Origin of the sequence: Bacillus sp. AFS012607 (genome assembly GCF_002558005.1) — a bacterium.
Lineage (GTDB): Bacteria > Bacillota > Bacilli > Bacillales > Bacillaceae_G > Bacillus_A > Bacillus_A thuringiensis_S.
Genome location: NZ_NTVM01000001.1, coordinates 1 through 48201 on the forward strand (window position 1 = coordinate 1; position 48201 = coordinate 48201).

The following is a 48201-nucleotide window of genomic DNA, read 5'->3' on the forward strand; positions in this document are numbered from 1 at the left end:
AGCAACTAAAACACGAGTCATTTGACTCGTGTTTTTTTGTATTGTTAAAAAGAATGGGAAAGAAGTAATGGTAATACAAACACGTTGCCCAAGAGTTAATCATATTATATAAGAGATGGGTGTATATTTTTCTGGAAATTGTTAAGGATTAGAAGTATAAAATAGGTTCACTTAAATAGGGAGGGAAGGTTATGAAATTACAAAGTGAAGTTTGTATTGTTTGTGAGACAAAAAGAAAAGAAGGTATATATGTTTATAATAATTTAATATGTTATGAATGTGAAAAGGATATGGTGAACACAGAGACAGATGATCCAAAATATATACATTATTTAAAGCAACTTCGAAAATTAGAAGTATCATATTTTTAAATAGGCATATGCCTATTATTTTTTTTGTTCTGTATAATAGATGGAGAATGAATTATAAGGAAGAGATGTAGATGAATCAAAATCATATGCCTTTATATGAGGCGTTAATAGAGTTTAAAGAAAGAGGGTCGTTATCTTTTCATGTTCCAGGTCATAAGAATGGTTTAAACTTCCCTCAGAAGGCAATAAGAGAGTTTAAAGATATTCTATCTATTGATGTAACTGAGTTAGCAGGACTGGATGATTTGCATAGTCCGTTTGAATGTATAGATGAGGCACAACAATTATTGACTGAAGTGTATGATACAAAGAGAAGTTATTTTTTAATTAATGGTTCAACAGTCGGGAACTTAGCAATGATTTTGTCTTGTTGCAGGGAACATGATATTGTTCTTGTACAAAGAAATTGTCATAAATCAATTATTAATGGTTTAAAACTAGCGGGAGCAAATCCCATTTTTTTAGATCCATGGATTGATGAAGCTTATAACGTACCAGTGGGAGTTCGTAATGAAATTATTAAGAAAGCAATTGGAAAATATCCAAATGCGAAAGCACTCATTTTAACGCATCCTAATTATTATGGTATGGGGATGGATTTAGAGGCAAGCATCGCTTTTGCACATGCACATAAAATCCCTGTTTTGGTAGATGAGGCACATGGGGCACATCTTTGTTTGGGAGAACCATTCCCAAAATCAGCGTTAACATATGGTGCAGATATTGTAGTTCATTCTGCACATAAAACATTACCCGCAATGACAATGGGTTCCTATTTACATATAAATAGTCACTTAGTAGACGAAGAGAAGGTTACTACTTATTTAAGTATGCTACAATCTAGTAGTCCATCGTATCCAATTATGGCTTCCTTGGATATAGCACGCTTTACAATGGCGCGTATAAAAGAAGAAGGACATGGTGAAATTGTTGAGTTTTTACGGAGATTTAAGGAACAGTTACGTTCTATTCCACAAATCGCCATTTTAGAATATCCGTTGCAAGACGAGCTAAAGGTTACCGTACAAACTCGTTGTCAGTTATCAGGGTACGAATTACAGTCCGTATTTGAAAATGTCGGTATATATACAGAGATGGCTGATCCGTACAATGTCCTATTTATTTTACCCCTGCAAGTAAATGAGGAGTATATGAAGGTTATAGAGATGATCCGAGTAGCATTGCAACATTATGACGTGAAAGACAAGAGGGAATCTATTCGTTATACTTATAAAGGTGAATTCTCTCCTTTGCCGTATACGTATAAACAACTAGAAGGATATGGAACAAAGATAGTATCTATAGAAGAGGCTGTTGGAATGATAGCGGCGGAAATGGTAATTCCGTATCCACCTGGAATTCCATTGGTTATGTATGGAGAGAGAATTACTTCAGAGCATAAAGAGCAAATTATGTATTTAGAGAGAGCAGGAGCTCGTTTTCAAGGTAATACGAAATATATGAAAGTGTATGATATAGAAAGTAGGTTTTAGGATGAAGGGATTATTTGTAACAATTGAGGGTCCAGAAGGTTCAGGTAAAACAACGTTAATTAAAAGCTTATTACCATATTTTGAACAAAAAGCACAAAAGGTAATGGCGACAAGGGAACCAGGTGGTATTGCAATTTCTGAGGACATTAGGACGATTTTACATAAACAAGAATATACGATGATGGAAGCACGTACAGAAGCGCTTCTTTATGCTGCTGCGCGCAGACAGCATTTAGTAGAAAAAGTTATGCCAGCACTTAATGAGAACTATCTCGTGCTATGTGATCGTTTTATAGATAGTTCTTTAGCATATCAAGGCTATGCAAGAGGGTTGGGTATGGATAAGGTATTTGAAATAAATCGTTTCGCAACAGAGGACTGTATGCCTAGTTTAACAATTTATCTAGACATTGAGCCTGAGGTTGGTTTGGCTCGAATTGAAAAAGATGCAGGACGTGAAGTAAATCGACTAGATATGGAAGATATCTCTTTCCATAAACGTGTGCGCGAAGGGTATTTACAAGTTGTAGAACGTTTCTCGGATCGTATTGTATTGGTAAATGCTGATCAGCCGATGGAAAAACTTATAGAAGAAGTTGTTCAGATTATAGAAGATAAATTGTTATAATAGAAGGAAAGAATGAAATAAGTGAGGTATGCATTATGATGAAGACGTGGGAGCAGCTTTCTGCTATACAACCCATCGGTGTAAAAATGTTGATGAATAGCATTGCAAAAGAGCGTATATCCCACGCTTACTTGTTAGAGGGAGGGAAAGGTACGGGAAAGTTTGCGACAGCAATTCAAATGGCAAAGAGTTTCCTCTGTTCTCAGCGGAATGGAGTAGAGCCCTGTCATGTATGCACAAATTGTAAGCGAATTGATTCAGGTAACCACCCTAACTTACATATTGTAAAACCAGACGGATTATCTATTAAGAAGCAGCAAATTCATGATTTACAAGAAGAGTTTTCAAAAACAGGATTAGAGGCAAATAAAAAATTATATATTATTGAGCACGCAGATCGTATGACGGCAAATGCGGCAAATACACTTTTGAAATTTTTAGAAGAACCAAGTAGTGATACAACCGCTATTTTACTTACTGAACAAAGTCATCAAATTTTAAATACGATTTTATCTCGTTGCCAAGTTGTTACGTTTAGACCGTTACCTACAGAATCTTTAATTAGAAGATTACAGGAAGAAGGTATTACAGCATCTTTATCGACACTTGCTGCTCAACTCACAAATAGTTTTGATGAAGCTTTAGCTTTATGTAGTGATGAATGGTTTGCACAAGCACGAGCTTTAGTGATAAAATTATGTGAAGCGCTCGAAAAAGATAAAACCTCTATTTTTTTTGTACAAGAAAAATGGGGAAAACACTTTGGAGAGAAAGAACAATTACAGCAAGGGTTAGATATGTTACTCCTTATTTATAAGGATTTACTATATGTTCAACTTGGAGAAGAAGATCGTCTTGTTTTTCATGAGCAGAAAGAGATGTTTGAATCGTTTTCCTATGCTCAGAAGCGCATTGTATCAGCTCTCTTTAATATATTAGAGGCAAAAAATAGAATCAACGCTAATGTAAATGCGCAGCTTGTGTTCGAACAGTTAGTGTTGCGGTTGCAGGAGGGATGACCGTTTTGTATGATGTAGTAGGTGTTCGCTTTAAGAAGGCCGGAAAGGTATATTACTTTGATCCAAATCAGTTCGATATCTCTGAAAATGAGTTTGTTATTGTAGAAACGGTAAGAGGTATTGAATACGGAAAAGTAGTTATTACCAAAAAGCAAGTTGATGAAAACGACGTTGTATTACCGCTAAAAAAGGTTATTCGTATTGCAAATGAAAATGATCGTACCATTGTTGAAGAGAACAAACATGCTGCAAAAGAAGCATATCAAGTCTGTCAGCAAAAGGTAGTAGAGCATAATCTTGATATGAAACTTGTAGATGTAGAGTATACATTCGATCGTAATAAGATTATTTTCTATTTTACTGCGGATGGTCGGATTGATTTCCGCGAACTAGTGAAGGACTTAGCGGCAATTTTTAGAACAAGAATTGAACTAAGACAAATTGGTGTTCGTGATGAAGCGAAGATGCTAGGTGGTATTGGTCCATGTGGTCGTATGCTTTGTTGTTCTACTTTTTTAGGAGATTTTGAACCTGTATCCATTAAAATGGCAAAGGATCAAAATTTATCATTAAATCCTGCAAAAATCTCTGGTTTATGTGGTCGCTTAATGTGTTGCTTAAAATATGAGAATGATGAATATGAGGCAGCAAAGGAACAACTTCCTGATTTAGATCAACGTATACAAACCCCGCATGGTACTGGCCGTGTGATCGGATTAAATATTTTAGAAAGATTAATTCAAGTGGAACTAGTAGACAAGGAACGGATAGTAGAATATACGTTAGATGAGTTAGTGAATAAAGGGGTCGTTTCGAGTCAAACCACAGATTAATGAGGTGGGTGCTTGTGGAGAAAAAAGATATTTTTGAATCGGTTTCTAGTATGGAAGAGCAAATTGGACATTTATACAAACAGTTGGGAGAGTTAAAACAGCATCTTGCAGAGTTGTTGGAAGAAAACCAGCATATAAAAATGGAAAATAACAATTTGCGACACCGTTTTGAAGAAGTGCAGAATAAAGAAAAACAAAAAACTCAAAAGCGTAAAGAAGTGAAGCCGAAGACAGATATTGGTGAAGGCTATGACAATTTAGCGAGACTGTATCAAGAAGGTTTTCATATTTGCAATCTACATTATGGAAGTGTACGTAAAGAGGGAGATTGTTTGTTCTGTCTGTCATTCTTAAATAAAAAGTGAAATTACCTTTCCAATTATAATTGGAAAGGTAATTTTTTATACATGAAATAGGGTAGGTTAAGGGTAAGAAAAGGAGCAGTATATGAATTTATATGAAGATGAACGTTTAGATTACTTATTAGCGCAAGACATGAAGATTATACAAAGCCCATCAGTATTTAATTTTTCTTTAGATGCTGTTTTACTGGCAGATTTTGCATGGGTACCAATTCAAAAGGGGAATTTACTTGATTTGTGTACAGGTAACGCAGTTGTCCCCCTTCTATTAAGTACAAGAACAAAAGGAAAGATTACTGGTGTGGAAATTCAAGAACGCTTATATGATATGGGAGTAAGAAGTGTTCAATATAATGGGCTGGAAGAAAGAATTCACCTCATACATGGAGATTTGAAAGATATGCCAGAGAAACTCGGACGTCATCAATATGATGTTGTTACATGTAATCCACCATATTTTCAAACACCTCAAACTTCAGAGAAAAATATGAATGAACATTTAGCGATAGCTCGTCATGAAATTATGTGTACATTAGAAGATGTTGTATCTGCAAGTAGTCAGTTAGTAAAACAAGGTGGGAAAGTGGCGTTTGTACATCGTCCAGGGCGATTACTCGACATTGTCACATTAATGCGTAAATATAAAATTGAACCAAAGCGTGTGCGATTTGTTTATCCTAAGGTTGGAAAAGAAGCAAATACATTGTTAATTGAAGGAATTAAGGATGGAAATGCAGATTTAAAAATTTTACCACCTCTCGTTGTATATGAGAACAATAACGAATATACAAAGGAGATACGTTCAATTTTATATGGAGAAGAATAAGCATTTTTTTTATGTGGTAGAGTGCTCTGATGGAAGTTATTATGCTGGATATACAAACCATATAGAAAAACGAATACAGACTCATAATAGCGGCAAAGGAGCTAAGTATACACGCGTCAGGCTTCCTGTCGTTTTAAAATATGTAGAGACCCATGATGATAAACGTACAGCTATGCAAGCGGAGTATTACTTTAAGCAATTAACGAGAAAACAAAAAGAGGCATATATGCAAAAAGGAGAACGCTATGTGGCAACAAAAAAGCTTTCAACAAAATGAAAAGGGAGTTTTATATTTAGTACCAACTCCTATTGGAAATTTAGAAGATATGACATTTCGTGCAATCCGAATTTTAAAAGAAGTTGATTTAATTGCTGCTGAAGATACGAGACAAACGAAAAAACTTTGTAATTATTTTGAAATTGAAACACCTGTCACGAGTTATCATGAGCACAATAAAGAAGTAAGTGGGAAGAAAATATTAGAGAAATTAGAGGATGGAAAGAATGTAGCACTTGTTAGTGACGCTGGTATGCCGTGTATTTCTGATCCAGGTTACGATATTGTTGTTGAGGCAGTAGCTGAGCAATATCATGTAATTCCGCTTCCTGGAGCAAATGCAGCCCTTACAGCATTAATTGCATCTGGTCTTGAAACAAAGCAGTTTTATTTCTATGGTTTCTTGCAGAGAAATAAAAAGGAACGAAAGATGGAGTTAGAAAAGCTTCGTTATGTACAAACTACAATGATGTTTTATGAAGCGCCTCATCGTTTAGATGATACTTTAATTTCGATGCAGGAAGTGTTGGGAAATAGAGAGATTGTATTATGTCGGGAGTTAACGAAAAAATTTGAGGAATTTATTCGAGGAACAGTCGAAGAAGCAATTGAGTGGACGAAGCAAAATGAGGTACGTGGTGAGTTTTGTATTTTAGTAGCTGGTTCGACAGAAGAACCTGCTCCAGAAGAACAATGGTGGGAATCTCTTTCAGTATATGATCATATTGAACACTATATAAATGAAAAAGGTATGAATTCAAAAGAAGCGATTAAAACAGTCGCTAAAGATCGAGATTTGTCGAAAAGAGATGTATATCAAATCTATCATGTCGATAAAAAATAAGCTTCTCATAATTGAGAAGCTTATTTTGCTGTTTCGATATAATCTTGAAGTTCGTTTAAGATTTGCTCAGCGCCTTCTTTGCTTAAGATGATTTTACCTTCAGCTAAAGAAAGGTTACCGTCAGATACTTCACCAGTTACTTGGCAAGTCATGTTTGGTTTATATTTTTTTAAGATGATTTTCTCGTCATCAACATAGATTTCAAGAGCATCCTTTTCTGCAATACCTAAAGTACGGCGTAATTCGATTGGAATTACTACACGACCTAATTCATCAACTTTACGAACAATACCAGTAGATTTCATAATTTTTTTCCTCCTAAATAAATAGTTTATAAGTTTCGAGTCTATTTTTAGATTCGTCATTTTTCGACAAAATACCCTATGGACATATGATACCAATCATTTACATTTCCGTCAATTCTTAAATTCTATATTTTTTAAAAAGATTTATAGATTTCTTATTTCTTATATATAATAGATTGAGAGGAAATTCCACAATTATTTACATTGTTTTCTGAAAAATTAACAAATTTTAAGTGGAGATTGTATATTTTTTTGGAATATGAGCAATAGATGATAAAGATATCGAGCATTAAGAACCCAAATTCAAAATTAGGTTGGGGTAAAGAAGATAAGTGAGATTCGGGCTGCTCGTAAAAGCCCGATTGATGTGGGCTAATAATCAGTGGGGATGAACAAAAACCCCGCTGATTAAAGTTTCACTTTATATATGAGTTTTTGATATACTGTTTATAAATACATATGAGGTTATTCGGGAGGTCCAAAACAATGACAGAGGAAAATAAGTCCTTTTATATTACTACCCCAATTTATTATCCAAGTGGAAAATTACACATTGGACATGCTTATACGACAGTAGCAGGAGATGCAATGGCACGATATAAGCGTATGCAAGGATACAATGTTCATTATTTAACAGGAACTGATGAGCATGGACAGAAAATCCAAAAAAAAGCAGAAGAATTAAATATTACACCACAAGCATATGTGGATAATATTGTTGCAGGAATTAAAGAACTTTGGGAGAAGATGGATATCTCTTATGATGATTTTATTCGTACAACTGAAGATCGTCATAAAGATGTTGTTGAAAAAATCTTTAAGCAACTAGTAGATCAAGGTGATATTTATCTTGATGAATATGAAGGTTGGTATTCTGTACAAGATGAGACATTCTATACGGAGCATCAATTAGTAGATCCAATTATGGAAGGTGACAAAGTAGTTGGAGGAAAAAGTCCAGATAGTGGTCATGATGTAGAACTTGTTCGTGAAGAATCATATTTCTTTAGAATGGGTAAATATGTCGACAGACTATTAAAATTCTATGAAGATAATCCACATTTCATTCAGCCAGAGTCTCGTAAGAATGAAATGATTAATAACTTCATTAAACCAGGCTTAGAAGATTTAGCAGTTTCTCGTACTTCATTTGACTGGGGAGTTCGTGTTCCAGGTAATCCGAAACACGTTATTTACGTATGGGTTGACGCATTATCTAACTACATTACAGCATTAGGTTATGGAACAGAAAATGAAGAGATGTATAAGAAATTCTGGCCGGCAGATGTGCATTTAGTTGGAAAAGAAATCGTTCGTTTCCATACAATTTATTGGCCAATCATTTTAATGGCATTAGATTTACCTCTTCCTAAAAAAGTCTTTGCTCATGGCTGGATTTTAATGAAGGATGGAAAGATGAGTAAGTCAAAAGGAAACGTAGTAGATCCAGTTACATTGATCGATCGTTACGGATTAGATGCATTACGTTATTACTTACTTCGTGAAGTTCCATTCGGATCTGACGGTGTATTCACACCAGAAGGATTTGTGGAGCGTATTAATTTCGATCTAGCAAATGACTTAGGTAACTTATTAAATCGTACAGTAGCTATGATTGATAAGTACTTTAACGGAGAAATCCCTGCATTTAAAGCGAATGTAACGGAATTTGATGAAACGTTAGTAACGTTTGCAAAAGATACATTGAAAAAAGTAGAAGAGGCAATGGAGAATATGGAGTTCTCTGTAGCGTTAGGATCTATTTGGCAATTGGTTAGTCGTACGAACAAATATATTGATGAAACACAACCATGGGTATTAGCGAAAGATGAGAATGATCGTGAAAAGTTAGCTTCTGTAATGGCTCATTTAGCAGAAGTACTTCGTCAAACAGGTATTATGCTTATGCCATTCTTAACAGTAGCACCAAGCAAGATGTTCGCTCAGCTTGGCCTTACTGATGAGGCTCATAAATCTTGGGAAAGTCTATCTACAATTGGCTGTATTCCAGCTGGAACAAAAGTAGAAAAAGGAAACCCAATTTTCCCTCGCTTAGAAATGGAAGTGGAAGTAGAGTACATTAAGGAACAAATGAAAAGCTCTGCTCCTAAAGTAGAAGAGAAAAAAGAAGAAGAACCGAAGGCAGAAGAAATTACAATTGATGATTTCTTTAAAGTAGAATTACGCGTAGCTGAAGTACTATCTGCTGAACCTGTGAAAAAAGCAGACAAGTTGTTAAAAATTCAACTAGACTTAGGCACAGAAAAGCGTCAAGTTGTTTCTGGAATTGCGAAATTCTATTCGCCAGAGGACCTAAAAGGTAAAAAGGTTATTTGTGTAACAAACTTAAAACCTGTAAAATTACGCGGTGAATTATCGCAAGGTATGATTTTAGCGGGTGAAGAGAATGGCGTATTGTCATTAGCATCAATTGATCAAAATCTACCAAATGGTACAAAAATCAAGTAATTAAGACAAGAAAAGAGATGTTTCACGTGTAACATGTGTGAAGCGTCTTTTTTCTTTTTACACTCTCTATTTTTGCATTAAGATTGTAGTATTGTTATCGTTAAGTTATTAAAGAACTTATTTTTGTAGAATAAACTTGATTTCAATATAAAAGGAGTTATGTATTATGTTGTTTGATACACATTCACATTTGAATGCAGAGCAATTCGAAGAAGATTTGCAAGAAGTTATTGCCCGAATGAAAGAAGCGGGAGTTACTTATACAGTTGTTGTTGGTTTTGATGAAGTAACGATAAAAAAGGCGATGGAATTAGCTGAAGCCTATGATTTTATTTACGCTGCGGTTGGATGGCATCCAGTTGATGCAATTGACATGACAGAAGAACATTTAGCTTGGTTAGAAGAACTTGCTTCTCATCCTAAAGTCGTTGCACTTGGAGAAATGGGTTTAGATTATCACTGGGATAAGTCTCCAAAAGAAATACAGAAAGAAGTATTCCGTAAACAAATTACATTAGCTAAAAAAGTGAAATTGCCGATTATTATACATAACCGCGATGCAACTCAAGATATTGTTGATATTCTAGAAGAAGAGAATGCAGCTGAAGTAGGAGGCATTATGCATTGCTTTAGCGGCAGCGTAGAAGTAGCAGAGCGATGTGTTGATATGAACTTTTTAATTTCGTTAGGCGGACCAGTTACATTTAAAAATGCTAAGAAGCCGAAAGAGGTTGCTACGGAGATTCCATTAGAGAAATTGTTAATAGAGACGGATTGTCCGTATCTAACGCCGCATCCATTTCGAGGGAAACGAAATGAACCGAGTTATGTAAAACTCGTAGCAGAAGAAATTGCGAATTTAAAAGGAATTTCTTATGAGGAAGTAGCAGAAATGACAACCAAAAATGCAAAATTTTTATTTGGTGTTGAATAAAAAAGAATGGGGAAACCTGTTCTTTTTTATTTTGAAAAAACACTAGTAGAAGTGATGAAGAAAATAAATGTGAATGATGAAGTGTTACAATAAGGACAGAGAACAAAGATTTTTCTATTCTATTTTTTAAAATATAAGAATGGGGAAAATAATAATGGAAAAGTCGTCATTTTTTTGTTTTACTAAGTAGAGACGAAACGAGTGTGGAGGCAAGCATGAAAATAAAAGAGATTATCGTTGTAGAAGGTAAAGATGATACAGTTGCGATTAAGCGTGCTGTTGATGCGGATACAATTGAAACGAACGGTTCAGCAATCGGTGATCATGTTATTGAGCAAGTTAAATTAGCGCAACAAAAAAGGGGCGTTATTATTTTCACAGATCCGGATTATCCTGGAGAGCGTATTCGAAAAATTATTTCTGACAAGGTTCCCGGCTGTAAGCATGCCTTTTTACCGAAGGAAGAAGCGCTTGCTAAAAGGAAAAAGGGAGTTGGGATCGAACATGCTTCTAATGAGTCGATCCGCCGTGCTCTAGAGAATATACATGAAGAAATGGAAGTTTATACAAGTGAAATTAGTTGGAGTGATTTAGTCGATGCAGGCTTAGTGGGCGGAGAAATGGCAAAGAGCCGCAGAGAAAGAATGGGTAAGCTATTAAAGATTGGTTATACAAATGCAAAACAATTACATAAACGATTACAGATGTTTCAAGTTTCAAAGGAATCATTTGGAGAAGCTTATAAGCAAGTAATACAGGAGGAAAAAAAATGAAGGATATCGCAACGCCAAATCGTACAAAAGACATTGTTGAAAAGTATGGATTTTCATTCAAAAAAAGTTTAGGACAAAACTTTTTAATTGATACAAATGTATTAAATCGTATTGTCGATCATGCTGAAATTGGTTCAGAAAGTGGTGCAATTGAAATTGGACCAGGTATCGGTGCATTAACAGAGCAATTAGCGAAGCGTGCTAAAAAAGTAGTGGCTTTTGAAATTGATCAAAGACTATTACCAATTTTAGATGAGACGTTAGCACCATATGGTAACGTTACAGTTATTAATAAAGACGTACTAAAAGCGGATGTACATGAAGTATTTAATGAGCAATTTGAAGAAGGGCAAGATGTAATGGTAGTAGCTAACTTGCCATACTATATTACAACGCCAATTTTATTTAAATTGCTTGAAGAAAAGTTACCAGTTCGTGGATTTGTTGTTATGATGCAAAAAGAAGTTGGAGATCGTTTAGCTGCTAAACCTGGAACGAAAGAGTATGGTTCTTTATCGATTGCCATTCAGTATTATACAGAAGTTGAAACAGTTATGACTGTACCGCGTACAGTGTTTGTACCACAGCCAAATGTTGATTCTGCAATTATTCGCCTTCTAAAGCGTCCGAAACCGGTTGTAGAGGTGACAGATGAAACATTCTTCTTTGAAGTAGTACGAGCAAGTTTCGCACAGCGCCGTAAAACTTTAATGAATAATTTATCAAATAATTTAAATGGTTTCCCGAAAGATAAGGAATTATTGGATCGAATTTTAACAGAAGTAGGAATTGATCCAAAGCGAAGAGGCGAAACGCTATCTATTGAAGAGTTTGCAACATTAAGTAATGCATTGGTTCTTCATAAATTATCATAAGAATATGAAAGGGACAGTTCAACTTGAACTGTCCCTTTTGTCACCTTTCTCCCTCTAAATTCATATTTTAAAAACAGGTAAGATGGCCTAATGAGTTTGGAGGTAGGAGAATGGCTTTACATGTTGGAGAATTAGTGGAACGATATTCTCATAAGAGGGATATTCTTTTTCGTATTATAGAAATAAAAGGCGAGATAGCTATATTGTTTGGAGAGGAAATTAGACTGGTGGCGGATGCGCCACTTGAAGATTTAATTAGTATAGATCAACGAGAACATAAAAAAAGGGTGAAGCGTGAGAAAGAAACAATGGAGCGCACGTATCGTTTGTTTCAACAAGATTATGTGTTAATGAAACAAAGGCATGAACATACTTCAACTGGTGGATACACAAGTGAGGTGAATTATTTTCAAATGCCGGGACGTGTATTGCATATAGATGGAGACCCTTTATATTTGCGCAAGTGCTTAGACTTATATAACAAAATTGGCGTTCCTGTACAAGGTATTCATTGTAAAGAAACGGAGATGCATGAAAAAGTAGTAGACTTAATAGATCACTTTCGCCCAGACATTCTCGTTATTACGGGGCATGATGCATATACAAAATCGAAAGGAGTGAAGGGAGATTTAGCGGCATATAGGCATTCAAGGCATTTTGTACAGGCTGTTCGAGAAGTGCGAAAAAAATATCCATCATTGGATCAACTTGTTATTTTTGCTGGGGCATGTCAATCGCACTTTGAGGCACTAATTCGTGCAGGGGCCAATTTCGCTAGTTCACCATCTAGAATTAATATTCATGCACTAGATCCCGTATATGTAGTTGGTAAAATTAGTTTTACTTCATTTATGGAGAGAGTCAATGTATGGGATGTCGTACGTAATACAATTACTGGTGAAAAGGGACTAGGTGGAATTGAAACGAGAGGGATTTTACGAACGGGATTACCTTTTCAACATTACGAAGAGTAAGCAGGGTACATATGTATCTTGCTTTTTTGTATGGAAGGATTTAAATGAATTTGGATAAAAAGAGGCAAGAACGTACAGACTACGTAATGATACTTTTACAATATAGTATTTCTTCTATCTATTCAAACGCAAGATGATATTAGCTGTGAATCGCGGTTAATAATTAGGATAGATATATAGTGCTTTAAGTGTTCAATCTAAATTACAGCGAGGTGTAGCGAAGTATATGTCAAAACGTTTAGATGAAATTAAAAGCGAATTAGATCACCATCTTGGACAGCGACTTATGTTAAAAGCAAATAGTGGAAGAAGAAAAACTGTGGAGCAATCAGGTGTACTAGCAGAAACATACCGTTCTATTTTTGTTGTACAATTGGATCAACAAGAAGATGTGTTGCAACGTGTATCTTATAGTTATGCAGATGTTTTAACAGAGACAGTAGAGTTAACATTTTATGGAGACCCTCATAATGAGGTCATTTTATAATCCATATATCATTACATATATTCCCATAAATGAAAAGCTATATTATTTTGCATACTAACTATACCGTAGCAAAATAAGGAGGGACTCTGCATTGAGTAGACGAAGAGGTGTCATGTCAAACCAATTTAAAGAAGAGCTAGCAAAAGAGCTTGGCTTTTATGATGTTGTTCAGAAAGAAGGATGGGGCGGAATTCGTGCGAAAGATGCTGGTAACATGGTGAAACGTGCTATAGAAATTGCAGAACAGCAATTAATGAAACGAAACCAGTAGTTGTAAGATACTTTCTATGCTACGGTAGCCGAGGAGACATTCCTCGGCTTTTTGTACTCTAAAAGGTGCCATCATTTTACATAAGTAGTTTCATTCTGAATGCTTTTCGTTATAATTAGGGAAGTGTCATCGTCTTACTATAAATTTATGGTAAAATAAACGATAAAAGATTGAGTACATAGAGTGGGTGAATAGATTGAAGCTACTAGTGAAAGCACCAGCAAAGATTAATCTGTCGTTAGATGTACTGGGAAAAAGACAAGACGGATATCATGAAGTGAAAATGATTATGACAACCATTGATTTAGCAGATCGTCTAGAACTAACGGAATTAGCAGAAGACCGTATTGAAATTTTATCCCATAATCGGTATGTCCCAGACGACCAACGAAATTTAGCTTATCAGGCAGCGAAATTATTAAAAGAGAAGTTTAATGTAAAAAAAGGTGTATCTATTACTATTGAAAAAACGATTCCAGTAGCAGCTGGATTAGCAGGTGGAAGTAGTGATGCAGCAGCGACATTACGTGGTCTTAATAAATTATGGAATTTAGGGCTTACAATTGATGAGTTAGCAGAGCTTGGCGCAGAAATTGGATCAGATGTATCGTTCTGTGTATACGGCGGCACAGCAATTGCCACTGGAAGAGGAGAGAAAATTGAGCATATAAAGACTCCGCCTTCTTGTTGGGTTATTTTAGCGAAACCACATATAGGTGTATCTACTGCTGATGTGTATGGAAATTTAAAGTTAAATCGAGTTACACATCCAAATGTAGATAAAATGGTTGATGTCATAAATTCTGGAGATTATAAAGGGATTTGTGATACTGTTGGTAACGTTTTAGAAGATGTAACATTTGGAATGCATCCTGAAGTTGCACGTATTAAATCACAGATGAAGCGATTCGGAGCGGATGCTGTATTGATGAGTGGAAGTGGTCCAACTGTATTTGGACTTGTACACCATGATTCTCGAATGCATCGCATTTATAACGGGTTAAAAGGATTTTGTGAACAGGTCTATGCGGTACGTTTATTAGGAGAGCGAGAAACGCTTGAATAAAGACGTATAATACGTTATGATTTGTTTAGAATATTCGTGATTTGAGGTGAGAGTATGAAAATTAGAAGAAGTACAAGATTAGTCGATATGACTTATTACTTGCTACAAAACCCTCGTCAGCTAGTATCTCTCACTTTTTTTGCTGAAAGGTATCAATCGGCTAAGTCTTCCATTAGTGAAGATTTAGTTATTATTAAGCAAACGTTTGAACAACAAGGGGTCGGCACATTGCAAACGATACCAGGAGCAGCAGGAGGAGTGAAATATATACCGTATATAAGTGAAGAAGAGGCAGATCTAATTATTGATGAGCTTTGTGGCTTATTTGAAAATCCAGATCGTATTTTGCCTGGCGGTTACTTATACATGACAGATTTATTGAGTAATCCTCGCCATATTAATGGCGCAGGTCGTTTGTTTGCTTCTGTTTTTGCTAGGCAATCAATTGATGCGGTTATGACGGTGGCAACGAAAGGGATTCCACTTGCTTATGCAGTGGCAAATTACTTAGATGTACCAGTTGTAATTGCAAGGAAAGATAATAAGGTAACAGAAGGTCCGACTGTTAGTATTAACTATGTGTCGGGTTCTTCTAAACGAATTCAAACAATGACATTAGCAAAACGCAGCCTTCCAGAAGGATCGAATGTTTTAATTATTGATGACTTCATGAAAGCTGGTGGAACGATTCAAGGTATGATGAGTATGTTAGAAGAGTTCAAGGCTAATGTTGTTGGTATTGGTGTATTAGTAGAATCCACAGATATTGAAGAACGACTAATTAATAATTTTGTATCATTAATTCGTCTATCGGAAGTTGATGTGAAAGAAAAAACGATTCAAGTGGAAAAAGGGAATTATTCTCTTGCACCATTTGATGAAGGGCTTGTAGAGGCTGAATAAAAGGTAGAGCAGATAGCTCTATCTTTTTTTATTTTATTTATAGATTATAAAATAGATGGACAAACTGCCTTTCGTACACTATTTTTAAAGAGTAAAATAAATAATAAAAGGGTGAAAAGTATGAAAGTTGTTCAAACAAGCAAGGCACCACAAGCGATTGGACCTTACTCACAAGGGATTATTGTAAATAATATGTTTTATAGCTCAGGACAAATTCCATTAACGGAAAATGGGGAGCTTGTAACAGGAGATGTAACAGTACAAACAGAACAAGTATTTCAAAATTTACAAGCGGTATTAGAGGAAGCAGGTGCTTCATTTGATACAGTCGTAAAAACAACAGTATTTTTAAAGGACATGGATGATTTTAATGCAGTGAATGAAGTATATAGCTCTTATTTCTCTACTCATAAACCAGCTCGATCTTGTGTGCAAGTAGCAAAATTACCGAAAGATGTTTCCGTTGAAATTGAAGTAATCGCCCTAGTTAAGTAACCTTTTGTAAGCGATAACCTCCACTAATCTCTATATTCAACTACATTAAAAATTTTTATCTTAAAAATTTTTAAAAAATTAAAGGGAAAATAGAAAATTTGTGGAATTTATACAAATATATCGCTTATTTAGAAAAGGGTGGTGAACACAAGATGGAAGTGACTGACGTAAGATTACGCCGCGTAAACACAGAAGGCCGCATGAGAGCAATTGCCTCTATTACTTTGGACCATGAATTTGTTGTTCATGATATTCGTGTAATTGATGGTAATAATGGATTATTTGTAGCAATGCCAAGTAAACGTACTCCAGATGGAGAGTTCCGTGACATTGCACATCCGATTAATTCTGGTACACGCTCTAAAATTCAAGATGCGGTTTTAACAGAGTATCATCGTTTAGGCGAGTTAGAAGAGGTTGAGTTTGAAGAAGCAGGTGCTTCGTAAAATTCGAATGAAAAGGGCTTTGACGAAAAGCCTTATAATTTTGTAGCAAACTCCTGTAAGCATTTACAGGAGTTTGTTTTTTTTACTTTATATTTGTAAATTTCATAATTCATTAATATAAAAAGAAGAAACTACTAATTTTTTCAAAATCATTTTAAATAGTATAGCTTATTTCTTAAAAAAGATACTAAAGAGTAAAACATCTTATAAGAATTATGGTAAAATTTAATAGTTAAAATGTGTTTCTTGAAATATATGATGATTTAGGATAATATCTTTAATGGATAAATAGGTTGCGATGGAGGGTCTATATGTCAAACAGATTTGCAGTGATTCTAGCTGCAGGTAAAGGCACACGTATGAAGTCTAAGCTATACAAAGTGCTGCATCCTGTATGTGGAAAACCCATGGTACAACACGTAGTCGATCAAGTATCTCAATTAGGATTGCAGAAACTTGTAACGGTTGTTGGACATGGTGCTGAAATGGTACAAGAACAGCTAGGAAACGTAAGTGAGTTTGCATTACAAGCAGAACAACTTGGTACAGCACATGCTGTAGATCAAGCTGCAAGTGTACTTGCAAATGAAGAAGGAACAACTTTAGTTATTTGTGGTGATACGCCGCTAATAACTGCTGAAACGATGGAAGCATTACTTCAGCAACATAAAGAAGCAGGAGCAATGGCGACGGTGCTAACAGCGTACATAGAAGAACCTGCTGGATATGGCCGTATTGTTCGTAATGAGAATGGTCATGTTGAAAAGATTGTTGAGCATAAAGATGCAAATGAGAAAGAATTAGCTATTAAAGAAATCAATACAGGTACGTATTGTTTTGATAATAAGGCTTTATTTGCTTCACTTTCTAAAGTTTCAAATGATAACGTACAAGGTGAATATTACCTTCCAGATGTTATTGAGATTTTAAAAAATGAAGGTCATATCGTATCAGCTTATCAAACAGAGCAGTTCGATGAAACGTTAGGTGTTAACGACAGAGTCGCTCTATCGCAAGCGGAAATTATTATGAAAAACCGTATCAACCGAAAGAACATGGTAAATGGTGTTACAATTATTGATCCAAGTAACACTTATATTTCTGCTGATGCAATTATCGGTAGTGATACAGTTCTTCATCCAGGAACAATTATTGAGGGGAACACTGTAATTGGTTCTGATTGTGAAATTGGACCGCATACAGTAATTCGTGATAGTGAAATTGGAGATCGTACGACAATTCGTCAATCTACTGTACATGATAGTAAACTTGGTACAGAAGTATCGGTTGGTCCATTTGCACATATTCGCCCAGATTCAGTTATTGGAGACGAAGTACGCGTTGGAAACTTCGTGGAAATCAAAAAAACTGTCTTTGGTAATAGAAGTAAAGCTTCACACTTGAGTTATATCGGGGATGCACAAGTTGGAGAAGACGTGAATCTTGGTTGTGGTTCAATTACGGTGAACTATGACGGTAAGAATAAATTCAAAACTGTGATTGGTAATGGGGTATTTATTGGATGTAATTCAAACCTTGTTGCTCCAGTAACAGTTGAAGATGGTGCTTATGTGGCAGCAGGCTCTACAATTACAGAGAATGTTCCATCAAAAGCATTATCGGTAGCACGTGCACGTCAAGTTAACAAAGAAGACTATGTTGATCAATTGCTGAATAAGAAAAAATCATAATGTGGAGGGTTAATCTAGATGTCGACTCAATATCTAAATTCTAATTTGAAAGTATTCTCTTTAAACTCTAATAAGGAACTTGCTGAGCAGATTGCAAAGCATATTGGAGTAGGACTAGGAAAATGTTCTGTTGATCGTTTTAGTGATGGAGAAGTTCAAATTAACATTGAAGAAAGTATCCGTGGTTGCGATGTATTCATTATTCAATCTACAAGCTTCCCAGTAAACGAACATATCATGGAATTACTTATTATGATCGATGCATTAAAACGTGCATCTGCGAAAACAATTAATATTGTTATTCCTTATTATGGTTATGCGCGTCAAGACCGTAAAGCGCGTTCTCGTGAACCAATTACATCGAAACTTGTAGCAAACTTGCTTGAAACAGCAGGTGCAACTCGTGTAATCACTCTAGATTTACATGCTCCACAAATTCAAGGGTTCTTTGATATCCCAATCGACCACTTAATGGGTGTACCGATTCTTTCTGATTACTTTGAAACAAAAGGTCTTAAAGATATCGTAATCGTGTCTCCTGATCATGGTGGTGTAACTCGTGCAAGAAAAATGGCAGATCGTCTAAAAGCGCCAATCGCTATTATTGATAAGCGTCGCCCTCGCCCGAACGTATCAGAGGTAATGAACATTATCGGTAATATTGAAGGCAAAACAGCGATTTTAATTGATGACATCATTGATACAGCTGGTACAATTACATTAGCAGCAAACGCTCTTGTTGAGAACGGTGCTTCTGAAGTATATGCTTGCTGTACACACCCAGTATTATCTGGTCCAGCAATTGAACGTATTCAAAATTCAAATATTAAAGAGTTAGTTGTAACGAACTCTATCGTATTACCGGAAGAGAAGAAAATCGACAAAGTACATGAACTTTCAGTTGCTCCATTAATCGGAGAAGCAATCATTCGTGTATACGAAGAAGAATCTGTGAGTGTATTATTCAATTAATTGGATAGAATGAGACGTAACCAAAATTGGTTACGTCTTTTCGTATCGAAAAAAGAAAGTAGTGGTACAAGAATGAAATTGATAGTAGGACTTGGGAACCCAGGTAGAGAATATGAATTAACAAGGCATAATATTGGATTTATGGCCATTGATGAACTTGCGAAGCGTTGGAACATTTCTTTGAATGAACAAAAATTTAAAGGTGTATTTGGTGCAGGTTTTGTTAATGGAGAAAAGGTAATCTTATTAAAGCCGCTAACATATATGAATTTATCTGGAGAAAGTATTCGTCCACTCATGGATTATTATAAAATTGATGTTGAGGACTTCGTTGTTATGTACGACGATTTAGACATTCCTGTAGGTAAATTGCGTCTTCGCATGAAAGGTAGTGCTGGTGGACATAATGGTGTAAAGTCAATGATTTCACACCTAGGAACACAAGAATTTCAACGTATCCGTATGGGAATTGATCGCCCGAAAAATGGAATGAAGGTAGTCGATTATGTATTAGGACGCTTTACATCTGAAGAGATTCCGGATGTTAACCATTCTATTGAAAAAGCAGCGGATGCATGTGAAGAGTGGCTAAATAAGCCTTTTCTCCAAATCATGAATACTTTCAATAGTTAAAAATGAGATTAGGAATATTTCTTTTTTGTTTTACCCATACTAGTAGTAATTTAATTTTTAGGAGGCTAGTATGGAAGGGTATTATTATTGCAGACACTGCGGAGGTAATGTAGGCTCCATTAACGCAGAAAAAGTATATAGCGACGTTTTATTTCAACTAACAGAGCAAGAAGTAGTAGAGATGATTCATTTTCATGAGAATGGAAATATATATATAAAAACGATTTGTGAATCGTGTCAAGAAACGCTCGCATCTTATCCTGAGTATTATGAATATGAAAAATTTCTGCAATAAAATGTTGTCGCTTTGGCATGTCCAAAGCATTTTTCTGTTTTCCTTTTCCGAAATATTTGCATAAAATAGAATGGCTTGCTCTTTATGTTGAGAGGAGTTTTAAAAATGATAGGTTTATTAGAGCAATTTTATAAAAATAAAGAGATACAATCAGTTATTAATGGATTAGAAGATGGGTTAAAGGAACAACTTATATCAGGGATGGCAACGTCTTCTCGTTCATTATTAATGGCGGCTTTATATAAAAAAACAAAAAAATCACAATTAATCGTGACACATAACTTATACCAAGCGCAAAAAGTACATGAAGATTTAGTGGCGTTACTTGGTGAAAAAGATGTGTGGCTATATCCAGTGAATGAACTTATAGCATCGGAAATTGGGGTTGCAAGTCCAGAATTGAAGGCGCAACGTATAGAAGTGTTAAATCGCTTGGCTGCTGGAGAGAATGGAATCATTGTAGCTCCAGTGGCAGGATTGCGTAGATTTTTACCAATAAAAGAATTGTGGAAGCAAAAGCAAGTTGAAATCAATCTAGGGCAAGAGATTGATTTAGATGCGCTCTTGCATACTTTACATCATATTGGCTATGAACGTAAGTCGATGGTAGAAGCTCCAGGGGAGTTCAGTTTGCGCGGGGGAATATTAGATATTTATCCTTTAACTGAAGAACTACCATTTCGTATTGAATTCTTCGATACAGAAGTCGATTCTATTCGATTATTTGATGTGGATGAACAGCGTTCTCAAGGAAAAAAAGAAAGCGTTAAGTTTGGTCCGGCAACAGAGTTTTTATTTTCACAGGAAGAATTAAAATCAGGAATTCAGCATCTTGAAGAAGGTTTGACTAAGACGATGCAAAAACTTTCTGATGATAAACTAAAGACTACAGTACTTGAGACGGTAAGTCATGAAATTGAGATGTTGAAAAACGGGCAAAGTATAGAACAGATGTTTAAATACTTATCTATTTTCTATAAAGAACCTGCTAGTCTGATAGATTATTTACCAGAAGACGGTGTTGTAATTTTAGATGAGATTTCCCGTATTCAAGAAACAGCATCACATCTGGAAACAGAAGAGGCGGAATGGTATATATCACTTCTTGGTGAAGGAACAATTATTCAAGATTTATCTTTCTCTCACGCATTCGAGGGATTTCTTCATCATAAAAAAAGAAATTTTGTATATTTAACGTTATTCTTGCGTCATATTGCACACACGCATCCGCAAAATATTGTAAATGTAACATGTAAAACAATGCAAGATTTCCATGGACAGATGAATTTGTTAAAAACAGAAATTGATAGATGGAATGAAGGGCATTTTACGACTGTTGTACTTGGAACAGATGATGAACGTGTGAAAAAATTACAACATATTTTAAGTGATTATGATATTGAGGCAGATATTGTGGAAGGTACAGATATCTTATTGCCTGGAAGGTTACAAATTGCTGTAGGTGATTTACATGCAGGATTTGAAATGCCGATGCAAAAGCTTGTTGTCATTACTGAAAAGGAGCTTTTTCATAAGAAAGTTAAAAAATCACAACGTAAACAAAAGTTATCGAATGCTGAACGTATTAAAAGTTATTCGGAATTAAAAGTTGGAGATTATGTAGTTCATGTAAATCATGGTATAGGTAAATTTTTAGGTATTGAGACATTAGAGATTAATGGTGTTCATAAAGATTATTTAAATATTAAATATCAAGGTAATGATAAGTTATACGTTCCAATTGAACAAATTGATCAAGTCCAAAAATATGTAGGGTCTGAAGGTAAGGATCCAAAAGTTTACAAATTAGGCGGTAATGATTGGAAGAAGGTTAAAACGAAAGTTGAAAAATCTGTACAAGACATTGCGGATGACCTAATTAAACTATATGCTGAACGCGAAGCTTCAAAAGGCTATGCATATACGCCAGATACAGCAGAACAACAAGAGTTCGAATCATCTTTCCCATATCAAGAGACAGAGGATCAGTTACGTTCTATTGACGAGATTAAAAAAGATATGGAACGCGGACGCCCGATGGATAGGCTCCTTTGTGGTGATGTAGGGTATGGAAAGACTGAAGTGGCTATTCGTGCGGCATTTAAAGCAATTATGGATGAAAAACAAGTTGCAATTTTAGTACCGACAACGATTCTTGCGCAGCAACACTATGAAACAATTCGAGAGCGTTTTCAAGATTATCCAATCAATATAGGATTATTAAGTAGATTCCGTACGAGAAAACAACAAAATGAAACGATTAAGGGTTTAAAGGATGGCACAATAGATATTGTAATCGGAACACATCGTATTTTATCTAAAGATGTTACTTATAAAGATTTAGGGCTTCTTATTATTGATGAAGAACAAAGATTTGGTGTGACGCATAAAGAGAAAATTAAACAATTGAAGGCGAATGTTGACGTATTAACATTAACGGCAACTCCGATTCCACGGACGCTTCATATGTCTATGCTTGGTGTGCGCGACTTATCTGTTATTGAGACACCGCCAGAAAATCGTTTCCCAGTCCAAACGTATGTAGTAGAGTATAATCCAGCATTAATGCGAGAGGCGATAGAGCGAGAGCTTGCAAGAGGCGGTCAAATTTACTTCCTATATAACCGTGTAGAGGATATTGAAAGAAAAGCAGATGAAATTTCGATGTTAGTTCCAGATGCCCGTGTAACATACGCACATGGGAAAATGAACGAAAGTGAATTAGAGTCTGTTATGCTATCATTTTTAGAAGGACAGCATGATGTTCTTGTAAGTACAACAATTATTGAGACGGGTGTAGATATTCCGAATGTAAATACGTTAATTGTATTTGATGCAGATCGTATGGGATTATCACAGTTGTATCAGCTTCGTGGGCGTGTTGGACGTTCTAATCGTGTTGCATATGCATACTTTGCCTATAAACGTGACAAAGTGCTGTCAGAGGTTGCAGAGAAGCGTCTGCAAGCAATTAAAGAGTTCACGGAACTTGGATCTGGTTTCAAAATTGCGATGAGAGATTTATCTATTCGTGGAGCAGGTAATTTGTTAGGGGCAGAGCAGCATGGATTTATTGATTCTGTCGGATTTGATCTATATTCTCAAATGTTAAAAGATGCAATTGAACAGCGTAGAGGAACAGATGGGGCTGAAAATACAGTTAATGTTGAAATTGACTTAGAGGTAGATGCATACTTACCAGATGCTTATATTTCAGATAGTAAGCAAAAAATTATGATGTATAAACAATTTAGAGGTGTTTCTGCAATTGAGGATATTGAAGAATTGCAGGAAGAAATGATCGATAGATTCGGTGATTATCCACAAGAAGTCGGTTATTTATTACAAATTGCAAATATCAAAGTGTTGGCAATGAAAGAACAAATTGAGTTAATTAAACAGAATAAATTTGAAGTAACATTCCTGTTTTCTGAACAAGCAAGTCAAAATATTGATGGTGGAAAATTATTCATGCTTGGAAATAGTTTTGGACGTATGATCGGTTTAGGAATGGAAGGATCACAATTGAAAATTGTTATGAAAACAAATGGTTTAGAGACATCGAAGTGGTTAACAATTGCTGAAAATTTATTAAAAGGCTTACCAGATGTAAAAAAAGAAGTAATAAATGCCTAAAATAAGATAAAAAAATACAATTCGACGTGCATAGAAGAACTAATGTGTAAAATACTATGTCTAACAGTTGGTGATTTTTACATGAACAGGTAAATTCACCACTTTGATCATCAGTAGAAAGTGAGGCAGCATTAGAATGAAAGCAACTGGAATCGTACGTCGAATTGATGATTTAGGCAGGGTAGTAATCCCGAAGGAAATTCGTAGAACTTTACGTATTCGAGAAGGAGACCCACTAGAAATATTTGTTGATCGCGATGGAGAGGTAATTTTAAAGAAGTATTCTCCAATTAGTGAACTAGGTGATTTTGCAAAAGAATATGCTGAGGCTTTATATGACAGCTTAGGACATAATGTGCTTGTCTGTGATCGAGATTCTATCATCGCAGTATCAGGCGTATCGAAAAAAGAATACTTAAATAAAAGTGTTGGCGATTTAATCGAAAAAACGATGGAAGAACGAAAGTCTGTTATTATGACGGACGAAAGTGATATTTCCATTATCGATGGTGTAACAGAAAAGGTTCATTCTTATACAGTTGGACCGATTGTTGCAAACGGAGACCCGATTGGAGCTGTCATTATTTTTTCGAAAGAAGCTATTATAAGCGAAATCGAGCATAAAGCGGTTAATACTGCTGCCAGTTTCTTAGCGAAACAAATGGAACAGTAAGGGTGTATAATTTTAGAAGTAGCAATTTTTCCTAATTATGATCTTTCTTTTTGAGAAATCAATTATTTGGAGATATATGTATATTGAATGAAGGTAGCGCTTTGCTACCTTTTTTCGTTGAGTATTTTTAACGGTGCAGGAACCTATTATTACCCGTGGTGGTAAGGCAGCTTGTTCATTTCTTTATGATATAATACGAGAGGTGAGAATAGAAAAAGGAGTTTTCTTATATGGAAGCGAAGAAGTATCAAGCCTTTTGGCGCGGGGCTATTATATTAACGATTGCAAGTTTTGTTACAAAAGTATTAAGCGCTTTTTACCGTATTCCATATCAAAATATAGCGGGTGATATTGGTTTTTATATTTACCAACAAATTTACCCGTTTTATGGATTTTGTTTAATTTTAGCTACTTATGGGTTTCCTATTATCATTTCGAAAATGGTTGCAGAACGACTAGAGCGGGGAAAACAAAAAGAAGCAGAAGAAATTATTTGTGTATCTTTTTGGTTTTTATTGGGAATTGGTTTTATAGGCTTCTTTACATTGTTTTTTGGGGCCAAAACAATTGCGATAGCTATGGGTGATATATACTTAGATAAGTTACTACGTGTTATTTCATTTTCATTCTTATTGATGCCGTTTTTGTCTGTAGCAAGAGGGTATTTTCAAGGCTTCAATAATATGATGCCAACAGCTGTTTCGCAAGTAATAGAACAAACAATTCGAGTTTCTATTATTGTATTTTTATCGCTATTCCTAATTGCTCACGGATTTGATTTATATACAGTTGGTGCAGGGGCTATGTTAGGCTCAATTGCGGGTGGACTTATTGGGATTATTGTACTTATGTTGTATATGCGTCGAGATTTTCGTTCTATATTTTTCAAAAGTGTAGCGAGAATTAAGGGAAAAAGGAGGATAATTAAAATCCTTTTTTGGCAGGGGTTAGCGATTTGTGTTAGTAATTTAGTGCTTATTTTTATACAGATGGCAGATTCAATATCCTTGTACACCTTACTTATTGGTGCGGGAGAACAGGTTGAAAGTGCAAAGGTATTAAAGGGTGTTTATGATAGAAGTATTCCGCTAATGCAATTAGGTACTGTTGTGACGACTTCTTTCTCGTTGTCACTTATTCCAATTATTACAGCGGCGAAGGAAAGAGGAGATCTTTCCTTTATTCAAGAAAAGGTAAAGTTAGCAATGAAAATAACACTTGTTATTGGACTTGCAGCAGCTATTGGACTAACTTGTATTATTCAACCTACGAATATTATGTTGTTTGAAAATAGTGATGGATCAGATGTTTTATCTATTTTATCTTTATCTATTTTATTTAGCTCGTTGTCAATTACGACGGCTTCTATTTTACAAGGGTTGGGACAAACATTTAAGCCAGCATTATTTGTTGTATTTGGAGGTTGCTTAAAGTTAGCGTTAAATTATATATTTATGCCTTATTTTGGTGTGAAAGGGGCAGCCTTTGCGACTTTGTGTGCGTTAATTATAATTTCTGGGCTAAATAGTTTGTTGCTTATGAGAGCTGTATCAGGATCGCTTATCAATAAGCGAAATATGTTAGGTGTAGTGATTAGTGGTATCTGTATGGGATTTGTATTAATGATGTTCACACGTGTGTTGCAGGTGTCTGGATTAGTAATTGATACGGAACATAGAGGAATCGCGACGCTTGAAGCGTTGCTAGGTGTAGTTGTCGGCGGATTGACATATATGTTTTTAATTTTGAAATTACGTGTATTTACAAAAAAAGAATTAGGAACCGTTATGAAACAAGAGAAAAAAGAAGGTTCATTGAAGAAGAGTGGATAGAGGTGACAGATTGTGAGTGGAATCATTACTATTTTAGGTTTAGGTGCTGGTGAATTAGATCAGCTAACGATGGGTGTATATCGAAAGATAAAAGAAGCAGATCATCTGTTTGTTAGGACGAAGGAACATCCAGTTATAGAAGAATTGGAGAAAGAAGGCGTGCAATATACGGCTTTTGATGATGTATATGAAGCGCATGATACGTTTGAAATTGTATATGAAACAATTGCGAATAAATTGCTAGAACAAGCTGAAGGTACAGAAATTATCTATGCTGTTCCAGGGCATCCGCTTGTAGCAGAAAGAACAGTTCAGCTACTGTTGGAAAAAGGTGAAGATTCAAATGTTGAATTGCGAATTGAGGGTGGACAAAGTTTCCTTGATCCTATGTTTGCAAGCCTAAAGATTGATCCAATTGAAGGATTTCAATTACTTGACGCTACATCATTTAAAAGAGGACAATTAGAATTACGTCAACATCTAATCTTTTGCCAAGTATATGATGCATTCGTTGCATCTGATGTGAAATTAACATTAATGGAGATGTTGCCGGATGATTATGAAGTGTATATCGTAACAGCTGCAGGAACTTCATTTGAACAAGTAAAGAAGGTACCGTTGTATATGTTAGATCATGAAACGGAATTGAATAATTTAACGAGTGTGTATGTGCCGCCAGTTCAGGAGCGTGCATCCTTGTATCAACAGTTCGATGTACTTAGAGAAATTATTGCAGAACTTCGAGGCCCAAATGGTTGTCCGTGGGATAAAAAGCAAACACATCAATCATTAAAGAAATATTTAATTGAGGAAGCTTATGAAGTATTGGAAGCAATTGATGAAGAGGATGATGATCACTTAGTAGAAGAATTAGGTGATATATTATTACAAGTTATGCTTCATGCTCAAATTGGAGAAGATGAAGGTTGGTTTTCTATAGATGATATCATTCGAACTCTATCTGAGAAAATGGTTCGTCGCCATCCACATGTATTTGGAAATACGGATGTAAACAATGCTGATGAAGTGATTGCCAATTGGGAAGAAATTAAAAAACAAGAAAAAGGATTCGTGAAAGAATCTGTTTTAAATGGCGTTCCAAAAAGTTTGCCGCAGTTACTACGCGCCTATGAAATTCAGAAGAAAGCCGGTAAGGTTGGATTTGATTGGGTTGATGTGCAGCCTATGATAGAGAAAGCTTTGGAAGAATGGCAAGAGTTCCAACAAGAAGTTACAAACATGGATGAGGAAAAGATGCTAGGTGAGTTTGGTGATTTACTATTTGCATTTGTTAATATAGCTCGTCATTATAAAATAGATCCAGAAGAGGCGTTACGTTCAACTAATGAGAAATTTACTGGTCGTTTTTTATACATGGAGGCAAAAGTAGCTGAAATGAATAAAGAGATGGAAGATTTATCATTAGAACAGTTAGATGTTTTATGGGAAGAAGCGAAACAAACAGAGCGTTAATAGGGGGATTTGAGATGCGTCTAGATAAGTTTTTAAAAGTGTCACGTTTAATTAAAAGAAGAACATTAGCGAAAGAAGTAGCTGATCAAGGAAGAATATCTATTAATGGTCAAGTGGCAAAAGCAAGTTCGGATGTGAAAGTAGCTGATGAATTAACAATTCGTTTTGGTCAAAAAATAGTGACTGTAAAAATAAATGAATTGAAAGAAACAACTAAAAAAGAAGATGCAGCAAATATGTATAGCTTAGTTCGCGAAGAAAAAGTAAAAGCGGAAGAAGGCTTGTTCTAAAATCATTTATCCCCTCATACATTACTATTAGCTAGTAAAAACCTATGGGGGGATTTACGTGAATAATGGTTACTCACCTACGTCTTCTAATCAACAAAATGTTTCTGTGGAGCATGATATTATTATGCGTGGAAGGCGTGTAATTGATATTACTGGTGTGAAGCAGGTAGAGAGTTTTGATAGCGAAGAGTTTTTACTCGAAACCGTAATGGGTTTTTTAACGATTCGTGGTCAAAATTTACAAATGAAAAATTTAGATGTAGAAAAAGGTATTGTGTCGATTAAAGGGAAAGTTCATGAGATGCTGTATATTGATGAAAATCAAGGAGAAAAAACTAAAGGTTTCTTTAGTAAGTTGTTTAAATGAGCTTAACAATTCAGTTGTATACAATGCTTTCAATGATTGGAATGGGTGCTTGGATTGGAGCATCTTTAGATACATATCAACGTTTTTTAAAGCGTCAAGAACGTAAACGTTGGCTTGTATTTATACATGATATACTATTTTGGATTGTCCAAGCATTATTTGTCTTTTATGTATTGCTTCTCGTAAATGAAGCTGAGTTACGTATATATGTGTTTTTGGCATTATTATGTGGTTTTGCGGCATATCAAAGCTTACTGAAAGCACTATACATGAAGCTGTTAAATTTTCTCATCTATATTTTTATGCAAACAACATATTTTTTTGTTCGAATTATACAGCTACTCATGATAAAACCTGTTATTATTATAGCGCAGCTATTTATTGCATTTATATTATTCTTATTTCGTATACTGCTTTCAATTGGACATGTGTTATGGAAAATGGTGATTTGGATATTACTTTTCATATGGAAAGTTTTTTTCTGGCCTGTTCGATTTATTGCTTCGCTCATATGGAAACTTCTCCCTAATCGTGTTAAACTTTTTATAGTGAAACATATAGGGTTCCTGCAATATATAGCAAAATTGAAGGGACATATCTTCCAAATATGGGAGCGTATAAAAAAGAAGTTAGGGGGACCTCGGAAATGAGGGAACTGAGACAAAGAACAATCGAAAAACAGAGTCCAAATCCTGTTAAAGAGCATATAATACAAACGGATGAGAACAGGAAGCGACTTTATCGCCGTTTAGCGGTTTTTCTTGTCTTTACTTTTACAATTATTGCGAGTATTAGTGTAACGTTTTATCAACAAAACAGTTCCATTAAAGCAAAAGAAGCAAAAGTTAAGGACATGAAAAAAGAACTGGATTCATTAACGAATAAAGAAAAAAGTCTAAAAGACGAAGTTCAAAAGTTAAATGATGAAGAGTACGTATTAAAGATTGCTAGAAGGGATTATTTCTTCTCTGGTAAAGGGGAGATAATTTTTCCTGTTTCGAAGTAGAGTATGTCTTATTGACACTATATTTTAGGATTATATATAATAAAGTAAAATTTGACTTTTTAACCACTAAGGAGGAGCATTTTTTTTATGTCAATCGAGGTAGGCAGCAAGTTACAGGGTAAAGTAACAGGTATTACAAATTTTGGGGCTTTTGTGGAGCTGCCAGAAGGCTTAACTGGTCTTGTTCATATTAGTGAAGTTGCTGATAACTATGTAAAAGATATTAACGATCACTTAAAAGTGGGCGACCAAGTAGAAGTAAAAGTTATTAATGTTGAAAAAGATGGAAAGATTGGTTTATCTATCAAAAAAGCGAAAGAACGTGAAAAAACAGAAGGAGATCGTCCACGCGGTGAATACCAACGCGGTGGTGATCAACAACGTTCTGGACGTCCACAACGTAATAATCGCTCTTTCAACAGAGATAATCGCGGTGGCGGTAACGACCGAGCTCCAAAAGAAACATTTGAGCAAAAGATGGCACGCTTCTTAAAGGATAGCGAAGATCGTTTAACTTCTTTAAAGCGTAACACAGAGTCTAAACGTGGTGGCCGTGGCGCACGTCGCGGATAATAAGACCGTTTAGTTTTTAACATATAGAGAGGTACCCAGAGTGATGGCTCAGGGTACTTTTTTATATGTGAAAATATATTTTAAAAAAGTTTTCAAGATATGTTGACTTTAAATAATATCTGATGTAAGATACTAATTGTCCGTTAAATACGACGACATGGCGGTGTAGCTCAGCTGGCTAGAGCGTACGGTTCATACCCGTGAGGTCGGGGGTTCGATCCCCTCCGCCGCTATATTTAATTTAACGGCCCGTTGGTCAAGTGGTTAAGACACCGCCCTTTCACGGCGGTAACACGGGTTCGAATCCCGTACGGGTCATCTAAAAAGATCATGCAAATTTGCATGATCTTTTTTTGTTAAATGGATTAAGATATACAACACTTCTACAAAATCACCCTATATTTTCTGAATATTTAATTAAAAAATCGAAATAACTTACATACCGTGTATATCTGTAGAGTTATTTCGAATAAAAAGTCGAACGATTATAAAAGTGAAAACTGTTGTTTTGACAAAAATCCCAACAATCATCTTTTATAATGACAGTAATTAAACTATGCAGGTGGTGTTAAAAGTATGCCTAAAGCAGGAAGGAATACTATGAATACAAGTGTATTGGCAATGAATGAGAGTCAGCTTGGAGGAATAAAGTGGACGAGTAAGTTGCGAATGAAATTTGAACAAGTTTTCTTTAGATGGGGATTTATTATTGTTGTTATTGGTTTTCTTTTGGGAAGAGCATATATATTAACAAATATCTTACCGTTTGCACTACCATTTTTTGCTGCTGTTTATGTTATGAAGCGGGATAAGATGCCGCTAGCATTTTTAGCTCTAATGGGAGGAGCTCTTTCAGTCTCGATAGATAATTTGTTTTTTACTTTTGCATCTATCTTTACTTTCTTCATTTATAATATCTTCTTTAGTAGATTCACACGTAAAACCGTTGGACTTGTTCCATTTCAAGTATTTATCTCCGCATTAACCGCACACTTAGTTGTTGTATATTTTGCACAACAAACTGTCACCATGTACGATTTACTCGTTAGTACCATTGAGGCTGGGCTTAGTTTTGTATTAACTATGATATTTTTACAAAGTGTTCCGCTTTTAGTAGAAAGGAAAGGAAAACAACAGGCGTTAGAGACGGAAGAAATTGTTTGTTTGATTATATTACTAGCATCTGTTTTAACGGGTACAACAGATTGGTTTGTATATGATGCTTCTATTCAACATATTTTTACACGGTATTTAGTACTAGTATTTGCATTTATTGCGGGTGCTGCTACAGGATCTACAGTGGGGGTCGTAACAGGTTTGATATTAAGTTTAGCAAATGTATCTAGCTTGTCCCAGCTTAGCCTTCTTGCTTTTTCTGGATTGCTTGGTGGGTTGTTAAAAGAAGGGAAGCGTTTAGGTGTTAGTTTAGGTTTATTAATTGGGACAAGCTTAATTACATTATATGTAGACAAACAGACAAATATTGTAACGACTTTAATTGAGTCAGGCGTAGCGATTGCTATCTTCTTATTAACGCCAAAGCTTGTTTTAGATCGTATTGCTAAATTTATGCCAGGTACACAAGAGCATTCGCAAGATCAACAACAATATTTAAGAAGGATGCGCGATGTTACAGCGAACAAAATCAACCAATTTGCAAATGTATTTGCTGCTTTATCTAATAGCTTTTCTGTATATGGGTATGTAGAGGAAGAAGATAAAGAGACAGAAGCAGATTTGTTTTTGAGTACAATTACTGCGAAAACATGTCAAACATGCTTTAAAAAGGATCAATGCTGGGTAGTGAATTTCGATAAAACGTACGATTATATGAAACAAATAATGAGTGAAACGGAAGAAGGAACCCTGCAACATAATCGTAAATTAGTTCGTGAGTGGGACAAGCATTGTGTGAGAGGGAAAAAAGTGACGGATTTAGTAGCGGGTGAATTAGATCATTTCTATGAGGGACAAAAATTACGAAAACAAATGAAGGAAAATCGTAGAATAGTTGCGGAGCAACTATTAGGTGTATCAAAGGTTATGGAGGATTTTGCTAAGGAGATACAACGAGAGCGTGAAAATCATCAGGTGCAGGAAGAACAGATTATGCAAGCGTTCCGTGATTTTGGTGTCGAAGTAGAGCATGTTGATATTTATTGTTTAGATAGAGGAAGTATTGATATTGAAATGTTGATTCCCGTTGCATCTAATGAACATGGTGAATGTGAAAAGTTAGTTGCACCGATGCTTTCGGATATCCTTAAAGAAAATATTGTCGTTAAACATGAAGAAAAGTCTTCTTATCCGAATGGCCACAGTTTAATATCATTCGGTTCGGCGAAGACGTATTCTCTTGATACGGGATTGGCCACAGCCGCAAAGGGCGGTGGATTTGTTTCGGGTGACTCTTATGCGATGATGGATTTAAGTGTTGGCAAATATGCACTTGCGATTAGTGATGGTATGGGGAATGGGCAAAGAGCTCATATGGAAAGTAAGGAAACGGTGAAATTATTACAAAAAATACTCCAATCCGGTATTGACGAAGAAATAGCGATTAAGTCTATTAATTCAATTCTTTCTTTGAGAACGACGGAAGAGATGTTTACGACATTAGACTTAGCTATGGTAGATTTGCGAGATGCGAGTGCAAGGTTTTTAAAGATCGGATCAACGCCGAGTTTTGTTAAACGCGCGAATAATATTTTGAAAATTGAAGCAAGTAATTTGCCGATGGGAATCATCGAAGATGTTGAAGTTGATGTGGTGGGTGAACAATTAAAAACGGGCGATATCCTTATTATGATGAGCGATGGGATTTTTGAGGGAGCGCAGCATGTAGAGAATCATGAATTGTGGATGAAACGAAAAATTAAAGAATTGCAAACCGAAGACCCGCAAGAAATTGCTGATATCATTATGGAAGAAGTGATTCGCTCTTGTGATGGTTATATAAATGATGATATGACTATTGTAGTGGCAAAAGTGAAGAAAAATATGCCGAAGTGGGCTACGATTCCGATTGTAGGCATGCAGGCGCAGTAAAATGTAAGTGGAATGTTTATCTAAAATTTGATTTTAAAAACCTAGGCGAATACCTAGGTTTTTTTGTGGGAAAAGGTAATGCTATTGATTTTGTGAATACAGACGGAGGATGTAAGATAAAAATGTAATTTTTGTATATCTTTTTTTTGCACAATGTTTGTAAAAGTTGTACCATTATAGACAAGGCGACTAATGTTGCTGTTCTTGTTTAATGAAAGGTGATTGCGAAGTTGAAAGATACATTTGTTGAAAAAGTAGATGACTTTGTAAAGCAGCATGATGTATTAAAGAATGATTCAACAATTGTTGTGGGAGTTTCTGGTGGTCCTGACTCGTTAGCCCTTTTATATTATTTATTAGAAAAAAGAGCGGAAAAACAGTTGGAAATTGTAGTAGCTCATGTGGATCATATGTTTAGAGGTGATGAATCTCATGAGGATTTACAGTTTGTGCAGGACCTTTGTGAAGAACTGGGAATTATTTGTGAAACGATAAGAATTAATGTATCACAATATCAACAGCAATACGGGATGAATGCACAGGTTGCTGCTAGGGAATGCAGATATGCATTTTTGGAAAGAATAATGAAGAAATATGATGCAAGATATGTTGCTCTTGGACATCATGGAGATGATCAAGTAGAGACGATTTTAATGCGTCTTGTAAGAGGGAGTACTCCGAAAGGATATGCAGGAATTGCAGTGAAGCGTCCTTTTCATAATGGATATTTAATTAGGCCGTTACTTGGGGTAACGAAGGAAGAAATTGTTGATTACTGTAATAAGCTAAATTTAATTCCACGTATAGATCCGAGTAATAAAAAGGAAGTATATACAAGGAATCGATTACGTAAATATGTCCTTCCTCACTTAAAAGAAGAAAATCCACAAATGCATGAGAAATTCCAAAAATTTAGCGTGCAGATGCAAGAGGATGAGGCTTATTTGCAGGAATTAGCTTTTGAGAAAATGAATAAAGTAATTACAAAAAAAAGTGATAAACAAATTAGCTTATCAATTCCTGCCTTTGAATCCATGTCTATGCCTTTACAAAGAAGAGGGATTCAACTAATATTAAACTATCTTTATGAATATAAGATTCCATCTTCTCTTTCTTCTATACATATTGACAAGGTGATTGAGTTTTTTAAGCGGACACAACCTTCAGGTTCACTTGATTTTCCAGGTGATTTGAAAATTGTTCGTACATACGAGGAGTGTAGCTTTAGATTTAAACAAGAAATTGTCTCTCCTTTTTTGCAAGATTTATCAGTACCCGGGATCATTACGCTATTGAACGGGGATGAATTTGTAACAGAGGTGAGCGAAGATATACCAAGTAACATGAATGAAACAGTATTTGTTGCTAAGTATAATGATATATCATATCCACTTCGTATTCGTTCTAGGGAAAATGGAGATCGCATGTCAATACAAGGTATGGATGGCACGAAAAAGATAAAAGCTATTTTTATCGAAGCGAAAGTACCAAAAGAAAAAAGGGAAGAATGGCCGGTCGTTTGTGATGCAAGTGGGAACATTATTTGGGTACCCTTGTTGAAGCGATCTGCATTTGCAATTTCGAAAGAGATGGCAAAGAAGGGTAAATATATGATTATTCACTACAAAAGCAAGGAGTCTTCCGGGAGGATAATGAAATGATGAATCAAGATATCGAAAAAGTATTAATTTCTGAAGAACAAATACAAGAAAAGGTGCGCGAACTAGGTGCAGTTATTGCAGAGGATTATAAAAACACAGTACCCCTTGCAATTGGTGTATTAAAAGGCGCAATGCCATTTATGGCAGATTTATTAAAGAGAACAGATACATATCTTGAAATGGATTTTATGGCTGTATCTAGTTATGGTCACTCTACAGTTTCAACAGGCGAAGTGAAAATTTTAAAAGATCTTGATACTTCTGTAGAAGGTCGTGATATTTTAATCGTCGAAGATATTATTGATAGTGGTCTTACACTAAGCTACTTAGTAGACTTATTCAAATATCGTAAAGCGAAGTCTGTAAAAATTGTTACATTATTAGATAAGCCAACAGGCCGTAAGGTTGATCTGAAAGCGGATTATGTTGGATTTACTGTTCCACATGAATTTGTAGTAGGATATGGATTAGATTATAAAGAGCAGTACCGTAATCTTCCTTATGTAGGCGTATTAAAACCAAGCGTTTACTCAAATTAATTAAATACAGGCTTTACAATTGTATAGGAAAGTTTTTCTATGTTACGATTTACTATAGTGTTTATGCCGTGAGAGGAGGTTAGGAATGAATCGTATCTTCCGTAATACCATCTTTTATTTACTGATATTCTTAGTAGTAATTGGAATCGTGAGCTATTTTAATGGTTCGACACAAAAAACGACATCAGTTAGCTACGACAAATTCATTACTAAACTAGAAAGCGGTGAAGTGCGTAATGTGCAACTTCAACCGAAAAATGGTGTATTTGAGGTAAAAGGACAATTCAATAACTCTAGCCAAGGAGAACAATTTGTTACTTATGCACCAAATACTGAGGAATTACAAAAGAAAATCAATGATAAAGCGAAAGGTGCCGAAGTTAAGTATCAACCAGCAGAAGAAACAAGTGCTTGGGTAACATTCTTTACTTCAATCATTCCGTTTGTCATCATCTTCATTTTATTCTTCTTCTTATTAAACCAAGCTCAAGGCGGCGGTAGCCGTGTTATGAACTTCGGGAAAAGTAAGGCGAAGTTATATAATGATGAAAAGAAAAAAGTTCGTTTCAGAGATGTTGCTGGGGCGGATGAAGAGAAACAAGAACTTGTTGAGGTAGTTGAATTCTTAAAAGACCCTCGTAAGTTTTCTGAAGTTGGTGCCCGTATTCCAAAGGGTGTCCTATTAGTTGGACCTCCAGGTACAGGTAAAACTTTATTAGCACGTGCTGTTGCAGGTGAGGCTGGCGTTCCATTCTTCTCTATCAGTGGTTCTGACTTTGTAGAGATGTTTGTCGGTGTCGGTGCATCACGTGTACGTGATTTATTTGAGAATGCAAAGAAAAATGCTCCTTGTATCATTTTCATTGATGAAATTGATGCAGTAGGTCGTCAACGTGGCGCAGGTCTTGGTGGTGGTCATGATGAGCGTGAGCAAACATTGAATCAGTTACTTGTTGAAATGGATGGATTCGGTGCAAACGAAGGTATTATTATCATTGCTGCGACAAACCGTCCAGACATTCTTGACCCAGCGTTATTACGTCCAGGTCGTTTTGACCGTCAAATTACAGTAGATCGTCCAGATGTAAATGGCCGTGAAGCTGTACTGAAAGTACATGCGCGTAATAAACCGCTTGATGAGCATATTAATTTAAGAGCAATTGCGACTCGTACACCAGGATTCTCTGGTGCGGATCTTGAAAACTTATTAAACGAAGCTGCTTTAGTAGCTGCACGTCGAGATAAGAAGAAAATTGATATGAGTGATATCGATGAAGCAACGGATCGTGTTATTGCAGGTCCAGCTAAGAAAAGTCGTGTTATCTCTGAAAAAGAACGTAATATCGTTGCTTTCCATGAAGCAGGCCACACTGTAATTGGTGTTGTTCTTGATGAGGCTGATGTCGTTCATAAAGTAACAATTGTCCCTCGTGGTCAAGCTGGTGGATATGCGGTAATGCTTCCGAAGGAAGATCGTTACTTCATGACAAAGCCAGAGTTACTTGATAAAATCACTGGTTTACTTGGTGGTCGAGTAGCTGAGGAGATTGTATTTGGTGAAGCAAGTACAGGTGCTCACAACGACTTCCAACGTGCGACTGGTATTGCAAGACGTATGGTTACGGAATTCGGTATGAGTGATAAGCTTGGACCGATGCAATTTGGTAGCTCACAAGGTGGTCAGGTATTCTTAGGAAGAGACTTCCATTCAGAACAAAACTACAGTGATGCAATTGCGCATGAAATTGATGTGGAAATGCAAACGATTATTAAAGACTGTTATGCTCGTGCGAAACAAATTCTTACTGAAAAACGAGATAAGCTTGATATTATCGCAAAAACGTTACTTGAAGTAGAAACATTAGATGCAGAGCAAATTAATCATTTATATGATTATGGCAGATTACCTGAGCGTCCAACATCTTCAGATGATGTGAAAGTAAACATCAATATGAAGAAAGACGATGAAGATAAAGAAGATAAGTAAGAAATGAAGGAGTGACTATCGTCACTCCTTTTTTATTTGTTAAGATTTTTGCTAATTACTATTGAGGGCTTAGTGGATAAAGTAATTTAAGTAAAACTAGTATTAAAAATTGAAATAGAGAGCAATCTTTTTGTAAAATGATGAGGATAGGAAAGCTGATTATATAAGTATGTGTGATATGATGTTTTTATAAGTTTTATACATACTACACAAATATAGATTAAATAAGATAAGTGGTGAGAATATGATTTTTGTATTGGATGTAGGGAACACAAATGCTGTACTAGGCGTGTTTGAAGAGGGGGAACTTCGTCAGCATTGGCGCATGGAAACAGATCGTCATAAGACAGAAGATGAATATGGAATGCTTGTAAAACAGTTACTTGATCATGAGGGTCTCTCGTTTGAAGATGTGAAAGGTATTATTGTGTCTTCAGTCGTACCACCAATTATGTTCGCTTTAGAACGTATGTGTGAAAAGTATTTTAAAATTAAACCGCTTGTAGTAGGACCTGGAATAAAAACGGGGCTAAATATTAAATATGAAAATCCACGTGAAGTAGGCGCAGATCGAATTGTAAATGCAGTAGCAGGAATCCAATTGTATGGAAGTCCACTTATTATTGTTGATTTTGGTACGGCTACTACATATTGTTATATTAATGAAGAAAAGCATTATATGGGTGGAGTTATTACGCCAGGAATTATGATTTCAGCAGAGGCTTTATATAGTAGGGCGGCAAAACTTCCTCGTATTGAAATTACAAAACCGAGCAGTGTTGTTGGGAAGAATACAGTAAGTGCGATGCAATCAGGTATTCTTTATGGTTATGTAGGACAAGTGGAAGGTATTGTTAAGCGTATGAAAGAGGAAGCTAAACAAGAACCGAAAGTTATTGCAACAGGTGGATTGGCGAAATTAATTTCAGAGGAATCGAATGTAATTGATATTGTAGATCCATTTTTAACGTTAAAAGGCTTGTATATGTTATATGAGCGTAATGCAAATTTACAGCAGGAGAAAGGTGAATAAATAAGTATGAAAGATTATTTAGTAAAAGCGTTAGCGTTTGATGGAGAAGTACGTGCGTATAGTGTACGTACAACAAATACAGTAAGTGAGGCACAAAGACGTCATGATACATGGAGGACAGCTTCGGCGGCACTTGGTCGTTCTTTAACTGCAGGTACAATGATGGGTGCGATGTTAAAAGGTGATCAAAAGTTAACGATTAAGGTAGAAGGTAATGGTCCGATTGGCCCTATCTTAGTGGATGCTCATGCAAATGGAGATGTACGTGGCTACGTAACGAATCCACATGTTGATTTTGAAGGAACGGAACAAGGGAAATTACGTGTATATCAAGCGGTAGGTACAGAAGGTTTTGTAACAGTAATTAAAGATATTGGTATGCGTGAGCCGTTTATCGGTCAATCCCCAATCGTTTCGGGAGAACTAGGGGAAGATTTCACGTATTATTTCGCAGTTTCTGAGCAGACGCCTTCTTCTGTTGGTGTCGGTGTTCTTGTAAATGGAGATGACAGCGTATTAGCGGCGGGTGGATTTATCCTTCAAATTATGCCGGGCGCACAGGAAGAAACAATTTCATTCATTGAAGATCGTTTGCAAAAAATCCCGCCTGTATCAACATTGATTGAACGAGGCCTTTCTCCAGAAGAGCTACTATATGCAGTCCTTGGAGAAGATAAAGTAAAAGTATTAGAAACAATGGATGTTCAATTTAATTGTACGTGTTCACGTGAGCGTATTGAGAGTGTGTTAATTAGTTTAGGTAAAACAGAGTTAGAGCAAATTCGTGAAGAAGAAGAAGAGACAGAAGTTCATTGCCATTTCTGTAATGAACGTTACAAGTTCTCTAAAGAAGATATTACAAATTTAATTGAGAATTTGTAATAAGGGGATTAACTCTCCGAATAGATTGACAAACAGGGAATTTTCTGACAAAATCTAAATATAGATAAAACCAATAAAAATACTCGGTGTTAGGAGTGACAGGAATGCGAGTGGCACAATCAGTTTCAGAATTAATCGGGAAAACGCCGATCGTTAAGTTGAACCGCATCGTAGAATCAGACAGCGCAGATATATACTTAAAACTAGAATTTATGAATCCGGGGAGTAGCGTTAAAGATCGTATTGCACTAGCTATGATTGAAGATGCTGAAAAAAAGGGATTGTTAAAAGAGGGCGATACAATCATTGAACCAACAAGTGGTAACACAGGTATTGGTTTAGCGATGGTAGCGGCTGCTAAAGGATATAATGCAATTTTAGTAATGCCAGAAACAATGAGTATTGAGCGTCGTAATTTATTACGTGCTTACGGTGCTGAATTAGTATTGACTCCAGGTCCTGAAGGGATGGGTGGAGCAATTCGTAAAGCAACTGAATTAGCAAAAGAGCATGGTTACTTTATACCGCAACAGTTCCAAAATCAATCGAATCCACAAATTCACCGTTTAACAACAGGTCCAGAAATTGTTGAACAAATGGGTGATCAATTAGATGCGTTTATTGCAGGTATTGGTACAGGTGGAACAATTACTGGTGCTGGTGAAGTGCTGAAGGAAGCATATGAAGGTATTAAAATTTATGCAGTAGAACCTGCGGATTCACCAGTGTTATCTGGTGGGAAACCAGGTCCACATAAAATCCAAGGAATTGGGGCGGGATTTGTCCCGGAGACATTGGATGTAGAAGTATATGATGAAATTATTCAAGTGAAAACAGAGCAAGCATTTGAATATGCGAGAAGAGTGGCTAAAGAAGAAGGTATTTTAGTTGGTATCTCTTCAGGAGCAGTTATTTATGCAGCAACAGAAGTTGCGAAAAAGTTAGGTAAAGGGAAAAAGGTACTCGTTATTATTCCAAGTAACGGTGAACGTTATTTAAGTACACCACTTTATCAATTTGAATCATAATTAAATGCGATTGAAAAAGCATCCTTGAAAAAGGATGCTTTTTCTTTTTGGATTGGAAATAGGAAAAGAGTGAATGACTAGAAAACTTCATGTAAAATAAGAGGTAGTATAATTAAATTATTTTCACTAGCCTTCGAGTATAATCAATCTCTATATAAATAACTTATGTAGTTTGAGGTGGTTCATCTAAGAGGGTGGGATAAAAGAAGACGGGGTGTTGATATGCAACGAAGAAAATCTTTAGCGCTTTCTATTCCATATCAGTTAGATTTCTTTAAGCAATATAAATTTCTTTCTCAGGATAAGCCGCAACATATTTTGCTGGAAAGTGGACGTGGCGGTCGTTATAACATAGTGGGTTTAAACCCGGTAGCGGCAATCCAAGGAAAGGGTGTAAAGTTACATATAAGTGAAAGTGGTAAGGAAACAATAAAAAAAGGGAATCCATTAGATTTAATGCAAGAATATATGGAGAAATGGAAAACAGACTACAATCCAGAGTACCCACCTTTTCAAGGTGGTGCAATGGGCTACTTTAGTTATGATTGTATCCGTTATATTGAAAAACTCCCTTCTCTTGCAGAGGATGATCTGAATATACCCGATATATACTTTTTATTATTTGATGATGTGTTTGTCTATGATCAAAAAGAAAAGGTATTGTGGATTATTACACATTATGTAGATAAGCATGCAGAAGCGGAAGAACGTTTAAATGAATGGAAGGATCTTTGGACGGCAGAAGTGCCTGAAGTGACTATGCCGTTTGAACGTCCTAAAAAGAAAAATGAAGCGGTTGCCTTTACAGAAGCAGGCTTTATGAAGGCTGTTGAATGTATTCAAGAGTATATTGGAAATGGTGATGTGTTTCAAGTAAACTTGTCGACAAGACAGGAAAGAACTTTACAAACGCATCCACTAGAAATTTATACAAGTCTTCGTAAAATTAATCCATCTCCATATATGGGTTACTTAGAGCTTGGGGATTTTCAAATTGTTAGTGCTTCGCCTGAATTGCTGATTAAAAAACAAGGGCAAGAAGTAAGTACACGACCAATTGCAGGTACAAGATCCCGAGGTGCAAATGAACAAGAGGATCAAGACTTAGCAAGGGAATTAATTGAGAACGAAAAGGAACGAGCAGAGCATGTGATGCTTGTAGATTTAGAGCGAAATGATTTAGGACGTGTTTGTAAATATGGTACTGTAGAAGTCGATGAATTTATGGTAATTGAAAAGTACTCACATGTCATGCATATCGTTTCCAATGTGCGTGGTGAGGTGGAAGAAGATAAGGATGCTTTCGATTTAGTGAAAGCTGTATTTCCTGGTGGAACAATTACTGGTGCACCGAAAATACGTACGATGGAGATTATAGAAGAATTAGAGCCTGTTCGTCGAGGGATTTATACAGGTTCAATTGGTTGGATTGGTTATTCTGGAGATACGGAATTAAATATTGTCATTAGAACGCTTCTTGCGAAAGATGGGCAAGCACATGTGCAAGCTGGAGCGGGAATTGTAATTGATTCAAATCCGAAAAATGAATATAAAGAGTCGTTAAAAAAGGCAATTGCTTTATGGCGTGCAAAAGAAAGTAGCGAAGAAACGGTTAGGTGAGAGAAATGATATTAATGATTGATAATTATGATTCTTTTACATTTAATTTAGTACAGTTTCTTGGAGAACTTGGACAAGAGCTTGTTGTTAAGCGTAATGATGAAGTGAGTATTGCAGATATTGAGAATATGAAACCAGATTTCTTAATGATTTCGCCAGGTCCATGTAGTCCTAATGAAGCGGGGATTAGTATGGAAGTTATTAAATACTTTGCTGGGAAGATTCCGATTTTTGGAGTTTGTCTTGGGCATCAATCGATTGCACAAGTATTTGGTGGAGAAGTTGTTCGTGCAGAGCGATTAATGCATGGAAAAACTTCACTTATGCATCATGATGGGAAAACGATTTTCTTAGATATTCCTAATCCATTTACTGCAACGCGTTATCATTCCCTGATTGTTAAGAAAGAGTCATTGCCAGATTGTTTAGAGGTAACATCTTGGACAGAGGAAGGGGAAATTATGGCGATTCGTCATAAGACACTGCCGATAGAGGGTGTGCAATTCCACCCAGAATCTATTATGACTTCTCATGGGAAAGAGTTACTACAGAACTTCATTCGTAAATATAGTCCAAGTGTGACATCATGTTAATTTACGTAAATGGCGAGTATGTAGAAGCGAATGAAGCGAAAATCTCCCCTTATGACCATGGTTATTTATATGGGCTGGGAGTTTTTGAGACATTTCGTATTTATAATGGTCATCCTTTTTTGTTAGATGATCATTATAACCGTTTAATAGGTGCGCTAGATGCATTGCAAATTAAATGGACAATGACAAAAGATGACGTGATGCTTATTTTGAAAAATCTACTCGCTAAGAATGAATTGGAACATGCGTATGTACGTTTTAATGTATCAGCAGGTGTAGATGAAATAGGATTACAAACGGAAATGTATGAAGACCCTTCGGTTATTGTTTTTATAAAACCTTTAACAGCTCCAGGAGATGTAGTAGAAAAAGAAGGGGTTATTTTAAAACAAGTGCGAAATACACCAGAAGGAGCATTTCGTCTGAAGTCTCATCATTATCTAAATAATATTTTAGGGAAGCGTGAAATTGGAAATGTAGTGAGCAAGGAAGGTATTTTCCTTACTGAAGCAGGTTATGTTGCAGAGGGGATTGTTTCGAATCTCTTTTTTGTGAAAGGTGATGTTTTATATACACCTTCGTTAAAAACAGGGATTTTAAATGGTATCACTCGTGCGTTTATTATAAAAAGTGCTGAAGAATTGAATATAGAAGTAAAGGAAGGTTTCTTTACAAAAGATGAATTACTTTCAGCAGATGAAGTCTTTGTAACAAACTCAATTCAAGAAATTGTTCCGCTTTATCGTATAGAAGCGCAGGATTTCCCGGGTAAAGTAGGAGTAGTTACAAAAAGTTTAATGTACCTTTATGGAATGCAGAGAGAGAAATTATGGAGCAGAAATGAATTACGAAGAGGAGATGTGTAGTTTGAAGTGGGATTATGATTTACGCTGCGGCGAATATACATTGAATTTAAATGAAAAGACATTAATTATGGGGATTTTAAATGTAACACCAGATTCGTTTTCTGATGGTGGGAGTTACAACGAGGTAGATGCTGCGGTACGTCATGCAAAAGAAATGCAAGGTGAAGGTGCTCATATTATTGATATTGGTGGCGAATCTACTCGCCCGGGTTTTGCTAAAGTATCAGTAGAAGAAGAAATAAAGCGAGTTGTCCCGATGATTCAAGCGGTTTCAAAAGAAGTGAAATTGCCTATATCTATCGATACATATAAAGCTGAAGTTGCAAAGCAAGCAATTGAGGCTGGTGCTCATATTATTAATGATATTTGGGGAGCGAAGGCGGAGCCAATAATTGCTGAAGTCGCAGCTCATTATGATGTACCTATCATTTTAATGCATAACCGCGATAATATGAATTATCGTAATTTAATGGCGGATATGATTGCTGATTTGTATGATAGTATCAAAATTGCTAAAAATGCTGGTGTGCGAGATGAGAATATTATTTTAGATCCAGGTATCGGTTTTGCTAAAACACCTAAGCAAAACTTAGAGGTGATGCGTAATTTAGAACAGTTAAATGTGCTAGGTTATCCGGTTCTCTTAGGTACATCGAGAAAGTCCTTTATTGGGCACGTATTAGATTTGCCAGTAGAGGAACGCCTTGAGGGAACGGGAGCTACTGTTTGTCTTGGTATTGAAAAGGGTTGTGAGTTTGTTCGTGTCCATGATGTGAAAGAAATGGCGCGTATGGCTAAAATGATGGATGCAATGATTGGTAAGGGGGTAAAGTAATTGGATAAAATTTATATCCATGATATGGAGTTTTACGGTTATCATGGTGTGTTCCCGGAGGAAAATAAATTAGGTCAGAGATTTAAAGTTGACTTAACGGTGGAGTTGGATTTAAAGCGTGCAGGGGAAAGTGATGAATTAGAGCATTCGGTCAATTATGGAGAGCTTTTCGAATTATGTAGAAAAGTTGTTGAAGATAGAAAGTATAAGCTTGTGGAGAGTATCGCTGAAAATATTGCTGCAGATATATTAAAACAATATGAAAGTATTTCACGATGTACAATTAAGGTAATTAAGCCGGATCCACCGATACCAGGTCATTATCGTGCTGTAGCAGTAGAAATTACGAGAGAACGTCCATGAATAATATAGCATACATTGCATTAGGGTCAAATATTGGAGAGCGTTATACGTATCTAACCGAAGCGATTCAGTTCTTAAATAAAAATCCTTATATTCAGGTTGATGATATTTCATCTGTATATGAAACTGAGCCAGTTGGCTATACTGACCAAAGTTGCTTTTTAAATTTAGTTATAAAAATTTCTACCAATTTATCACCACAAGAATTATTGAAAGTAACACAAAAAGTAGAAAATGACCTAGGAAGAAAAAGGGAAATTAGGTGGGGGCCGAGGACTATCGACCTTGACATTTTACTTTATAATCAAGAGAATATTGAAGCAGAGAATCTTATTGTTCCGCATCCGCGGATGTTTGAAAGAGCTTTTGTTATCGTTCCGTTGTTAGAGATTAATCAAGACATAAAACAAAACATTTCACGTTCACAAGTAGAAGAAATGAAAAGGCGAGAGGGAGTAACGGTATGGAAGCAGAAAAATGGGGAAGACGCATTCGTGCTTTTCGAAAGCTAAAAGGCTACACGCAAGAAGGTTTTGCTAAAGAATTAGGGGTATCTGTATCTGTTTTAGGTGAAGTTGAGAGAGGGAATCGATCACCTTCTCAAGATTTTGTAGTAGAAGTTGCTAAGGCATTAAATGTTTCGATAGATGAATTAATGCCAAAGTGACTGTGCAGGAAGGAGTAGGTTGATTGTTAAAGATTGCAAATATTGAGATGAAAAATCCGGTTGTATTAGCACCGATGGCGGGAGTGTGTAATTCTGCATTCCGTTTAACAGTGAAAGAATTTGGTGCAGGTCTAGTTTGTGCTGAAATGGTAAGTGATAAGGCAATATTACTGAATAACAAAAGAACATTAGATATGTTATATATCGATGAGAGAGAAAAACCGTTAAGTTTACAAATTTTTGGTGGAGAGAAAGAAACTCTTGTAGATGCTGCGAAATACGTAGATAAATATACGACAGCAGATATTATTGATATCAATATGGGTTGCCCAGTACCGAAAATCGTAAAATGTGATGCGGGGGCAAGGTGGCTTTTAGATCCCAATAAAATATATGAAATGGTAGCAGCAGTTGTAGATGCCGTTGAAAAGCCGGTTACAGTTAAAATGCGTATCGGTTGGGATGAAGAACATATTTTCGCAATAGAAAATGCTAGAGCTATTGAGCGTGCTGGTGGACAAGCTGTGGCGGTTCACGGACGTACGCGAGTGCAAATGTATGAAGGTAAAGCGGATTGGGATATCATTAAACAAGTAAAGCAAGCTGTGAATATCCCGGTTATCGGAAATGGTGATGTCGAAACACCGCAAGATGCGAAGCGCATGCTTGATGAGATTGGTGTAGACGGTGTTATGATTGGCCGTGCGGCTCTTGGGGATCCATGGATGATTTATCGTACAGTAAAGTATTTAGAGACAGGTGAATTAATGCCGGAACCAACAGTGCGCGAGAAAATTGATGTATGTATGTTGCATCTAGATCGTCTTATCGACTTAAAGAACGAAAGTGTCGCTGTAAGAGAGATGAGAAAACATGCAGCTTGGTATTTAAAAGGTGTTCGTGGTAATGCGAGTGTACGTAATGGTATTAATGCTTGTAACACACGTGAAGACCTTGCGAATGTGTTAGGTGCATTTGTAGAAGAAGTAGAAGCGAAACAACAAACAATTTACGTTGGTTAATAAGGAACATAGGAGATTGACATTCTTCTATACACTTCCTATAATTACGTGAAAGAAAGAAGAACTGCCAGTTAGTTGCTGGCAGTTTTTCTAGTTGAGTAGAAAATGCTATACTGTATATATTGTAAAAATTAATAGAGCTGGAGTGATATCAATATCATGGATAACATGAACCACGAAGAATTAAACGACCAATTGCTTGTTCGTCGTGAAAAGCTACATAATTTACGTGAGCAAGGAATCGATCCGTTCGGTAAACGATTTGAACGCACAAATTCAACGACCGACTTAGTAAGTTTATATGGAGAATTCTCTAAAGAAGAATTAGAAGAGAAAGAAATCACTGTTTCTATCGCTGGTCGTATTATGACAAAACGCGGTAAAGGAAAAGCTGGATTCGCGCACATTCAAGATTTACACGGACAAGTTCAAATTTACGTTCGTAAAGATACTGTTGGAGATGAAGAGTACGAGTTATTTACGACAGCAGATTTAGGTGACTTAGTAGGTATTGAAGGTAAAGTGTTCAAAACAAACGTTGGAGAACTTTCAGTAAAAGCAACGGGATTTACGCTTTTAACGAAATCTCTCCGTCCGTTACCGGATAAATATCATGGATTAAAAGATGTTGAACAACGATACCGTCAACGTTACTTAGACTTAATTACAAGTATGGAAAGTCGTGAAACATTTGTTACTCGCAGTAAAATTATTCGTGAAATGAGAAGATATTTAGATGACAACGGTTATCTTGAAGTAGAAACGCCTATGATGCACGCGATTGCAGGTGGAGCATCTGCTCGTCCTTTCACTACGCATCATAATGCGTTAGATATGGAATTATATATGCGCATCGCAATTGAACTTCATTTAAAACGTCTTATTGTGGGCGGATTAGAAAAAGTTTATGAGATTGGCCGTGTATTCCGTAATGAGGGTGTATCAACTCGTCATAACCCTGAGTTTACGATGATTGAATTATATGAAGCGTACGCTGATTATAATGATATTATGAAACTAACAGAAAATATGGTTGCTCATATTGCGAAAAAAGTATTGGGTACAACAACAATCCAATATGGTGATTATGAAATTAATCTAGAACCAGAATGGACACGTCTTCATATGGTAGATGCAATTAAGCAACACTCTGGAGCGGATTTCTGGAATCCGATGAGTGTAGAAGAAGCGCGTGAGCTTGCGAAAGAACATAATGTAGAAATTAAGGATACAATGGAAGTTGGTCATATTATTAATGAGTTCTTCGAGCAAAAAGTAGAAGATAAATTAATCCAACCAACATTTATTTACGGTCATCCGGTAGAAATTTCGCCACTTGCGAAAAAGAATGATGAAGATCCACGATTCACAGATCGTTTCGAATTATTTATCGTTGCACGTGAACATGCAAATGCATTTACTGAGTTAAATGATCCGATCGATCAAAAAGAACGTTTTGAAGCGCAATTAAAAGAGCGTGAAAAAGGTAATGACGAAGCACATATGATGGATGACGATTATATTGAAGCTCTTGAGTACGGTATGCCTCCTACGGGTGGATTAGGAATTGGTATTGATCGTCTAGTTATGTTATTAACAAATGCACCATCTATTCGTGATGTATTATTATTCCCTGCTATGCGCCATAAACAAGACTAAGCTTTGGAGATTTCTCCAAAGCTTTTTTTATTTGAGTATGAGTTGCGTGGGTATAATAGATCTTGATGGTGCGAGAAATTATACTTATATAGAAGAAATGTGCTGTTTTTATACTTTTTTACTAAGTTAAAAATTTTATTAGAAAAACTATTGCATTTTAATAATCAAACTGGTATATTTATATTCGTTGCCACGAAAGGTAACAAGCAAAACAAACGAAAAACAACTTATTGAAAAAAGTTGTTGACGAGAATGTAACGAAATGTTATATTGATAAAGTCGCTTCTGAGCGACCAAGTAGTTCTT

General features: G+C 35.9%; 50 protein-coding genes and 2 tRNA genes. 51 read left to right on the top strand and 1 reads right to left on the bottom strand.

All coding sequences use genetic code 11. The features are described from left to right. Nucleotides 1-191: 191 nt before the first annotated feature. The 9 genes from CN409_RS00005 to rsmI all read left to right on the top strand — a co-directional run bounded on the left by CN409_RS00005 (nt 192) and on the right by rsmI (nt 6653). Entirely contained in the window at nt 192-371 is a 180-nt protein-coding gene (locus CN409_RS00005; RefSeq protein WP_000776279.1) for a sigma factor G inhibitor Gin, read from the top strand. 71 nt (nt 372-442) lie between these two features. Beyond that, a complete protein-coding gene (locus CN409_RS00010; protein ID WP_001073008.1) occupies nt 443-1864 on the top strand; it encodes an aminotransferase class I/II-fold pyridoxal phosphate-dependent enzyme in 1422 nt (473 codons plus the stop codon). Nucleotide 1865: 1 nt separating this feature from the next. Beyond that, a complete protein-coding gene (tmk, locus tag CN409_RS00015; RefSeq protein WP_000677218.1) occupies nt 1866-2492 on the top strand; it encodes a dTMP kinase in 627 nt (208 codons plus the stop codon). Nucleotides 2493-2527: 35 nt separating this feature from the next. Further along, nucleotides 2528-3511: a DNA polymerase III subunit delta' gene (holB, locus tag CN409_RS00020; RefSeq protein ID WP_000978578.1), complete on the top strand. Its 984-nt coding sequence runs from the start codon at nt 2528-2530 to the stop codon at nt 3509-3511. A 5-nt stretch (nt 3512-3516) separates the two neighbouring features. Continuing rightward, a complete protein-coding gene (locus CN409_RS00025; protein WP_000272429.1) occupies nt 3517-4344 on the top strand; it encodes a PSP1 domain-containing protein in 828 nt (275 codons plus the stop codon). 14 nt (nt 4345-4358) lie between these two features. Continuing rightward, a complete protein-coding gene (gene yabA / locus CN409_RS00030; protein WP_000412063.1) occupies nt 4359-4709 on the top strand; it encodes a DNA replication initiation control protein YabA in 351 nt (116 codons plus the stop codon). 82 nt (nt 4710-4791) lie between these two features. Further along, nucleotides 4792-5532 carry a tRNA1(Val) (adenine(37)-N6)-methyltransferase gene (locus CN409_RS00035; RefSeq protein WP_001055355.1) on the top strand — a complete coding sequence of 247 codons (741 nt, stop codon included), beginning with the start codon at nt 4792-4794 and terminating at the stop codon, nt 5530-5532. Beyond that, nucleotides 5519-5809 carry a GIY-YIG nuclease family protein gene (locus tag CN409_RS00040; protein WP_000414350.1) on the top strand — a complete coding sequence of 97 codons (291 nt, stop codon included), beginning with the start codon at nt 5519-5521 and terminating at the stop codon, nt 5807-5809. Before CN409_RS00035 ends, CN409_RS00040 begins: the two co-directional genes overlap by 14 nt. Next, complete coding sequence (gene rsmI / locus CN409_RS00045; protein WP_000267816.1) at nt 5778-6653, top strand: 16S rRNA (cytidine(1402)-2'-O)-methyltransferase; 876 nt, start codon at nt 5778-5780, stop codon at nt 6651-6653. Before CN409_RS00040 ends, rsmI begins: the two co-directional genes overlap by 32 nt. A gap of 20 nt (nt 6654-6673) precedes the next feature. Here the strand turns inward: rsmI and CN409_RS00050 are convergent, their stop codons facing one another. After that, a complete protein-coding gene (locus CN409_RS00050) occupies nt 6674-6958 on the bottom strand; it encodes an AbrB/MazE/SpoVT family DNA-binding domain-containing protein (protein WP_000843036.1) in 285 nt (94 codons plus the stop codon). 486 nt (nt 6959-7444) lie between these two features. On the opposite strand from CN409_RS00050, the gene metG reads away from it, so the two are divergent. From metG to lysS, 42 genes are all read left to right on the top strand, one after another. Further along, nucleotides 7445-9427, top strand: a complete 1983-nt coding sequence (metG, locus tag CN409_RS00055) for a methionine--tRNA ligase (protein WP_000134138.1) — start codon at nt 7445-7447, stop codon at nt 9425-9427. Nucleotides 9428-9593: 166 nt separating this feature from the next. Then, on the top strand, nt 9594-10361 hold the full coding sequence (locus CN409_RS00060; protein ID WP_000895845.1) for a TatD family hydrolase: 768 nt from the start codon (nt 9594-9596) through the stop codon (nt 10359-10361). Between the two features lie 215 nt (nt 10362-10576). After that, complete coding sequence (gene rnmV, locus CN409_RS00065) at nt 10577-11134, top strand: ribonuclease M5 (protein ID WP_000692842.1); 558 nt, start codon at nt 10577-10579, stop codon at nt 11132-11134. Beyond that, nucleotides 11131-12009 carry a 16S rRNA (adenine(1518)-N(6)/adenine(1519)-N(6))-dimethyltransferase RsmA gene (gene rsmA / locus CN409_RS00070; protein WP_000651548.1) on the top strand — a complete coding sequence of 293 codons (879 nt, stop codon included), beginning with the start codon at nt 11131-11133 and terminating at the stop codon, nt 12007-12009. Before rnmV ends, rsmA begins: the two co-directional genes overlap by 4 nt. A 110-nt stretch (nt 12010-12119) precedes the next feature. Beyond that, complete coding sequence (gene yabG, locus CN409_RS00075) at nt 12120-12983, top strand: sporulation peptidase YabG (protein WP_001173734.1); 864 nt, start codon at nt 12120-12122, stop codon at nt 12981-12983. 226 nt (nt 12984-13209) lie between these two features. Further along, nucleotides 13210-13470, top strand: coding sequence for a biofilm formation stimulator Veg (veg, locus tag CN409_RS00080; RefSeq protein ID WP_097981349.1), 261 nt, complete (start codon nt 13210-13212; stop codon nt 13468-13470). A 91-nt stretch (nt 13471-13561) separates the two neighbouring features. Continuing rightward, entirely contained in the window at nt 13562-13741 is a 180-nt protein-coding gene (sspF, locus tag CN409_RS00085) for an acid-soluble spore protein SspF (protein WP_002094215.1), read from the top strand. A gap of 196 nt (nt 13742-13937) precedes the next feature. Further along, nucleotides 13938-14807 carry a 4-(cytidine 5'-diphospho)-2-C-methyl-D-erythritol kinase gene (gene ispE / locus CN409_RS00090; RefSeq protein ID WP_000772104.1) on the top strand — a complete coding sequence of 290 codons (870 nt, stop codon included), beginning with the start codon at nt 13938-13940 and terminating at the stop codon, nt 14805-14807. 54 nt (nt 14808-14861) lie between these two features. Next, nucleotides 14862-15710: a pur operon repressor gene (gene purR, locus CN409_RS00095; RefSeq protein WP_000702467.1), complete on the top strand. Its 849-nt coding sequence runs from the start codon at nt 14862-14864 to the stop codon at nt 15708-15710. A 120-nt stretch (nt 15711-15830) separates the two neighbouring features. Beyond that, nucleotides 15831-16205 carry a RidA family protein gene (locus CN409_RS00100; RefSeq protein ID WP_000869823.1) on the top strand — a complete coding sequence of 125 codons (375 nt, stop codon included), beginning with the start codon at nt 15831-15833 and terminating at the stop codon, nt 16203-16205. 152 nt (nt 16206-16357) lie between these two features. After that, a complete protein-coding gene (gene spoVG, locus CN409_RS00105) occupies nt 16358-16651 on the top strand; it encodes a septation regulator SpoVG (protein ID WP_000454041.1) in 294 nt (97 codons plus the stop codon). A 311-nt stretch (nt 16652-16962) separates the two neighbouring features. Continuing rightward, nucleotides 16963-18342: a bifunctional UDP-N-acetylglucosamine diphosphorylase/glucosamine-1-phosphate N-acetyltransferase GlmU gene (gene glmU, locus CN409_RS00110; protein WP_000071039.1), complete on the top strand. Its 1380-nt coding sequence runs from the start codon at nt 16963-16965 to the stop codon at nt 18340-18342. A gap of 18 nt (nt 18343-18360) precedes the next feature. Beyond that, entirely contained in the window at nt 18361-19314 is a 954-nt protein-coding gene (locus CN409_RS00115) for a ribose-phosphate diphosphokinase (RefSeq protein WP_000107420.1), read from the top strand. A 72-nt stretch (nt 19315-19386) separates the two neighbouring features. After that, nucleotides 19387-19947: an aminoacyl-tRNA hydrolase gene (gene pth / locus CN409_RS00120; protein ID WP_014894852.1), complete on the top strand. Its 561-nt coding sequence runs from the start codon at nt 19387-19389 to the stop codon at nt 19945-19947. A gap of 70 nt (nt 19948-20017) precedes the next feature. Beyond that, the gene (locus CN409_RS00125) at nt 20018-20242 is read left to right on the top strand and encodes an anti-sigma-F factor Fin family protein (protein ID WP_000399438.1); all 225 of its coding nucleotides are present in this window, start codon (nt 20018-20020) and stop codon (nt 20240-20242) included. Nucleotides 20243-20347: 105 nt separating this feature from the next. Next, a complete protein-coding gene (gene mfd / locus CN409_RS00130; RefSeq protein WP_000579721.1) occupies nt 20348-23878 on the top strand; it encodes a transcription-repair coupling factor in 3531 nt (1176 codons plus the stop codon). 136 nt (nt 23879-24014) lie between these two features. Continuing rightward, a complete protein-coding gene (gene spoVT, locus CN409_RS00135; RefSeq protein WP_000648306.1) occupies nt 24015-24551 on the top strand; it encodes a stage V sporulation protein T in 537 nt (178 codons plus the stop codon). A gap of 230 nt (nt 24552-24781) precedes the next feature. Continuing rightward, nucleotides 24782-26383, top strand: coding sequence for a putative polysaccharide biosynthesis protein (locus CN409_RS00140; RefSeq protein WP_000387575.1), 1602 nt, complete (start codon nt 24782-24784; stop codon nt 26381-26383). A gap of 12 nt (nt 26384-26395) precedes the next feature. Then, entirely contained in the window at nt 26396-27856 is a 1461-nt protein-coding gene (yabN, locus tag CN409_RS00145) for a bifunctional methyltransferase/pyrophosphohydrolase YabN (RefSeq protein WP_000014231.1), read from the top strand. Between the two features lie 14 nt (nt 27857-27870). Then, a complete protein-coding gene (locus tag CN409_RS00150) occupies nt 27871-28146 on the top strand; it encodes an RNA-binding S4 domain-containing protein (protein WP_001234876.1) in 276 nt (91 codons plus the stop codon). A 58-nt stretch (nt 28147-28204) separates the two neighbouring features. Further along, nucleotides 28205-28513 carry a sporulation protein YabP gene (yabP, locus tag CN409_RS00155; protein WP_001059105.1) on the top strand — a complete coding sequence of 103 codons (309 nt, stop codon included), beginning with the start codon at nt 28205-28207 and terminating at the stop codon, nt 28511-28513. After that, complete coding sequence (yabQ, locus tag CN409_RS00160; RefSeq protein WP_000059770.1) at nt 28510-29163, top strand: spore cortex biosynthesis protein YabQ; 654 nt, start codon at nt 28510-28512, stop codon at nt 29161-29163. Before yabP ends, yabQ begins: the two co-directional genes overlap by 4 nt. Beyond that, entirely contained in the window at nt 29160-29519 is a 360-nt protein-coding gene (divIC, locus tag CN409_RS00165; protein ID WP_001208739.1) for a cell division protein DivIC, read from the top strand. Before yabQ ends, divIC begins: the two co-directional genes overlap by 4 nt. Nucleotides 29520-29606: 87 nt before the next feature. Beyond that, nucleotides 29607-30092, top strand: coding sequence for a S1 domain-containing RNA-binding protein (locus tag CN409_RS00170; protein WP_000021451.1), 486 nt, complete (start codon nt 29607-29609; stop codon nt 30090-30092). A gap of 159 nt (nt 30093-30251) precedes the next feature. Beyond that, a tRNA-Met gene (locus CN409_RS00175) sits at nt 30252-30325 on the top strand. Nucleotides 30326-30338: 13 nt separating this feature from the next. Next, a tRNA-Glu gene (locus CN409_RS00180) sits at nt 30339-30410 on the top strand. A 258-nt stretch (nt 30411-30668) separates the two neighbouring features. Continuing rightward, the gene (spoIIE, locus tag CN409_RS00185) at nt 30669-33140 is read left to right on the top strand and encodes a stage II sporulation protein E (RefSeq protein ID WP_001123558.1); all 2472 of its coding nucleotides are present in this window, start codon (nt 30669-30671) and stop codon (nt 33138-33140) included. 230 nt (nt 33141-33370) lie between these two features. Continuing rightward, nucleotides 33371-34801, top strand: coding sequence for a tRNA lysidine(34) synthetase TilS (gene tilS / locus CN409_RS00190; RefSeq protein ID WP_000655456.1), 1431 nt, complete (start codon nt 33371-33373; stop codon nt 34799-34801). Continuing rightward, nucleotides 34798-35340 carry a hypoxanthine phosphoribosyltransferase gene (gene hpt, locus CN409_RS00195; protein ID WP_000981846.1) on the top strand — a complete coding sequence of 181 codons (543 nt, stop codon included), beginning with the start codon at nt 34798-34800 and terminating at the stop codon, nt 35338-35340. Before tilS ends, hpt begins: the two co-directional genes overlap by 4 nt. Nucleotides 35341-35425: 85 nt before the next feature. Beyond that, complete coding sequence (gene ftsH / locus CN409_RS00200; protein WP_001079668.1) at nt 35426-37327, top strand: ATP-dependent zinc metalloprotease FtsH; 1902 nt, start codon at nt 35426-35428, stop codon at nt 37325-37327. A gap of 244 nt (nt 37328-37571) precedes the next feature. Continuing rightward, nucleotides 37572-38360 carry a type III pantothenate kinase gene (locus CN409_RS00205; protein ID WP_000578366.1) on the top strand — a complete coding sequence of 263 codons (789 nt, stop codon included), beginning with the start codon at nt 37572-37574 and terminating at the stop codon, nt 38358-38360. A 6-nt stretch (nt 38361-38366) separates the two neighbouring features. Beyond that, nucleotides 38367-39242, top strand: a complete 876-nt coding sequence (hslO, locus tag CN409_RS00210) for a redox-regulated molecular chaperone HslO (protein WP_000656369.1) — start codon at nt 38367-38369, stop codon at nt 39240-39242. 104 nt (nt 39243-39346) lie between these two features. Continuing rightward, nucleotides 39347-40270, top strand: a complete 924-nt coding sequence (cysK, locus tag CN409_RS00215) for a cysteine synthase A (RefSeq protein WP_001261716.1) — start codon at nt 39347-39349, stop codon at nt 40268-40270. Between the two features lie 222 nt (nt 40271-40492). Then, entirely contained in the window at nt 40493-41890 is a 1398-nt protein-coding gene (gene pabB / locus CN409_RS00220; RefSeq protein ID WP_001189702.1) for an aminodeoxychorismate synthase, component I, read from the top strand. A 5-nt stretch (nt 41891-41895) separates the two neighbouring features. Next, nucleotides 41896-42483, top strand: coding sequence for an aminodeoxychorismate/anthranilate synthase component II (gene pabA / locus CN409_RS00225; RefSeq protein WP_000602284.1), 588 nt, complete (start codon nt 41896-41898; stop codon nt 42481-42483). Then, a complete protein-coding gene (gene pabC / locus CN409_RS00230; protein WP_000909860.1) occupies nt 42477-43349 on the top strand; it encodes an aminodeoxychorismate lyase in 873 nt (290 codons plus the stop codon). The genes pabA and pabC overlap by 7 nt, the downstream gene beginning before the upstream one ends. Next, nucleotides 43324-44184, top strand: a complete 861-nt coding sequence (folP, locus tag CN409_RS00235) for a dihydropteroate synthase (RefSeq protein ID WP_002084136.1) — start codon at nt 43324-43326, stop codon at nt 44182-44184. Before pabC ends, folP begins: the two co-directional genes overlap by 26 nt. Further along, entirely contained in the window at nt 44185-44547 is a 363-nt protein-coding gene (folB, locus tag CN409_RS00240) for a dihydroneopterin aldolase (protein WP_000358066.1), read from the top strand. After that, nucleotides 44544-45059, top strand: coding sequence for a 2-amino-4-hydroxy-6-hydroxymethyldihydropteridine diphosphokinase (gene folK / locus CN409_RS00245; RefSeq protein WP_001059450.1), 516 nt, complete (start codon nt 44544-44546; stop codon nt 45057-45059). Before folB ends, folK begins: the two co-directional genes overlap by 4 nt. Next, on the top strand, nt 45011-45214 hold the full coding sequence (locus tag CN409_RS00250) for a helix-turn-helix domain-containing protein (protein ID WP_000387030.1): 204 nt from the start codon (nt 45011-45013) through the stop codon (nt 45212-45214). Before folK ends, CN409_RS00250 begins: the two co-directional genes overlap by 49 nt. 23 nt (nt 45215-45237) lie before the next feature. Next, entirely contained in the window at nt 45238-46236 is a 999-nt protein-coding gene (dusB, locus tag CN409_RS00255) for a tRNA dihydrouridine synthase DusB (RefSeq protein ID WP_000912244.1), read from the top strand. A 159-nt stretch (nt 46237-46395) separates the two neighbouring features. Then, nucleotides 46396-47895 (top strand): lysine--tRNA ligase, encoded by a 1500-nt coding sequence (gene lysS, locus CN409_RS00260; RefSeq protein WP_000369684.1) that lies wholly within the window; start codon nt 46396-46398, stop codon nt 47893-47895. Nucleotides 47896-48201 lie beyond the last annotated feature (306 nt).

Excerpts from the sequence above, each read along its gene's own strand:
- CN409_RS00010 (WP_001073008.1), top strand. The coding sequence starts at position 443 with ATGAATCAAAATCATATGCCTTTATATGAGGCGTTAATAGAGTTTAAA.
- CN409_RS00005 (WP_000776279.1), top strand. The coding sequence starts at position 192 with ATGAAATTACAAAGTGAAGTTTGTATTGTTTGTGAGACAAAAAGAAAA.
- CN409_RS00115 (WP_000107420.1), top strand. The coding sequence starts at position 18,361 with ATGTCGACTCAATATCTAAATTCTAATTTGAAAGTATTCTCTTTAAAC.
- yabG (WP_001173734.1), top strand. The coding sequence starts at position 12,120 with ATGGCTTTACATGTTGGAGAATTAGTGGAACGATATTCTCATAAGAGG.
- CN409_RS00035 (WP_001055355.1), top strand. The coding sequence starts at position 4,792 with ATGAATTTATATGAAGATGAACGTTTAGATTACTTATTAGCGCAAGAC.
- CN409_RS00140 (WP_000387575.1), top strand. The coding sequence starts at position 24,782 with ATGGAAGCGAAGAAGTATCAAGCCTTTTGGCGCGGGGCTATTATATTA.
- hslO (WP_000656369.1), top strand. The coding sequence starts at position 38,367 with ATGAAAGATTATTTAGTAAAAGCGTTAGCGTTTGATGGAGAAGTACGT.
- rnmV (WP_000692842.1), top strand. The coding sequence starts at position 10,577 with ATGAAAATAAAAGAGATTATCGTTGTAGAAGGTAAAGATGATACAGTT.
- purR (WP_000702467.1), top strand. The coding sequence starts at position 14,862 with ATGAAAATTAGAAGAAGTACAAGATTAGTCGATATGACTTATTACTTG.
- CN409_RS00040 (WP_000414350.1), top strand. The coding sequence starts at position 5,519 with ATGGAGAAGAATAAGCATTTTTTTTATGTGGTAGAGTGCTCTGATGGA.
- hpt (WP_000981846.1), top strand. The coding sequence starts at position 34,798 with ATGATGAATCAAGATATCGAAAAAGTATTAATTTCTGAAGAACAAATA.
- glmU (WP_000071039.1), top strand. The coding sequence starts at position 16,963 with ATGTCAAACAGATTTGCAGTGATTCTAGCTGCAGGTAAAGGCACACGT.
- spoVT (WP_000648306.1), top strand. The coding sequence starts at position 24,015 with ATGAAAGCAACTGGAATCGTACGTCGAATTGATGATTTAGGCAGGGTA.
- CN409_RS00050 (WP_000843036.1), bottom strand. The coding sequence starts at position 6,958 with ATGAAATCTACTGGTATTGTTCGTAAAGTTGATGAATTAGGTCGTGTA.
- mfd (WP_000579721.1), top strand. The coding sequence starts at position 20,348 with ATGATAGGTTTATTAGAGCAATTTTATAAAAATAAAGAGATACAATCA.
- CN409_RS00170 (WP_000021451.1), top strand. The coding sequence starts at position 29,607 with ATGTCAATCGAGGTAGGCAGCAAGTTACAGGGTAAAGTAACAGGTATT.
- ftsH (WP_001079668.1), top strand. The coding sequence starts at position 35,426 with ATGAATCGTATCTTCCGTAATACCATCTTTTATTTACTGATATTCTTA.
- yabQ (WP_000059770.1), top strand. The coding sequence starts at position 28,510 with ATGAGCTTAACAATTCAGTTGTATACAATGCTTTCAATGATTGGAATG.
- CN409_RS00100 (WP_000869823.1), top strand. The coding sequence starts at position 15,831 with ATGAAAGTTGTTCAAACAAGCAAGGCACCACAAGCGATTGGACCTTAC.
- CN409_RS00150 (WP_001234876.1), top strand. The coding sequence starts at position 27,871 with ATGCGTCTAGATAAGTTTTTAAAAGTGTCACGTTTAATTAAAAGAAGA.
- veg (WP_097981349.1), top strand. The coding sequence starts at position 13,210 with ATGTCAAAACGTTTAGATGAAATTAAAAGCGAATTAGATCACCATCTT.
- rsmA (WP_000651548.1), top strand. The coding sequence starts at position 11,131 with ATGAAGGATATCGCAACGCCAAATCGTACAAAAGACATTGTTGAAAAG.
- folP (WP_002084136.1), top strand. The coding sequence starts at position 43,324 with ATGAATTACGAAGAGGAGATGTGTAGTTTGAAGTGGGATTATGATTTA.
- pabA (WP_000602284.1), top strand. The coding sequence starts at position 41,896 with ATGATATTAATGATTGATAATTATGATTCTTTTACATTTAATTTAGTA.
- pth (WP_014894852.1), top strand. The coding sequence starts at position 19,387 with ATGAAATTGATAGTAGGACTTGGGAACCCAGGTAGAGAATATGAATTA.
- CN409_RS00060 (WP_000895845.1), top strand. The coding sequence starts at position 9,594 with ATGTTGTTTGATACACATTCACATTTGAATGCAGAGCAATTCGAAGAA.
- spoIIE (WP_001123558.1), top strand. The coding sequence starts at position 30,669 with ATGCCTAAAGCAGGAAGGAATACTATGAATACAAGTGTATTGGCAATG.
- lysS (WP_000369684.1), top strand. The coding sequence starts at position 46,396 with ATGGATAACATGAACCACGAAGAATTAAACGACCAATTGCTTGTTCGT.
- pabB (WP_001189702.1), top strand. The coding sequence starts at position 40,493 with ATGCAACGAAGAAAATCTTTAGCGCTTTCTATTCCATATCAGTTAGAT.
- CN409_RS00125 (WP_000399438.1), top strand. The coding sequence starts at position 20,018 with ATGGAAGGGTATTATTATTGCAGACACTGCGGAGGTAATGTAGGCTCC.
- spoVG (WP_000454041.1), top strand. The coding sequence starts at position 16,358 with ATGGAAGTGACTGACGTAAGATTACGCCGCGTAAACACAGAAGGCCGC.
- cysK (WP_001261716.1), top strand. The coding sequence starts at position 39,347 with ATGCGAGTGGCACAATCAGTTTCAGAATTAATCGGGAAAACGCCGATC.
- metG (WP_000134138.1), top strand. The coding sequence starts at position 7,445 with ATGACAGAGGAAAATAAGTCCTTTTATATTACTACCCCAATTTATTAT.
- holB (WP_000978578.1), top strand. The coding sequence starts at position 2,528 with ATGATGAAGACGTGGGAGCAGCTTTCTGCTATACAACCCATCGGTGTA.
- pabC (WP_000909860.1), top strand. The coding sequence starts at position 42,477 with ATGTTAATTTACGTAAATGGCGAGTATGTAGAAGCGAATGAAGCGAAA.
- CN409_RS00205 (WP_000578366.1), top strand. The coding sequence starts at position 37,572 with ATGATTTTTGTATTGGATGTAGGGAACACAAATGCTGTACTAGGCGTG.
- CN409_RS00250 (WP_000387030.1), top strand. The coding sequence starts at position 45,011 with ATGGAAGCAGAAAAATGGGGAAGACGCATTCGTGCTTTTCGAAAGCTA.
- divIC (WP_001208739.1), top strand. The coding sequence starts at position 29,160 with ATGAGGGAACTGAGACAAAGAACAATCGAAAAACAGAGTCCAAATCCT.
- tmk (WP_000677218.1), top strand. The coding sequence starts at position 1,866 with ATGAAGGGATTATTTGTAACAATTGAGGGTCCAGAAGGTTCAGGTAAA.
- rsmI (WP_000267816.1), top strand. The coding sequence starts at position 5,778 with ATGTGGCAACAAAAAAGCTTTCAACAAAATGAAAAGGGAGTTTTATAT.
- folK (WP_001059450.1), top strand. The coding sequence starts at position 44,544 with ATGAATAATATAGCATACATTGCATTAGGGTCAAATATTGGAGAGCGT.